Below are 57671 nucleotides of genomic sequence, written 5' to 3'. Positions count from 1 at the left end.
AGCCAATTCCAAAATTTCTATCCTAAATTCATTTCCTAGATTCTCGAAATTCTCGCTAATTTTACCGGAATAATTTTCAGCAGCATGTTTACTCGCACAACAGAAAGTGATTCGGCCTATCGACATTTGGAAAAAATGTCGATTCGCGAATTATTGATTAATATAAATTCGGAAGACAAAACTGTGCCCCAAGCAGTTGACCAGGCAATTCCACAAATAGAAAATTTAGTAAGCGCTATTTTACCCAAAATGCGAAATGGAGGCCGATTGTTTTATATAGGTGCCGGAACAAGCGGAAGACTTGGAATTGTGGATGCTTCAGAATGCCCTCCTACATTTGGTGTTGAACAAGGATTGGTTATTGGCATTATCGCCGGAGGTGATGCAGCCATTCGCAAAGCAGTTGAATTTGCTGAGGATGATATATCCCAAGGTTGGAAAGATTTGAAAAATTACTCCATTACCGAAAACGATGTTGTTATCGGAATTGCAGCTTCCGGTACAACACCTTATGTTATTGGCGCACTTAAAAGTTGTAATGAGCAAAATATTATTACCGGTGCAATTACTTGCAATAAAAATTCACCGCTTGCACAAACAGCAAAATTTCCGGTTGAAGTAGTAGTAGGACCGGAATTTGTAACAGGTAGTACGCGCATGAAGTCGGGAACCGCTCAAAAATTAGTTTTAAATATGATTAGTACATCGGTTATGATACAGCTTGGTAGGGTGAAAGGAAATAAAATGGTGGACATGCAACTTAGCAACAACAAGCTAATTGATCGTGGTATAAAAATGATAATGAGTGAATTGCAAATCGCTGCGCAAGAAGCTGAAGCATTATTGGAAAAGTATGGCAATGTTAGAAATGCCGTAGAAAACTATCGAAAATAATTGTCATGCAGGACATTGAACCCTACTACAATTGGCGCCATATTTATATCGCATCGGAAGATGAATTATCCCCTTTTTATGAACGGGAGTATAGTGAATTTGAATACACTAATCACATTTATGATTTTGCCATTCATCCTCAGTGGGACGACATAGGCTCGGAAACACTTTTTATTAAAATTTTAATTGCAGATTATGAAGAAGGGTACGCCATTATTGAGTTGATTGGGGAATGGAACGATTGTATAAATAATGATATTATGTTTTTAAAACGTGATATCATTGATAGTATGCTTCCTGAGGGGATAAACAAATTTATTTTAATCGGCGAGAATGTGTTGAATTTTCATGCAAGTGATGATAGCTATTATGAAGAATGGTATGAAGATCTTGACGATGGTTGGATTGCATTTTTGAATTTCAGGGAGCATGTAATTAGAGAGTTTGAAAATAATAATATTGATTATTATGTATTATGTGGCGGCCGATTAAATAATTTAGGCTGGCGCACCTATAATCCCACTCAACTTTATAACACAGTAGATTCGATGGTTGCTAAACGAATTGGAAATTAATTATTTACTTTTTATACTTGTAAGATAAATAACAAGAAATGAAATTTAAGCATTCATTAATCACATCTGCACTCCTTGCCTTTTTATTGCTCATAATTGGTATACGATGCAAAGATGAGCCAGTAATTCCAGATTCGCCTGCAATTAAATTTTCGGACGAAGTGTTACCCATAATTATTGGCAATTGCACTGCAAGTGGATGTCATGGAAATTACAATCCGCAACAATTTTTATTGAATAGTTACACAGATGTTATGACACATGGTGAAGTGAAAGCTAAAAACGCAAGAGGTAGTAAACTTTATACTGTTATTACTTCCAATAAGGAAGACGAGAAAATGCCTCGAAAACCCAATCCTGATTTAACAGAAAAACAAATAGAAATAATTTATTTATGGATTATGCAAGGAGCTAAAAATAATTAAACCATGAAAAAAACACTCCTAATTTTCACATTGAGTGGGCTATTTCTAAGCTCCTGTTACTATAATAATCTAACTGAAATTCATCCCGGTGAAGGTTTATCGCTGGAATGTGATAGTAATGCAGCAAACATTACATTTCAAAAAACAATTCAACCCATATTGCTTGCTAATTGCGGCACCAACAACTCCTGTCATAATTCAACCAGTAGCAACCCACATTTTGATACGTATGAGGGTGTGAAATTAGTAGCCGCTGATGGTAGACTCGTAAAAGCCATCAATTGGCAATCAGGTGCTTCCCCCATGCCCAAAAGCAGTAATACGAAACTTCCGCGATGTGCTCGCGCCCAAATAGAATTATGGGTGCAAAATGGGTTTCCGAATAATTAATACGCTACAAAAATCATCCATTCAGAATTCATTTTTACCCTTTGGGAATAATTTATTTGAATAATTGGGTTGCCTTACGAACTTTGTAACGGTTCGTAGAAAAGATGATTCCCGAGTCCGTTTAACTTTATTAAGCAGGCTTGAATTTTCGTTTTCATGAACTCTATTCACAGTGAAACCATCAATTCTTTTTGAATGAGTAATTTCTACCTAGATTGCGCTATCATTAATTCCTTAACGCTTCCTACAACCCCCGCTTCAGTTCTGGAGCAATTAAAATCAGATATAAAAACTAAAACCTATTTAAAGGGCGAATATATTTTTATTTCTGATCAGGAAATTCAAGCTGTTGTAGGAATAAATTCTGGTTTAGCCAAGTTGTACTTTATGGATCACTTTGGAAATGAATTTACTTTAAAAATATTAGCATCAGGAGATATTATAGGGCATCGTCAGATTTTGGATAATGAAAAATTTAATGGTTATATTCAAGTAATTGAAGATGCTGAGGTGTGCATGCTTTCAAAAAATATGTTTTTAAAGTTGCTTGATGAAGATATTAGCATAAATAAAAAACTGATTGAAAAATTATGTGCTGATTTGCGCCTAGCCAAAGATATTATAGCCAATTTATCGCTGAAAGATGTAAAACATCGTATTTGTTCTATTCTAGTAAAACTTCACAAACAATTTAGTGTTCCCGGATCTGATGATATTAATGCAGAATTAAGTAGAGAAGATTTTGCTAAGTTGGTTGGAGTTGCAAGAGAATCGCTTTCAAGAAGTTTAAGCGAGCTTGTACTTGAAAAAGTAATATTTATCGAAAAGAAAAGAATCAAAATTTTAGATTGGGCTAGACTAATTCAGCTCTCAAAAATCTAATTTGACCTCCCTCCATTTTTGTTTCACGCTTTAGATTTTCTTACAACTTTGATTGGTACTTTGGTCAAAAAAATCATGTATGAATTATTTACAATAATTCATACATGAAAATAATTTTGCATTAAGCCTTACTCTTCTTCATATTAATTTTCATCAAATTTAACCCTTAAGTTTGGTTCTTCAATAATCAAATTAATTTATAATTAGCTTGCTTGTATACTTGCCGAACTCTGAAGTTCCTATTACTTGGTAAATGCCAACATTCAACTTAGTTTCTGTTCTAATTTTAATTTCAGCAAATCCTGTTTCATCTGTAATAGCTATTTCAGTAAAGAGCAATTTTCCTAGCATATCAAACAGTTGCACAGTAACATTGGCTTTTTGTGGCATTTGAATTCTTAAATTTATATTATCAATGTCTGTTGGATTGGGGAAAATTTTAAATTCTTCGACATTATTCATTTTATTTTTTTCAGCAACTATAGGCGCCATTCGATTTGATGAGCTTGTAGTTAGCGAGTCTACATTGGCGGCCATTCGAGCGGCTACTTGTGTTGGAGTTGTAACGAAAAAAGAGGAATTCGAAAACAAGCTGTTACCTGAACTACAAATGGTTTGCACTTGAAATTCATAGTTCGTATTAGCGCTGAGTGATGTTATATTCTTATTGGTAAAACTTGTTGTTTTATTTGACCATGCACTTGTTCCCACTTTCCTATACTGCACTTTATAACTTGATGCACCGTTAACTGGAAGCCAATTTAAAGTTACCGAATTTAACGCCACATTCGTCTCAAATAATCCGGTAGGAACCCCACAGCTAGTAGCATTGCTTTGAGTGCTTATCAGAGCTATTGCTGAATATGCGCTTGTTCCGTTCGAACAAACAGCAGCAACTTGAAATTCATAATCTGTAGCGGTTGCCAAAGAAGCAATATTTTTAAAGGCTGTTGAAGTAGTTATGGTTGTCCAAGTAGACGACGAAGTTTTTCGATACTGAACTTTATAGGAACTCGCACCTGGCACAGGGCTCCAATTTATAGTAAATGACGTTGTAGTAGCAGCTGAAGCAGTAACATTTGTAGGGCTTCCACAAGCTGTCGGAAGTGTTGTGAAAAATCCTGATGCAGAAAAAGGACTAGCATTGGTAGCACTACATTTTGTTTGAACCTGAAATTCGTATAAGGTATTTTCCAGTAGTGCTAAAACAGATTTAGAACTGCCCGTGCTACTTGTTGTTAACCATGCTGCTGTGCCTACAACTCGATATTGTATTGTGTATCCACTAACTCCCGTAATTGCAGTCCATTTTAAAGTTGCCGAATTGCTTTTAACAGCACTAGTCGCTAAACCGATTGGAGCAGTGCAAGTTGGAGCTAAGGTTGAAAAGAGATAGGAGCCGGAGAAGGCACTTGATCCAAGCGGACAAGTAGTTTTAACTTGATATTCATAAATAGAAGATACAACTAAACCAACAATCGATTTTGAAGCAGAAGTACTTGTACTGCTAGTCCATGCGGTTGCACCCACTTTTCGATATTGAATCGAGTAGCTGCTTGCACCAGAAACAGCTGTCCAACTCAAAGCTGCCGACACGCTCGTTATAGCTGTTGCATTTAATCCCACAGGCACCGCGCAAGAGGAGGTTCCTGTTGTAGAAAATACTACGCTAGCCGAATACGCACTTGTTGAACTAATGCAAGATGATTTAACTTGAAATTCGTAAGTTGTTGCGGGAGATAATCCGGTAAGCGATAGTGTTGTGCCGCTTGCTGCCAAAGATGCTGACCAAGCATTCGTCCCTGAAACTCTGTATTGCACTATATATCCTAGTCCGGAAGTAATACCTGTCCATTTTAACAAAGCCGAGGAAGCAGTTATTGAAGCTGCCGAAATATTTGATGGAGGATTACAAAATGTTCCGGTTGAGTAGTTTCCATTGTGTGGCATACCTGAATAACGGTACCACTGATAACCAACCAAATTCAATTTAGTTTTCCATGCACCTGTTTCAGCAGTAAAACGTGGTAAAAAATAATTATTGTAAACGCTCTTTTCGCTGTGCGGACCGGAGGGCACTTTAGTTAGCCAATCGCCCAAAAAATTACCGCCCGGGGAATAGCTTGCAAAAATCGGGACAATTTGTAAGGTCTTTGATGTTGAACCAAAATAAGAAAATAGTGTTTTAACATCAGAGTAAATGTTACTAATGGAGGATGTATAATTGTCGCATAACAAAAGATCAACTGTGTTGGCAATAAATTTACATTGGCCTTGATTCGGATTTCCAACATAGGTGGCACATCTAATACCGTCGTGTAAGGCCAGTGAATCCAAACTTTTTAGCATTTTTTTATAATACTTAAAAGCTCCTGCAGTATCACAATTATAACCTTTTGGCGATAAATAAGTTGTACAGTAATAACCATTATTGGCAGCTGATACAGGGCTTGTAGAATGTGAATTCCAAAATTCAAATTCGAGGTAATAGTAATTGAAACGTTCATTAGAATCCAATCGAGAACGATTGTAAGGTGCAATTAAGGTATTAAATGTATCAAAGCTTTCACTTGATGCAAGCACATTTTTTATTCCGAATTGAGTTCTTGCTCTTTTCAGAAAATTAGCCAGTATGGTATTTTTTGTATTCGAAGGTGTAGCACTTATTACGTTCGACATTCGATAACAAATAATAGAATTAAAAGAACTGTCCTTTAGGTAATTTAGTAAACTATCTTCTTTCACAACATTTCCTAGGATGCCATCAAAGGAATCAATGTAAATACCTTTATATGCCGGCGTTTGCGCTTTTATACTTGAGAACATCAAGATAGTTACCACAACACACAAGGAAGCTTTAATGAATTTTTTCATTTCGTTTAGATTTATAAGGGGTTAATTAAATGTATGTGATAGTGTTTTTTTACAGGTGGGAAAAGGTATTTGTTCAAAAACAGTGCAAGGGTAGTTCAATTTAAAGCCCATTAAAATATTTAATTACTGAACAAGGGAATTCTTGATTTAAATAGGCAATATTTGGATATGTAGTAAAATCAATAGCTACAGAACATTAATTAACAACATGCTGTTAATAAACCAAACGAAAAAACATTCAAAAATTACTCCATCCAACATTATAATGAGTTCATCTGTTTATTTTGTTTGCTAAACGTTATTTGTTTAAACTTTTGTTGTTGCAACATGATTTATTGAAATAATTTTACTGAATTGTATACATTTGCAAAGCTTCTGAATTCGGCGTCCCTGTGATGTTTATCACAGGTGTTAGTGAATGGAAGAATTAATACCAACTCAACTAAATAAATTTCCTGTTGAGCATTTTAAACTAAATAATAACTACCCAGCTTCATTGTTTTGCAGTAGAAATCAACTAGAAAATTTGATTTTAAAAAGAAAACTAAGTCTAACCTGTAAAACAAATCAACATGAAACTTAAAAGATTTTACCCACTCGCAATTTTTATTGGAGTAGCTGCAATAGCCACTGCTGATATTTTATCTGATAATGGTAAAGCCGGAAAAACCGGTTCGCCGGGAGAAACAAGTTGTACCAATTGCCATAACTCATACGCTGTAAACTCAGGTGGTGGCTCAATCACCATTAGTTCATCTAACATGACTAACTGGCAATATATACCTGGCCAAGTGTATCATATTAATGTAACTGTAGCAAGAGCGGCAAATTCACTTTTCGGGGTTGGATTTGAAGCATTAAAAGCAAGCGGTAACACGCCGGCAGGAACATTTACAATTACCACATCCGGCTCCACAGGTATTAAAAGTGCAACTATTGGGGGTGTGGTAAGACCCAATATTGTACATAAATTAAATGGAGGAATTGGCAATGGAAGCAAAGTGTTTAGTTTTGATTGGGTAGCGCCATCCACGAATGTAGGCAATATTATTTTTTATGCTGCCGGAGATGCTTGTAACAATGATGGTAACGAAAGTGGTGATTATGTTTATACCACAACCCAAACTATTACACCTGCATCCACTACAGGAATTACGAATGTGATGAGTGAAAACGGATTATTAAAAGTATACCCCAATCCAGCACACAGTGAAATTACAGTTGATTACACTTTAAATAGCCCTTCACAAGTACAAATTTCTATTTTAAATTTGGGTGGTCAAAGAATACTGTCACTTTTAAATGAAACGCAATTTGGCGGATTTTACACGGAACAATTTAATTTAGGAAATCAACTTCCTAAAGGTGTTTACTTGGTGTCTTTAGAATCATCAGGAGAACGCAAACTAAAAAAACTTATCATCCAATAAATTAACTAACCTAAAACAAAAAAACATGTATACACTTCCTTCGAAGCAAACCAGTTTTGATTCCACAAAGAAAATTATTTTGGGAGTTCTGGTATTGATACTTTTAGCTATACTAAGTTCTTGTGAGAACAATCATGTAGAAGAGGCGCTGCCGGCCGGAGCAGTTAATCCATGCGATACTGCTGTAGTAAAATTTAATAGTGATATAGTACCGATTCTTACCGCCAAATGTGCCACAACTGGCTGTCATGATGGTTCAAATGATCCAGAATTAACAGCAAATATGTTTGCTAATCTTCAAACATCAATTGGTAGTGGAACATTTAAAACAAAAGTGTTAGATGAGCGTTCAATGCCAGAGAGTGGTTCTACTCCCTTAACTTCAGCTGAGTATTTAAAAATAAAATGCTGGTATGAAAACGGACATTCAGATAACTAAAATTATTAACTATATTTCGAATTTCTTTAAAGCTAAAACTATTTCAATATGAACATACCTCAAAAAAAATTACTTGTTTTTTCCATGTTTTTTTCTTCCATTCTTAGCATTAGCGCGCAAGACGATATGAACGCTTTGTTGAATGAAAATGAAGCACCCAAGCAAAAAGAATTTGCTACTGCTACCTTTAAAGGAACTCGGCTAATTAATTTACATACGGTTGAAGTATGTGGAAAGCGTGGACTTGATTTCAGAATTTCGCATCGCTTCGGGCCATTAAATGGCGGAGCATACAATGCTTTTGGTATTGACGGTGGGGCGAGTATCAGACTAGGATTAGAATACAGCTATGATGGTCGACTTCAATTCGGAGTTGGAAGAACCAATGTTGACAAAACGGGTGATGTATTTGCAAAGTATCGCTTGTTGCGTCAAACTACCACAAATGCGATGCCCTTAAGCGTTACGCTTTTTGCAGGGATGTATTATACCATGTTTAAAGATCCGAATAAAGCCATTTCGGGCAAAGATAAATACGAGAATAGAAATAACCGATTATCCTATGCCTATCAACTTATCATCGGAAGAAAATTCTCAGAGCGCTTTTCTATTCAGGTTGCCCCTACCATGATACACTTTAACTTGGTTGAAAAGCTTTCAGACAAGAATGATATGTATGCAATTTGTGCAGCTACTCGCTTAAAAGTAACAAAACGCTTTGCAATTACAGCTGAGTATTGTTGGAGAGCAACCGAATGGAGCCGTGATACTTATTACGATTCATTTGCGTTAGGGGTGGATATTGAAACAGGTGGTCACGTTTTTCAATTGCAACTTGTAAATTCATTGGGTGTATTAGAAAATCAATTTATACCAAAAACAACTACCAAATGGACAGATGCCGGCATTCGACTTGGTTTTAATATTTCGCGGGTATTTAATTTGTAATGTAAACTGCAAAAGAAAGGCCTCACAAAAACAATTGTGAGGCCTTTTTTATTTATGCTTTTTTAATCGTTACAGATTTAACAGATGGAACAGGCGGTGGTGGTGGCGGTGGAACATTGGACGAATCTCCCCAATCTTCCCCGTCACTCTCGATATCTATATCCACACCATTTTGGTTTATTCGAATATGTTTGCCAAATGAGTGTCTATTCTTTTCTTCACGATCCATATCCAATCCATTGCAATCAATGCACTTTAAACCATCCATAGTCATTGTCCATCTACGTCCTATCATGTCACTGTCCCAAGTATCAGTTACATTATCGATATCGTAAATAATATTTTTCATATTTCTATTTAGATAAATTGTTTTCCAACCGGCACTTTCAAAACTATACGCACCGATTGGTCTCGCCATTTCGATTCTTTTGTAATATCGAAGTAAGGACTGAAATCAATTGTAGAATCATGTTGGGCAAACTCGTAGTTGATGCTGCGGGCGCGAATTGTTGCTTCTTTATTCGTTGAGCCTTGCGCACCTTTAATCACCACCAGTTGAAAGCTATCTGTTTCGCTTTTCTCTATATCCACCTGCGGGAAGCCAAAACTGATTCCATTTTTATTCACTTTACAAGATTCCAATGATTGATTCTAACTCTTGAGTGGTAGCCATATTTTTCTTCAAAATTGTACTTACTATCCTTCATCAAATTTAAATACATGACTTGTGATGCGGGACTCTTAATTTCATAATTTTCACGGTAGGTTGCTTCTTCTTTAAATTCATCCCCAATTTCAACGCCCATATATCAACATTAAAAGGCCGGCAATCCACATGGAGAAAGCAGTAATTCGAACAATACTATTCTGTGTTCGAATATTGAACAAAATTTTAATGCAACTATAAATTAACATGATTAAAGGTACGCCAACAAAGAAAATCAAGCCGATAGTTGCAAAATCAACGAGGAATTCACTTCCAAAAAAAGCGCTCAAAAAATCCGCAATCGAATACGAAATTTGAGAATCGTACATGTCATTGTGGATTAAATTGGTGAATCCAAATAAAGAGCTCGCCAATACAGAAAGTAAGACCACGCCGATTATTAAAAACACTACCGCAAAAAGCTTGGCTGCTACCTTAAAAATAGAGCGAAAAAGTGTTCCTAAAAAATCAATCACTTTATCGGTTGCCGAACTAACTCGAGCCCTGTTCTCAGGATTTTAATTTTGCTTCCCAAATCATTTACGATTTTTCACATCGTTTAGTTCATCTTCTACGCTGCGTTTAATATTATCAACGTTGATAGGTTCTCCACGCATTTCCAATTTCTCGGCAGTTGTGCTGGCTTTAGGAATAATTATCCAAAGCAAGATGTACAATAAAAAACCACTTCCAAATACAAAAACAAAATGGCAAATGCACCTCTTAAATAAATTGGGTCGAAGTCGAAATGATTTGCAATTCCGCTACACACCACCCAAAACCTTATCATCCGGGTCACGAAACACTCTGCGTCTTTTATAATTTACATATTCTGCTTGAGCAGTAGAATGTGTTGAAGAAGATCCGCTATTGCTATTCGCATTGCTATCAGCATCGGTTGCATATTCTTCCGGACGTCCCATTTTTGCAATAACTTCATCCACATCGGCTAATATCACAACTTGCTTAATTGCATTTACTTTTTCTTGCAACAGTTCTGCAATACGTGCTTCAATGTCGCTCATAATTTCGTCACGCCCATCCGAATCTTTAAAATATCCTTTAATGGTATTGAGGTATTTACTTAGCTTATCATAAGCATCCTCCTCAATGTGGAAAATAATTCCGTTTATATTTATGATTACTGTTTTATTCATTGCTTTGGTTTTTGTGTGGTTAAATTCACTGATTTCACGAGTTCTTCCCAGGTGCTTTCCAGTTCTTTTAAAAACTGTTCACCTAACTCTGTTAATTTGTAATACTTTCGTGGGGGGCCGGAAGTTGACTCTTCCCATCGATAACCCAGCAAGCCAATATTTTTGAGCCGAGTGAGCAGCGGATAAAGAGTGCCTTCTACAACAATGAGTTTTGCTTCCTTCATTCGTTCGATTATTTCAGATGGGTATTTATCGCCATCACTGAGTATCGAAAGAATACAAAACTCCAGCACGCCTTTCGCATTTGCGCTTTGGTGTTTTCTATGTTCATATGTTTGGTTTATAAAAGTTTAAAATGAATGTTTATTTTGTAAATGTTCTCTTCATCTACTTTGAGAGATTCTAATTTTGCATTTTCCATTTCTGCTACAATAAATTTATTGAGTGATTCATTTTGCTGTCGGTTTTCATCACTTTGATGTTTCCGTTTTTATCGACACTAAAACTACATTCACACTTTCTTCTCCTGCACTTTTTCTTTCATAAATCCAGGAAATTGTATTTGTGAATAAAGTTGTTTACGGATTTCAGTAGTTTCCTTTTCCTTTGAGCTAATTTCACTTTTTGCAAATGAGCTAAAACCTAGCATCATTAAAAGTAAACTTAGTACCAGCATTTTTGATATGCTTTTTGGAGCATTCATCCCTTGAGATGAAATTGTTGAGTTGTTCATTTTTGTTGTTTTCATTTTTTTATTTATTAAGATTTTGACTTGAATATGTTTTACCTTGAATTTGACGATGCAAAGATATGTGCAAATAACTGTACTATGCAACACATAGTACTAAAATAATTCATTAATATTTGCTATCTATTTGATTTTCAATCTATTTATTTTTTATTAGGGCGCTTATCCCTTCAGAACACTTAATATTGAAAAAATAGTCTAAGTTAATGATTTTCAATATTTTAATTCAATAATCAGTAAATTTTTGTATTTTTGCATTGAAACACAAAAATTATTCAATTTTTAGCAAAAACGTCATGGTTTGGCTTTTTTGATAATGAATTTTACAGAAATGATTAACATAAAGAATAAAATAAAATTTGGAGGATATGTAATTTATATATTTCTTTGCTTGATGTCTGCCAAATCCACCAAAGAAGAAGTTGTCCCAAAATTCAAACATCAAGCGGACATTGATTCTTATTCTTTAACAGATTGCCCCCTAAAAGCTCTTCTCAAACAGATATTACTGGATTTAGGTGGGTTACGGAACCCATGTCAGCTTATGACTTTAGAAACCATGTTCAAATAAACAGGGTACCAAGAGGTACTAACGTGACCGCACACACCCTTTGCGATTGCTGCGGTATTTCTTTATTTAACTCTTTGGATGCAGCCTTAAAGAAATACAACACACTTAAACCTTTGTATAAAGCAGGCTTACCATATACACATGTGGCAGAGGGTAAGGTATCTAAAAATGATGGTCGATGTACCAAATTGAATAAAGGGCATTATACCCTGCACGAATTCGAAGGTGCTTCCCTAACAAATAAGTTTAGCATTGTACAAGAACTTTAATGGAGAAACTTATCTCATATAAATTAACTGACTGGATATTTAAAGACTTCCAATACTTCTGCGATTTAATCGAATTCGAGGGGCCTGTTCTTGTGCATTATTTGGAAAAGAAAACCAACAGACACGCACTATATTATTGGGTTGAAGGAGATTCCAAAGTAAATAGATGGCTTTGCTTTGAAATATCAGAAAAACAACTTCATGATTATCTTTATCAATACATAAGTCTATTCGATTTAATAAAGAAAAAAGAGTCTGGATATTTTTTCACAACAGATATTGATATAAAATTTAATTACGGAAACTTTCAAATGATTCCGTGCTACGCATTGCCAGAAAAATACTTGCCTCTTAAGGAAAGTTTTTACATTGAAGACGTTGATAGCCGATATGATGGATTTTTCAATTTTAAAGGATTGGACTTTTATAGAGATGCTCTTCAAAAAGAGTCATTCGATTTAATTATCGCTCCCATTAAAAAAACATATAATGGAATGGTAACAGTTTCGGGTGGAGCTGATTTTTTAAAAAACTTTGAAAACTCTTTTAAGGCATTTGAAATAGTTAAAGCAAGCAAAGAACTAAAAGATATTCTTAGCCCTGTAAATTTTGATAAGACTATAAAATCAATTGTAGATAGTACTCCCCCGCTAATTAGCGATAATGCTCCCAGTAGTTTTAAAATCTCAATATCAACAGCCCCAGAGATGAAGGGAGAAAGCGAGGGTTATTCGCCACAGATTGAAAAATTTAGAAATAATGTGCTAAATGATTACAAGGATGAAATTTTAGGTATAGACTTAAATAATGAAGAACAAGTACAAAAAATTGTTTCAAATTATGAGGAGTTTTCTAGGGCGAAAATATTTGAACCATTAATTAAGATTATCAACAGTACAGATTATGAATTAACCTACGTAGATAAAAAGAAAAACTTAAAAACTAAATACAAAAAAATTGACTACGACTCAATTGTAAGGCTTGCTCCTAAAAAGCTAAAGACCAAACCAGAAGAAAGCCTTGAGAAAGCCTTCCTTACAATTACAGTGGCGGTTGACCCTAATAAGAATTATTCAGCGATTAGTGTAAAAGAATTATTACAAGTAACTCTGTTTAGTAAAATTGAACAGGAGGCTTCTACAGAATTGGAAACAATAAGCGGAGAAGAATTTTCAGTTATTCTTGGAGAGCCAATTAAAGTTGATTACAAACACCATGATGGAGAGTTTTATATTTCTTACAAACCACTCAATATTGAAGTTAATCACCGTGAAAACAAGGAAGCATTAAAGCTTTTTAAGGCATTGTTTATATATAAAGTCAAAGTTGATTATATGGCTAAAATTCCATCAAATAAAGAAAATAGAAAATTTTTTGAATCCATTATAAAAGAAATCCTTAATAAGGAGGATGAGGAATAAAACAAATGATTAAAAAGTTGCAAGTTTCAAACTAAGTCTTTATATCTGTGCCATGACAGTAGAAACAAGCCGATTAATGACTATCAATAACTACTCTAAAATGCTTGCTATTACTACATCTTACGTATATAAACTAATAAAATTACAAAAACTTTAACCTGTGGTTATTGACGGAGTAAAATTCATAGACTTCAAAAAATACCCAACTATATCGAACTGATTTTTTTTGCCCAAACTGCCCATAGTTTACGGCACACATATTCACGTTTCTAGCAAATACCTGCAACACTAAGTTGATGAAGCCTGTTTTCGTTACAATAACAGGTTTAGAGAAACTCCTATGTTTGATAATTTGCAGCTGAAATTTACAGCATATAAGGTGAGTTAACAAAGTTATCTAGGGTATTATCAAAATCATTTTTCCTGTTCGGATTAGTCCTATCTCACTTACGATTTAACCTTTTCATAGTTTCAATGTGGTCTTCATTCAACTCTTTTGTGGACTTGCAAGGTAGCTTTTTATCCCCCTATTCCCTCTTAGATCGCTGCTTTGGCTTTGCCATATTACGAAGGTGCAATTTATTTAAAATATTGCCAATGGTCTTTAGGCAGTCTTCCTTGCCTAAAAGAACTATCTGGAATCTGTGTGACAAATAATTTTTTTTCTCCAAATTTATTTTCTAACAAATCGAATATTTCGTTAGCAGACATTTTGGTATTAATAAACAAACTATAAGGCATAGAAAAAAACCAAAAATCTACAGACTGTGTTGCATCAATAAATTCTTTTACTTTATCTCTATCATGGTCAGTTGAAAGCAAAACAAGATAGGTTTTTGTGGTATTTGGAAAATTAATCATTTTTACCTCCCTCTTTTTCTATCTGTAGTGGTTGTGGTGTCAAATCGACTGGATTGATCATTATTACGTCAGTTCCCTTTTGGGCTATTAAATCAAGCTTTTTGTCTTCTATTCTAAAACTTTCAGACTGCAACAGAGTAGGACTTTTTATTAGAAGAACAATATATGCAATTAACGACACAGCTATTATAAGTGCAGCCAATATTCCCAATAGGTATCTCAATGCTATATCATTAGTATAACAGGCTCCGATAATTAAAGAAGGATTTGCAACAGCGTTAAACCAGACAAGCGGAGCAAAGGCATTTGACTTATAGCCTGCCTTAATTAAGTTTGCTTGGTTTGCTAATATTTGCTGAAACATATGAGTAATCTTAGTCAACAAATCTATTATTTTTTTTTTCATTCAGTTGTATTTAAGTGTTTAAAAGGGATATATGCTTTTTAATAGCGAGCTGATTAAAGGATACAAATAAGCAATAAATTGCTTTTAAGCATCTATTTTCAAATTAAATAAGGTGTAAATACTTGAAATTTTAATGAATTGCTTTAAATGTTTGCCTCTTATTTTAATCCAACGAAAAATGTGAGCTATGTTACCGTCAGAAAATTTTTATTTATAACTTTACACAGACTTTATAATCAAGTACTTGGGCAAAATGATTAAGCTCTTTTCAAAGCAATATTTCTTTCCGGCTGTATTTTGTGCTTTTTACTTTATTGTGCTTCTATATCCTGATCCACATCAACATTTAAAGGGCAATCAGCAGCAGGAAGAAGATAATGAAGGCGGAATTCCTTTGCGCGACCGCATTGATTTGGCTATGCAGCAAGAGTTTGAACTAACAAAGGACCCTGCTACCCATACAGTCCCACGAGAAAGGTTACTTGCGGCAAAAACCTATCTTGCATCACTTCAACATCAACATACAACAGGAAAAATAGCCGGTGCTATTCCCGGAATAAACTGGCAAGAACGAGGACCTTCAAACTGCGGTGGAAGAACAAGAGCCATCATGGTTGATCCAAACGATGCTACAAAAAAAACGGTGTGGGTGGCAGGTGTTGCCGGTGGATTATGGAAGACTACTGATATTACACAAGCTTCACCCACTTGGGCTTCTGCGAATGACTTTTTTACCTGCCTTGCTATCACGAGTATCTGTTATTCGCCTTCCAATACACAAGTTTTTTATTTTGGTACAGGCGAAGGTTATTTTAATGCTGACTTTCAGCGAGGAAACGGTATTTGGAAATCGACTGACGGTGGTACAACATGGAACCAGTTGGCTGCTACAAATGCAAATGCTAATTTTTATTATGTCAATCGTTTGGTTGTTAATACAAATGGAGATGTTTACGCAGCAACCAATAGTGGTATTTTCCGATCGCAAGATGGAGGTACCAATTGGATTCGAGTACTAGGGGCCTCGGCTCCAGGTGGGGCTGTAACTGATAATTTTAGTGATGTTGAAGTCGCAGCCGACAATCAAGTGTGGGCTTCTACGCGTACATCCGGTGCAATTTATAAATCAGCGACAGGAAATTCAGGTACTTGGACTTTACTAAATACTGGAGCAAATGGATTTCCTGCCACCGGCGTTGCCACGCGCATTGATATTGCACTTGCGCCATCTAATGCGAATGTTTGCTATGCATTTGCTGCGCATGGTGGTGTGAACTTTTATAAAACCATTGATGGAGGTGCAAATTGGACACTTTTAACCAAACCGGTAGACGCTGATCCCGGTATAGGCAACGATATAACGCGCACTCAATACTGGTATGACATGAGTATTGCTGTTGACCTAATAATTCTGCTGTAGTTTTTGTTGGTGGAGTAGATTTATTTAAAACAACAAACAGTGGAAGCACTTGGCAGCAGGTAACACATTGGTATGGAGGGTATGGGTTTCAAGATGTGCATGCTGATCAGCACATCGCACTTTTGAACCCGGTAACTCTAATGTGATTTATTTTGGAAACGATGGGGAATTTGGAGAAGTGCCAATGCAACTGCAGCAATTCCTGCAGTTGACTCAAAACACGACAATTACAATGTAACCCAATTTTATGCATGTGCCATACATCCTGCTGCTTACAGTAATTATTTTTTGGCCGGAGCGCAGGATAATGGTTCGCATCAATTCACCCTAGGTGGAATTGGAAATACAACTCAAGTAACAGGTGGTGATGGTTGTTTTGTGCACATCGATCAAAATGAGCCGCAGTATCAATTTACCAGTTACGTGTATAGCAACTATTACCGCTCTTCAGATGGAGGCGCAACTTTCTCAACGCTTACCAGCAATAATAACGGTTCTTTTGTGAATCCGAGCGACTATGATAATTCCTCCAACAACTTTTATGCTTCCTATTCCGGTGGAACCTATTCCCGCATTTTGAGTGCCTCCACTTTAAATACCTTAAGTTCAGTTGCCATTGCAGCATTTGGAGGTGGAACAGTTACAACCGTTACCTGCTCTCAAAACACAGCGGATAAGGTATTTTGTTGAAGGAATAACGGACGCGTGGTAAGAGTAGATAATGCAAATACAGGCACACCGACAGGAACACATATCAATAGTGGAATGGGAATGCCGGGAACAAGTGTGTCGTGTATTGCAATCGAAAATGGAAATGACAATCATATATTGGTAACCTATTCCAGTTATGGGGTAAACAGCGTTTGGGAAACAACAAATGGGGGCACTAGTTGGACGAGTGTGGAGGGAAATATTCCGGATATGCCGGTGCGTGCAGCATTGTTTAATCCAAATAATAATCAACAGGCATTGCTGGGAACTGAGTTAGGTGTTTGGTCCACAGATTTATTAAATGGTGTATCCACAAATTGGGCACCGTCTAGTGTTGGCTTAGCCAATACACGTGTAACCATGTTACAACTGCGAAGCTCAGATAAATTAGTGATTGCTTCCACACATGGTCGAGGGCTTTTTAGTTCAGATGTATTTGCAGATCCTAATCCCGACTTTGTTGCAAATAAAATAGTAACCTACATAAATAAGCCGGTTAATTTTACAGATGCGTCTTTTAAATCAACCAGTTGGAATTGGAATTTTGGCGATGGCGGTAATGCCTTATCTAAGAATCCAACTTATACCTATTCAACACCTGGAGTGTACACGGTTTCATTGCAAATAAATGGGTCATTAACTGCAACAAAAACGGCATATATTCAAGTTTTGCCGAATAGAGGAACTCCTTATATCCCTGCAGTTGGTGGAAGTTTTGATGTAAGCGCGAATGATTTTGGTTCAGAAACTAGCTCCGGAACTCCATTTCAACGTGGCACTTCAGCTATTGCAGGTAAAACGGAACAAATAGTGGAGCCAATGCATGGGTTACAGGTATTGCAAGCTCATCCTATGCATCCAACACAGATGCAAAATTATATACTCCAAATTACAATTTAAGCGCAGCAGGATCTTATACATTGAGTTTTTACAAAAAAAATAGTTTCGAATCCGGTTGGGATGGATTTCGTTTAGAGTATTCATTAGATAAGGGTGACAACTGGACTCCTTTAGGAGCGGTAGTTGGAGGTTGGTATGACTTTGCGAATACTGTACAAACTACTTCCTTTCCAATTAATCAACCCTATTTTAATTCTACTTCCGCAACTTTTGCTCTTCGAAGTTTAGATATTTCGTTTTTGGGAGGAAATCCCAATGTTGCTTTTCGATTTGTTTTTAAATCAGATGGTTCGATAAATAGCGTTGGAGTAGCTATTGATGATTTTCAAATATCCGGCGCGAGCAATGATCCGTTGCCGGTTGAAATGCTTAGTTTTAAAGGAAAAGCGAAAGAAGAATATAATGAATTATATTGGGTTACTGCAGCAGAATCTAATAATTCAGGATTTGAAGTGGAACGTTCAGCATCCGGATTTGATTGGGAAAAAATAGGATTTGTTGCCGGAGCCGGAAATTCTGTTTCAATTAAAACGTATGCTTATCAGGATAAAAATATAACACTTGATGGGTATTACTATCGCTTAAAGCAAATTGATTTCAACGGAAAATATAGCTATACAAAAACGATATATATCAGCAGAAATGCAAAAGCTACATCACTTATAAAATCTATTTTCCCCAATCCATTTAATACACTTGTAAATGTTAGTTTTCAAGAGCAAATTTCGGCCGAGTTGCACGTTAGTTTGATGGACCTTACCGGCAAGGCGCTTTTCACAAAAGTGTATCCATCCAAGAATCAAGATTATTTAATTGATTTCTCATCAATTTCCCTCCCTGATGGAAATTATTTGCTACACCTAAAATCCAAGGACTTCAGTACAAGCAGAAAGTTGGTAAAACTTTCGAGTAGATGATTCATCATAGTTACTTAGCCGCAAAGTACATTTCTGTTTAGCCATTCTTTGCCCTACATTAGTTTTTGAGAATCGTCAAAAGGATGATTTTATACCTAATTATTACTCTATTTTCGTCAGAAAAAAGGGAGATGGAATTAGCTGTAATACAATCAAAATTTATAAACTTAGAGGTCAAAATGTAATGCTTGATTTTGATTTGGCTGAGCTTTATGCGACCGAAACAAAATACCTCAAAAGGGCTGTGAAATCTAATCAGGACAGATTTCCTCCCGATTTATTGTTTGAGCTTATGAAGCAAGAATTGGAAACTTTGAGGTGCAGATTTAGCACCTCAAAACAACGGGGTGGTATTCGCTACTTAGTATATGCTTTCACAGAACAAGGAGTTGCCATGCTTTCCAGTGTTTTAAAATCCAAAAAAGCAATTGAAGTCAACATTGCCATCATGCGCGCTTTCGTGTTCATCCGTCAATATGCACTAAGCCATCAAGAGTTAACTCAAAAATTAAAAGCGTTGGAAAACAAGTACAACACCCAATTTAAGGATGTTTATGAGGCGCTGAATTACCTCATAAAAAAGGACAAAATGGAAGTATTGCAAAAGGAGCGAAAGAGAATTGGGTTTAAAACGTAGTAAATTATTTATAAAAAAGAATATCGTTTTCGCAAAGTATAAACAATGGAATTAGAACTTATTAAAACAAAAATTCATGAAATGAGAGGGCAAAAAGTAATGCTGGATTTCGATTTGGCTGAGCTCTATGCGACCGAAACAAAATACCTCAAGAGGGCAGTAAAATCGAATCTTAGTAGATTTCCACCTGATTTTATGTTTGAGCTAACAAAGCAAGAATGGAATTTTCTAAGGTGCAACTTTAGCACCTTAGAAAAAGGGAAGGAAGAGGCAAGTACACCAAATATTTACCATATGCATTCACAGAACAAGGTGTTGCTATGCTTTCCAGCGTTTTAAAATCCGACAAAGCTATTGATGTCAACATCTCCATCATGCGTGCATTCGTGTTCATCCGTCAATATGCATTAAGCCATCAAGAGTTAACTCAAAAATTAAAAGCTTTGGAAAACAAGTACAATACCCAATTTAAGGATGTGTATGAGGCGCTGAATTACCTCATAAAAAAGGACAAAATGGAAGTATTGCAAAAGGAGCGAAAGAGAATTGGGTTTAAAACGTAGTAAGCCTAATTCTTAAAATCTAAACAGGTAAAGAAATTACATTTTAATAAACTTGCAACTTCTGCTCTCCCCTGTCTTTGGGAAGGTAATTACTGCATTATAAATTCCTTGCTGCAAGTCTTTTGTATCCACTATTATTTGATTTCTAGAAATTGCAAAGGGTAATTTAATTTGCTTTCCTTGCGCATCATAAATTAGCACCTTACTATTTTCATCTAACTTATCCAATAGTATGCTCATTGATTTTGTAACCGGATTAGGGTAAATTGTTACTGCATTTTCTTGTTCCTCCTTTTCTAAAACTGAAGTAGATAAATCGATTGTATTTAGTACAGTATTGGTAACAATTGCAGGATTAAAATCGAAATAGATGTATGCTGTATTGGTAAGCTCAGTTCCATGTGGGAGGTTGGCTTTTTGTTTGATCTCATAAGTTACATATCCATTGCTTCCAAGCTGATCAGTAGTGCTATCTGGCAAATTAATATTATTGAAAGTAAAGCTAACTACATTGCTTACTAGGTAAGTATTACTAACAGGATGACTACTTCCAACGACACGAATTGACTGAACATCTAAATCACTATCAAGGGTATCCAATATGGCTATGTTATAAGCTTCTGCATTGCCTGTATTTTGAAAATGAACTGTATAAGTTAATGTTTGATTATTTGTTATTTTACCAAAGGGTCCATCACCTTGAGGCGAAACTGATTTTTCATTTGGGTCGAAAGAGTTTACAACAGTCCCGTGACAAAATCTACGGTTATTTGAAGTATCAGCATCGCCAGAAAATGGAAAACTGTTGCACTAAAAGTAAGTTGGGTGCCTGGTATAATTAAGGTATTTGTAGCGCTAACATCAATGTGAAAAATAGGGTTCAAATAATTGATATTAGCTACGTTCCAAATCAAAGTATCTCCATTATTCACTGTAGGAGCTGGGTTGGCCCAATTATAAATGACACCACTATCTAAAATTAATTGTATCGTTCCGGGCTGACTATTGCAACCATCATTCATTGCATCAATTGAAATCATGGATGGTATGCCGGTTCGAAAGGCCGTTGCTGTTATATTAACAGATAAATCAAAGTCGTTTTGGTAGGGGCCATCAATTTTCATATCCGTATTTGAAATGCAGCCTCTTGAATCGATTGCCTGAAAATTAAGGTAGGTAGGTTGTGTACAGGTTATATGTGGAGTTGTGTTAACGGGTAGTATTCCAAGAGTAGGAAAAGGGGGCCATACCTTGATTTGCGCTTGCAAATATTTCACCATAAATTGGCACAAGTAAAATTTGTAATACTATCAATAGAAACGAAAAAACTACTGCAACTATCTAGTGAATATTTTCCGAAGCAAATATCATATTGTCCTCCAAAGTAAGTAGCTGTAAGTTGAGCGGGAAAGTCAGGATTTAAGTATGCATAACCATGATATGAACCGCCAAAATAAATAGCAGGCATGTGATCAAAATTAAGATTAAGGTACAAATTTCCACCGGTAGCATACCTATTGGCCCATATAAAATTCATATCCTTATCATACTTAACAATATATCCAATTGGAATACCGGATCCTATTAATTTATACCCTGGACCAATATCCAAGTCTATTGGATTGTTAATACCAAAATTGAAGTAAATATTTGAAGAGTCATCATTCTGTATGTTATAAATATTTTTAAAATAATTTTTGGTCCAAATGTAGTTTCCATTGCTTCCAATTTTTACAATATAAGAACTACGATCTAGACCTTGATAATTAAAACTTACTGTATCTGTTTGAGAAATAAATTCACCGAAACCGCGATAATAACCTAATGCTGTAATATTATTTTGTGGGTCAATGATGAATGAATTAATCTCGTTGTTTTCACCGCTTTCAAAATGATTAAACCAAATATAGTTTCCTGATGAATCGAGTTTGGCTATGAAAGAGTTTGGCCCGTCCCACATATTGCTACCCATCATTGTATAATATATTGCGGTCCCATCAACATAATATATTGTAGTATCGATAGTGTAACTAGTACCAAATTCAAAACTACCTGCAATAATTATATTTTGATCGTGATCTATTTGCATTGAAAAATTTAGTTCAGCTAAATACCTAGCCCATATGTAATTTCCATTCAAATCATATTTAGCAATGTATGGAAGGGTGCCCCATCCGGATGAATAAACATTTGAAAATGCGGGTCCTGGGTCAAAGTCTGAAGAATCTTGCGTCTTTCCTGTTAAATAAATATGGTCAAAATTATCAATGGTTAATCCGTAATACCATTCGAAGTTGTCTTTTGTATGAATACTTTTCGCCCAAATGAAATTACCACTCGAATCATATTTTGCAAAGAAAATATCATGAGCAGCGCTGCTTCCTGTGAGGAGTAAGTTTTGACCTGGTCCGGGATCTACGTCTGTAGAATCGCCATAAGGACCTGCCAAGTAAATATTATCATACTTATCCATATCAATAGCGTAGGCGTAGTTATTGTATTTTGAGTTAAATAACTTCGCCCAGATAAAGCGCCCTGAAGAATCATACTTAGCCAAAAACTTATTATATCTGTAAAGTACAGGAACAGCAATGAATTGCGCATTAGAATCGGGATCTAGGTCAATGGTATCCTGAAATGATCCTGAAACGAACATATTTCCTTTCGAATCAATTTCAGATCCTCCATAACTATCGTCCAGTTTACTTCCTATTCCAAAACCCCAATCAAGCGAAGGTCCGCTGTTTTGTGCGACAGATTTTTTTTCGTTGGCACAAAGGAAAAGAACAGTCAGAATAAAGATTCGGAAAAAGTATGCGAATTCAATTTTCTGAGATTGGAAAGGGTTCATGGTTTGGATCTTAATTTTATACTAAAAAATCGAAATTGACATACACTAAAAACAATACCTATTCTCCGCAATCAGTTTCGCTGCAATTCTTCTTCGTGCATCTTTTGTATTTAGCGGTTCAGTTTTCGTAAATCGTTTTAATCCCATAAGCATCATGCGTTGCTCATCGCCTTGCGCAAAAGAATTAATGGCTTCCTTTCCGGCGATGTTGATGCGGTCAGCAGCATCGTTAATGTACACACGCATCATATCGAGGTATTCAGCACAATTTGCTTCTCCTCTTGTTGAAACTACTTTCTCCACACGCAATTGCACCGATTCAGCAATGTATAAATCAATCATCATATCGGCGATGTTCATGAGTACTTCCTGTTCTTTTGAAAGTTCCATCATGAGTTTTTGCACGGCTGCGCCGGCTACCATGAGCACCGCTTTTTTAAAGTTGCGGATGTATTTTTTTTCGGCAGCAAACAAGGCAGTATCTTCGGCACCAAAATCTGGAATAGCCATTAACTCGCCAGCAACTTTGGAAGCCGGTCCCATCAAATCCAACTCCCCTTTCATGGCTCGTTTCAACATCATGTCTACAATGAGCATACGGTTAATTTCGTTTGTGCCTTCAAAAATGCGGTTGATGCGTGCATCACGATAAGCCCTATCCATAGGTGCTTCGGCACTGTAACCCATCCCACCATAAATTTGCACACCTTCATCACACACATAATCGAGCACTTCTGAACCATTCACTTTCATGATGGCTGCCTCTACTGCAAATTGTTCGATGCCTTTTAGTTTTGCCTTTCCGGCATCCATGCCACCTGCAATTAATGCAGCAGTAGCATCTTCAATGTTTTGGCTTGCGCGATAGGCTGCTGCTTCACAGGCATAAATGCGAATTGCTTGCTCCGCTAATTTATATCGGATAGCACCATATTTTGCGATGGGCCTTCCAAACTGCATGCGCTCGTTGGCATATTCAATTGATTTGGTAGAAACCCGTTTGGAGCCACCCAAAGCAGCTGCTGCCAATTTAATGCGCCCAATATTTAAAATATTAACGGCAATTTTAAATCCGTTTTGACGGTCGCTCAATAAATTCTCTACGGGTACTAAACAGTCGTTAAAAATATTTGACGTGTGCTGCTGCCTTTAATTCCCATTTTATGTTCTTCGGGATTGAAGGTGATGCCAGGAAAAGTTTTTTCTACAATAAAAGCACTTAAATTTTCATCGTCATCAATCTTTGCAAAAACAGTTAGCACATCTGCGAATCCACCATTGGTAATCCACATTTTTTGTCCATTCAGCACGTAGTGTTTTCCATCCTTTGAAAGCACCGCTTTGGTTTTTCCTGAATTTGCATCTGAACCAGCACTTGGCTCAGTAAGGCAATAGCAGCCTTTCCATTCACCGGTAGCTAACTTGGGAATATATTTTGCTTTTTGCTCGGCATTTCCATAATACAAAATTGGTAATGTTCCAATTCCTGTATGCGCTGATATCGCAACCGAGAAAGAATGTCCTCCCCCGGTAACTTCCGCACTTAGCATGGAGGTTACAAAATCTTTTCCAAAACCGCCGTATTCTTCGGGAATCGAAACACCTAATAAACCGAGCTCTCCGGCTTTATCCATTAATTTAGGCATTAAGCCTTCTTCTTGCGCATCTATTCTATCGAGTATAGGCAACACTTCAGCATCCAAAAAATCCTGACAGGTTTGAGCAATCATCAATTGCTCTTCGCTCCATTCTTCGGGAATAAAAATATCTTGCGCTTGAGTTTCTTTAATCAGGAATTCGCCTCCTTTCAAGGCAGTTTGGTTTTGGTTTGTTGTTTCCATTTTCAGAATTTTAAATTAAATATCACCTTGAATTTCGATTGTTTTTGAATCTGATTTCTCTTCCTTTAAATCATCATTAATGTAAACGGCAACTTTATAGGTCGAATCTTTATGCTGCAAGTTAGTGTAATTTACTTTTATATAAAACTGTTCGTTTTCGAAAGCATACCGGCGCGCATACCAAACGCTGCTGTAATATTGATTTGTACTATCTGTGTTGTAGATAATCTCTTTTCTTTCGCCGGTTGCAGCATAGTAGTCGGAGTTGTAACTTATGGATACAGCATTTCCTTTCGGGAAGCTTACTTCGTAAATGACGTCGAATTTTTTAATTTCTTTTCGGCATCCGTATGGTATAATTAGTACAAAGTACATAGTACAAAGTACAAAGACTTTTTTCAACCCCCTATAGTTATTTTTAGGTATGTGTGATAATGACAAAATTCTTTTCATTATAGATATTTCCCTTCATTTTAATTAAGAATTTAAGTTGTGAATAACAACTCCATAAAATTCCGATGTAAATTAATAAGTATTACCAAATCCATAGCTTATGAATATGAATTATTGCCAACAATTGGCTTACTTAGCATTTAAGTTCATCCTTAATTTATAATTCATCCGCTGCAATTCATCGAGTTCCTTTAATAAAGGTTCTGCCACTTTCTCTTCTATTAGATTCAATCGATTTGATATAATAAGTTGCGTTTGCAATTCATAAGATGAACCACTAGCAATTCCTAAAAAATGTTTGAATTCATTATCAGAATTTCGACCCGCACCCTCTGCAATGTTCGATGGTATAGAAACGGCACTATGCCTAATTTGTGAAGTTAGTCCATACATCTCCTGTTTTGGAAAATTATCTGTGGCCCGATACACCTCAACAGTCAAATCAATTGCTCTATTCCAAATTTTAAGTTCTTTGATATTATGCATTTTGTTTTATTAAATTTAAATCAATACAATTTAACCCGAAGCGGTGTACTATCATCATTATACTTTGCGCTAAATCTTTGTACTTTGTACTAAAATCTTTGTACTCTTAAAACAAAAAAACTAATTCATCATTTCATAAATTCCCGCCGCACCTTGGCCGGTACCTACGCACATAGTAACCATTCCATACTTTTTCTTTTGGCGCGTCATTTCACTGAAAAGTTGAACGGATAGTTTTGCCCCGCTGCAGCCGAGTGGATGGCCCAATGAAATTGCACCACCATTCACATTAATAATATCCGGGTTCAATTGCAATTCACGAATAACAGCTAAGGATTGTGATGCAAACGCTTCGTTTAATTCGATTAAATCGATTTGTTCCTTTTTTAATCCTGCAAGTTTTAAAGCCTTTGGAATAGCGGCCACGGGCCCAATACCCATGATGCGTGGGGGCACTCCTGCAGCGGCAAAACTCACCATTCGTGCAATGGGTTTCAAATTATTTTCTTTCATAAACTTTTCACTAACAACCATCACAAAAGCAGCTCCATCGCTTGTTTGAGATGAGTTACCGGCAGTAACTACACCGCGTGCATCAAACACCGGTTTTAATTTTGCGAGTGCTTCCATCGAGGTATCAGCTCTAGCACCTTCATCTGTATCTACAATAAACTCGCGTGTTTGGCGCTTTTCATTTGCATCCACATAATTTTCCTTAATGGTAATCGGAACAATTTCTTCTTTAAATTTTCCGCTTTGAATTGCTTTCACCGCTTTTTGATGCGAGTTGAATGCGAATGCATCCTGATCTTCGCGACTGATTTTATATTCCTTTGCAACGGCTTCTGCGGTAAGCCCCATTCCCCAATAATAATCGGGATGTGCAATGGCTACATCGGCATTGGGAATAATTCTCCAGCCTCCCATTGGAATCAAGCTCATGCTCTCGGCGCCACCGGCAATAATGCATTCGGCTTGACCGCTGTGTATTTTTGCACTGGCAATGGCGATGGTTTCGAGCCCGGAAGCACAATAACGATTCACAGTAACACCGGGCACTTTATCGGTATCGAAGGAAAGCAGCGAAATTAATCGCGCCATGTTCATGCCTTGTTCGGCTTCCGGCATTGCATTTCCTACAATTAGATCATCCACTTGCTCCGCAGCAACATTGGGAACACTTGTCATCAATTGCTTGATAACACTTGCTGCCAAATCATCGGGGCGTGTAAAACGAAAACCACCTCTTCCGGCTTTTCCAACCGCGCTGCGGAAACCCGCTACAATGTATGCGTTCATAATTACTTGGTTTTAGATAATTTATTAGGTATTTTAATTGGTGCTTTACGGACACTTTTTTCGTAACTTGTTAACACGGCAATTGATTTCCCATTTTTAGATGATTGGGATAAATCGAGCCGTTCAAATAATTCATGCACTTTTTGTTTTAGTAATTTCTTATTAATCAACTTTGTATTGTAACGAGCAATCATTGTGGGAGAAAGACTTCTGTTTAAAGCATACTGAACAACTTCGTCATCCTTGCTTTTACACAATGAAATTCCCACACTGGGGTTCTCGTGCTTTTTTTTCACATCGCGATCTAAGGCTTCTAAATAGAAATTTATTTTGCCCAAATATTCCGGTTTGAAATCAGTTATTTTTAAGTCGAATGCAACAAGACATTGCAATTCGCGGTGATAAAAAAGCAGATCAATAAAGTAATCGGTTCCACCTACTTTTATTTTAAATTCTTCTCCAATAAACGAAAAATCCTTACCCAATTCCAAGAGCAGAAATTTTAGATTCTCAACCAAAGATTTTTGCAGGTCCTTTTCAGAAAACAGTTGTGGAAGCCCGGCAAATTCAAAAATGTAATTGTCTTTAAAAATGGTATGAATATCGTCTCGCAATTTGCTAAGTTGCGGAGCTATTTTTTTCTTTGACAACATAACTCTTTCATAATAGCCTGAATCTAACTGCCGTTCTAATTCGCGCTTCGAATAATTTTCCTTGATACTTAAGTAAAGGTAAAAAACGCGCTCTTCGATGGAGGTAGCTTTGGACAAAAGCAGCAAATGATTTGACCAAGTAATTCGAGCTAAAACAGTTGATTTTATTGACGAAAGCGAGCCTGTTGTAATTTGTGTCACCAGTGGTGACACTTTTTTAAGGCCTTGGGTGCGTCCATTCTTTTTACCCGATTTTACTGTTTTTGGTAATTGTGTCACCAGTGGTGACACTTTTTCAACATCAGTGTTATCTAGGAGTGTAGCGTTCTTGTAGCTTTCGTAAAATTGCTTCATGCGATATAAGCCTCTTCTATCAAAACCTTTTAAGTCGGGGCATTTTACTTCCATAAATTCAGCAAGGTTATCCACTACATTCATGCCCCATTCTTCGCTGTCTACTTTGCGACTTATGTATTCCCCAATTTGCCAATATAGGTTTACGAGTTCGGCGTTAATGCTTTTGAATGCATTTGTTCGAGCCGATTGCGCCAACTTAACTACCTCAGAAAATTGCTTTGTGAACTTCATTTATTAATTGCGCAAAATTTTTCCACCGGTTAAAATGGATTGTAATCTTTCCAATGTTTTTTTCTCTCCACATAAACTTAAAAATGCTTCCCTTTCGAGATCGAGTAAGTATTGCTCACTTACTAAGGTTGGAGCAGATAAATCGCCACCACATAATACATAGGCTAATTTTTGAGAAATTTTCGCATCGTGTTCGCTGATATAATTTCCTGAAAGCATTGAATTTGCACCTAAGTAGGCTAGACCTAATGCTTGCTTGCCTAATACGCGAATGTCTTTGCGTAGTACCGGTTTGGTGTAACCTTCCTTGGCCAATTCCACACATTCCGCTTTTGCTTCGGCCAAAACTCTTGCACGCGAAACCACTACAATATCCTTTCCTTTTCGGAGATAGCCCAAATCGAAGGCTTCGTGTGCAGATGTTGAAACCTTTGCCTGGCCTATGGTTAAAAAGCGCTCTCGAAATTTATTTAACTCCACATCGCCTTCATTTAATTCATCGCTTAAGCGCAATGCAAACTCTTTGGTACCTCCTCCACCGGGAATAAGTCCCACACCAAATTCAACGAGGCCCATATAGGTTTCGGCATGTGCTACTACTTTATCGGAGTGCATGCTCATTTCGCAAGAACCACCAAGCGCCATGTTATGCGGTGCAACCACGACCGGAATGGATGAGTACCGCACGCGCATCATGGTACTTTGAAACGCTTTAATCGCAAAATTTAATTCATCCCACTCTTGTTCAACAGCCATCATAAATATCATTCCCACATTGGCGCCGGCGCTAAAATTAGCTCCTTCATTAGAAATAACTAAGCCTCTAAAATCCTTTTCTGCCAACTCAATTGCTGTATTCACGCCTTGAATTACTTCGCCTCCAATTGAGTTCATTTTAGAATGAAACTCCAAGTTTAAAATTCCGTCCCCAATATCCGTAACAGTAGAACCTGCATTTTTCCATACTGTTTTAGTTGCACGAATGGTATCTAATAAAATATACGCTTCGGTACCAGGGATAGTTTTGTAGGAATTGGAGCTTACATCATAAACTTTTCGTGCGCTGTTTTCAACTTTATAAAAGCTCGTGTTACCAGCAGCCACAAAATCATACACCCATTTAGCAGGCTTACTTCCGGCTGTTTCCATTAGTGAAAGAGATTCCTTAATTCCCAATGCATCCCAGTACTCAAAAGGTCCCAACTCCCAGCCGAATCCGGCTTTCATGGCATCATCAATTTTATAAATATCATCGCTAATTTCGGGGATGCGATTGCTTACGTATTGAAATAATCCTACAAATGAAGCCCTGTAGAATTCTCCGGCTTTATCCTTTCCTGAAATAAGTATCTTTACTCTATCGCGTAAATTTTCGATGGGTTTTGTTGCCTCGAGGGTTGCGAATTTTACTTTTTGTGAAGCCTTGTACTCAAGAGTTTTTAGATTGAGCGAATGAATTTCACTTTTGCCCCCTTCACCTTTTACCTTCTTAAAAAAGCCTTGTTCTGTTTTTGAACCCAGCCATTTATTCTCCACCATTTTGGTAATGTAAGCCGGTATTTCAAACATCGCTTTTGCTTCATCATTCGGGCAACTTTGCGCCACACCGTTGGCAACGTGCACAAGTGTATCGAGTCCAACTACATCGCAAGTGCGGAAGGTGGCTGATTTTGGGCGACCTAAAACAGGGCCGGTTAATTTATCCACTTCATCAATGGTCAAGCCCATTTTTTCAACCAGATGAAAGAGGCTCATAATTCCAAAAACGCCAATTCGATTGGCAATAAATGCCGGAGTATCTTTGCAGAGCACAGTAGTTTTTCCTAAATACAAATCGCCATATTCCATTAAAAAATCAATCACTTTTTGATCAGTTTTTGGAGTGGGAATAATCTCCAGCAATTTTAAATAGCGTGGCGGGTTAAAAAAGTGTGATCCGCAAAAATGTTTTTGAAAATCTTCACTGCGACCTTCCATCATCAAATGAATTGGAATTCCGGAAGTATTTGAAGTAATTAGCGTACCGGGTTTTCTATATTTTTCGACATTTTCGAAAACTTGCTTTTTAATATCGAGCCGCTCTATTACTACTTCAATTATCCAATCGGCATTGGCAATTTCTTGCATGTTATCTTCAAAATTTCCGGTTTTAATTTTTGAAGCAAATGCCTTTTTATAAATAGGCGAAGGATTTGATTTTAGTGCAAATGACAGGGCATCGTCAACAATTTTATTACGGGATTTTTTATCGGAGCCTGCATCTTTAGGAACAATATCGAGTAATAATACTTCAACACCAATATTTGCAAAATGACACGCAATTCGGCTACCCATTACTCCGGATCCAAGCACGGCAACCTTATTAATTTTACGATTCATATAGATAGGATTTTTGAATAACAAATTTATTAAAAAACAAGTATCACAAAATTTTGTCAACAATTCTACTATTTTTGTTTGGCACTATTGTTGACAATGGTGCCGCTTCAAAATAAATAATCTCTAAAAAAAACAAAAAATGGGAATGATTAAAGAATTCAAAGAATTTGCCATGAAAGGCAATGTGGTTGATTTAGCTGTCGGTGTTGTAATCGGTGCAGCCTTCGGAAAAATAGTAAACTCTTTGGTGAGTGATGTTATTATGCCGCCCATCGGATGGGTCTTAGGCGGAGTGAATTTTACCGATATAAAAATAAAATTAAGTGAGGCAGTGCTCGATGCAAGCGGTAAAGTAGTAACAGCAGGTGTTTCAATTAACATTGGAAATTTTATTCAAGCTGTGTTTGATTTTATAATTGTTGCTGCTGCTATTTTTATGTTGGTGCGTGCGATGAACAAAATGAAAAAAGCAGAAGCCGAAGCTCCTGCAGCACCTGCCGCTCCGAGTAATGAGGAAGTGTTATTAACACAAATACGTGACCTTCTGAAGAAGTAATCAACGTTTAAAGACAAACGTTGTCTTGCTCGTTCATTTTAAAAAAACAAAAAACTAAACAATATGAAAAAAATACTTACCCTATCCATTTCGTTTTTGCTTTTTGCAGGTATTTCGAAATCGCAAACTCCCGACAGCACCAAAATATGGAAAAAAGGAGCTGTTGTTGGCATTAATTTATCTCAAACCTCTCTCACCAATTGGCAAGGTGGTGGACAAAATTCGGTTGCTGCAAACGCACTTTTTAGTGGATTTACCAATTATAAAAAAGGAAGAAACGTATGGGACAATTCACTCGATTTAGCTTATGGTTTGTTGCAACAAGGAACTGCTAAATTAATTAAGAGTGATGACAAAATCGATTTCAACAGTAAATATGGCCGATATGCCTTTAAGCACTGGTATTATTCGGCATTAGTGAATTTTAAAAGTCAAATGGCGCCGGGTTACAATTACCCAAATGACAGTGTAGTTATTTCTCACTTTCTGGCACCGGCGTATGTGCTTGCTTCTATTGGTTTGGATTATAAACCCAACGATTATTTTACTATGTATATCTCACCGATAACCCAAAAAACAACCATTGTAAACGACAGTAAATTAAATTCGGTTGGCGCCTTTGGTGTGGATTCGGGCAAGGTAATTCGAAGTGAATTTGGTGCTTATGCACGTATTCAATTTCAGAAAGATATTTTCACGAATGTGAATCTAAAAACAAAACTCGAATTGTTCAGCAATTATGCAGAGAAACCACAAAATATAGATGTGAACTGGGAAACTTTATTGGCGATGAAAGTGAATAAATATATTTCTGCAACCTTGAGCACTACTTTAATTTATGATGACAACATCAAAATCCCCATTGATAAAAACAACGATGGAGTAGTTGAAAAATCAGGCCCTCGGGTGCAGTTTAAAGAAGTTTTTGGTATTGGTCTATCGTATAAATTTTAATTCATTTTAAACAAACATAGGCTATGAAAAAAGGACTTTTGCTATACACACTTTTGATTGTGCAATACTGTGCACTTGCACAAAACAGTCAAAAGCAATATGGGCTTGGTATACATGTTGGAACGCTTGAATACAATGGAGATTTGGGTAATGCATTTTATAAATTTAATGACCCTCACTTATTAGGAGGCCTAACCTTATCAAAATACATGTCGCCTTCCTGGAATATCGAAGGAATGATTGCAGCAGGTAAATTGGGTTACACGCCAAATCGCAAGCCAAATCAGTTTCGTGGAAATTTAATTGACTTTAATGTGTATGCGAAATTTAAATTTAACAATGGAAAATTGTTGAAAGAAGATGCCGTACTTGCACCCTATCTTTTTATTGGAATTGGCGATGCTTATTACAAATCACGCTATTTATCTTATAAACAGCTTGTTCCCAAAGGTTATGGAATGGATTTTAATTTTCCATTTGGAGCTGGGGTTCAAGTTAGATTAGGTGAAAATGCAGCTTTGAGAGTGCAATCCACTTTTCATTATTCCGTTACCGATACCTATGATGGAACTAAAGAATCAAAAACAAATTACAACGATGGGTATTTGTATAATACTGTTGGGCTGGTTTTTAATCTTGGAAAAAAGGACACGGATAAAGATGGTATTGCAGATAAAAAAGATAAATGTGTTGCAACTCCACTTAAAGTACTAGTGGATGTTAGTGGATGCCCCTTAGATAAAGACAGTGATGGTATTGCAGATTATTTGGATAAATGCCCCGAGGTAAAAGGGGTAGCATCTGCAGATGGTTGTGCGGATGCAGATAAGGATAGTGTGCGCGATGATCAGGATGCTTGTATAAATGCTTATGGTCCTGTAAAATTTAGAGGTTGCCCAGATAATGATGGTGATGGTGTTCCGGATGTTTATGACAAATGCCCTAAATTGCCCGGAACTGTGGAATTAAATGGCTGTGCCGATGCTGATGGCGATGGCGTGATGGATGATGTGGATGCTTGTCCAACTGAAAAAGGAACTACACTGAACAACGGGTGTGCTGACACTGATGCGGATGGCGTTTTGGATAAAAATGATAAATGTCCTAATGAAGCAGGCATTGCTACAAATGCCGGATGCCCTGAGATTAAAGAAGAAACAAAAAAGATATTCGAGCAAGCTTTGCGAGGAATTCAATTTGAAACGGGGAAGGACATCATTAAGAAACAAAGTTTTAGTATCTTGGATAATGTAGTTCGGGTGATGGTAGAAAATAAAGCGTATAAACTTAATATTGACGGACATACAGACAATCAAGGTGACGATGCAAAAAACATGTTGCTATCTCAAAATCGCGCCAATGCAGTGAAAAATTATTTGATTGGCAAAGGTGTTGAAGCCAGCCGACTGGAAGCAACCGGCTATGGTGAAACCCAACCATTAGAATCAAACGATACAAAAGAAGGAAGAACAAAAAACCGTCGCGTTGCATTTACAGTGAAGTTTTAATTTTAATTAGTTCAAAAAAACCTTGCAGACGCTACGTTTGCAAGGTTTTTTTATGAGTGTTAAAAAGGCTACAAAATTCTGATTACTTTTGGCGCAATTAATTTAAACCCAATTTAGAGAGATGATTGATATTAATGCCATTTTCACCATTGACGGACTTATCAGTTTAGTTACTCTTACATTTCTTGAAATTATATTAGGCATCGATAATATAATTTTCATCTCAATTGTTTCCACAAAGTTACCTCGAGCAGAGCAGCGTAAGGCAAGAGCATGGGGACTTTCACTTGCCTTATTGTTCAGAATTGCTTTGCTTTTTAGCATATCTTGGATAATTGGTTTGAAAGATCCGTTTTTTTATATTTCTGAATTTGGAGTGACCGGCAAGGATATTATATTGTTTGCAGGTGGCGTTTTTTTAATTATTAAGACAATGCTAGAAATTATTGAAAAAATTAATTCTCCTTTACAAAAGGAAAAAGAATTTGGAACCTTAACCTTGAAAAGTGCCATTTTACAAATAGTTTTCTTAGACATCATTTTTTCTTTTGATAGTATTTTAACTGCAGTAGGGTTAGTACGAAATGTTATGCTAATGGTAATTGCCGTGGTTATTGCCATGATAGCTATGCTTGCATTTTCCGAAAAGGTGAGTGATTTTATTAATAAGCACCCTACTGTAAAAATGCTGGCACTTGCTTTTTTGGTGATGATTGGAATTGTGCTTGTAGCAGAAGGCTTGCATCAGCATGTTGAAAAAGCTTATGTGTATGTTGCATTAGTATTTTCACTTTCTGTTGAGTTATTAAATATGACTTATCGAAGCAGGGCACATCGCAGGAACGAATAATTCGGTATCATTTAAGAATCTACTTCTGCAAAATGCCGGCATTTATTAAAAAGGTCTAAGAGCAGCATTTCGGCTCATGGTTTATTGAATTGCTTTTCATAATAATTCGACTAATTTTGTGCGCTCATAAAGCATAACTCACCACACTAACTACATGGCACAGTTTGAAATGATAATGCCTAAAATGGGCGAAAGCGTTGCAGAAGCAACAATTATTAAATGGCTTAAAGCTGAAGGAGATACGATAGAGGCCGATGAATCTGTTTTGGAAATTGCAACAGATAAAGTGGATTCAGAAGTTCCGGCGCCAAATGGCGGAAAACTTATAAAACGCTTGTTTCAAGAAGGCGATGTGGTAAAAGTGGGTGCAGTAATTGCATTAATTTCAAGTGATGCAAGTGCTGCTGTGGTTTCAACTCCTACTGTTGTTGCTACAACGCCTGCTAACATTGAAACTCCTAAAAGTGAAGTGGTTGCGCCAATTGCTCAAACTCCATCCAATACTGATTTTAGCGGCTCCGACCGATTTTATTCCCCTTTAGTAAAGAATATTGCAAAAGAGGAGGGAATCACACTTGCAGAGTTAGATAAAATAGCCGGAAGTGGTGCTAATGGCAGACTTACCAAGCAAGATATTCTCGCCTATCTCCCTACAAGGGGCCAACAAATCACTATTCAAACGATAGTAAATCCTGAACCCATTGCTGTTGAGAAGGTTAATATTCCACCTGTAAAATCAGCACCTGCTGTTTCCCTAAGTGGTGGTGATGAAATTATAGAAATGGATCGTATGCGTAAGCTTATTGCCGATCATATGGTGATGAGCAAGCAAACCTCTCCACACGTAACCTCTTATGTGGAGGCCGATGTCACAAATTTGGTAATGTGGAGAAACAAAATTAAGACATCGTTCGAAAAACGCGAAAACGAAAAAATTACTTTTACTCCGGTTTTTATAGAAGCCGTAGCAAAAGCTATAAAAGATTTCCCGATGATTAACATTTCGGTGGATGGAACAAAAATTATTATCCGAAAAAACATCAATATAGGAATGGCAACCGCATTGCCTTCGGGAAATTTGATTGTACCGGTGATAAAAAATGCCGACCAGAAAAACCTTTTCGGCTTAACTAAAGCTGTAAACGACCTCGCCAATCGCGCCAGAATGAATAAACTTGTTCCGGACGAAATTTCGGGAGGTACTTTCACGATAACGAATGTTGGCTCATTTGGAAATGTTATGGGAACCCCAATTATAAATCAACCTCAGGTGGCAATTTTGGCTGTTGGTGCAATAAAAAAGAAACCTGCTGTAATTGAAACTCCGCAAGGTGACGCAATAGCTATTCGACACCTCATGTTTTTATCGTTAAGCTACGACCATAGAGTTGTGGATGGGTCATTAGGGGGTCGATTTGTGAGAAAAGTGGCTGATTATCTCGAAGCATTTGACTTAAACACCGCAATATAGCTCATTAAATGCACTTGTTAATTAATTTAACACGATAGTACTTTGATTTTTGACTAAAAGGAATAAATTTGCAAACAGTAATCTAGAAAAACACTTATTAATTCAAACTTATGATGAAATATCTAAAACTAACTCTGCTTCTTTTAGCCTTTGTATTGAATAGTGCATCGATTATTGCACAAAGCAATGCAAAAAAATACACTGATGCAGATTTTCATTTACTTAATAAGAACTATGCCTTGGCCTTGCCTTTGTATTTGGATGTGCTTACCAGCGATGCAACTAATTCGAATTTGAATTATAAAGTTGGGATTTGCTATTTAAATTCCATCAGTACGGATAATAAAAAGAAGGCAATCCCTTATTTGGAACAAGCCATCAAAAACATCAATAATAATTATGAGGAGTTTTCTCAAACCGAGAAAAAATCACCACCTGAGGCTTATTTTGAGTTAGCAAAAGCATACCACATTGAATATAAATTTGATGATGCTATAAAAAACTTTGAGCTTTATAAGGCCGCAGTGGGTGCAAAAAACTCACCAATTAGCCAAGAAATTGATCGTTGGATTTCTATCTGTAACAATGGAAAAGAAATCATCAAAAGACCTCAAAAAATCACTATTGTGAATTTGGGTGATAGTGTTAACTGCGAATATCCTGATTATGCTCCGGTTATTTCAGCGGATGAATCAACCGTTATTTTTACCTCCAGAAGAAAAGGCGGAACAACAGACGAACTTACAGATGACAATCAATTTTACGAAGACATTTACATCTCTACTAAAAACAGAAACGGGGAATGGGGTACGGCTCGTCCAATTGGTTCTAATATTAATACTCCCGGACATGAGGCCAGTATAGGTCTTTCGGCTGATGGACAACAATTGTTTATTTACCGTTCAACGTTCGATAAAAACGACAATGGTAAAGGTGATATATACAAATCAGATTTAAATGGAGATGTATGGACTGTTCCTCAAAAATTAGGTTCAGATATAAATACACCAGATTCTTGGGAAACCAGTGCTGCTTTGAGTTCCGATGGTCAAACACTTTATTTTGTGAGCGATCGCAAAGGAGGGTTAGGTGGACGTGATATTTATTTTTGCGTGAAACTACCGAATGGTGAATGGAGTAAGGCTCAAAACATTGGAGCACCTATCAATACTGAATTTAACGAAGACGGTCCATTTATTCACCCAGGAGGAAAAGAATTGTATTTTGCTTCTCAGGGGCATAATTCCATGGGTGGATTTGATATCTTTTTCTCTCAAAAAATGGAGGATGATAATGGTATTAAATGGTCTGAACCGGTTAACATTGGTTATCCAATTAATACTACCGATGATGATGTATTCTTTGTTACCTCTACAGATGGAAAAAGAGCGTATTACTCTTCTTTTAACGATAATGGCTATGGTGAAAAAGATATTTACCAATTGTCCTTAGTGGATCAAACAGAGAAAGCACTTGCAGTAATTCGTGGTTATATGAGAATGTTTGATGGAAAACCACTACCCTTTGATGCGAGAATTTCGGTTTATAATGCCGATACCAAAGAAATGCTAGGGATTGAAACAAAACCAAACACCAAGTCAGGAAAATATTTGGTGGTTTTACCAACCAACAAAAAATATACTTTAGTATATGAAGTTCCGGGTTGCGATAAAGTTACACGCGAATTAACTTTGGATGACAATATGAGTTTGAATAAAATTGACCGTGCCTATCAAGTTGACACTGTAATTATGTGTCGTGCACTTACACCTGAACAAGCGCGAGAGGAGCAAAAAAAGGTACCGGGCTATCATAATAAAGATGAGAAAGGAAAAGACATTCCTGAACCTCCTGCTTTGTTGAATCCATTTGAGTTGCAGATTTTCTTTATTTACAATTACAATAAGATACCCGATAACGATGCTAAATACATGGAATTTGTAAATAATATTGCAGATGAAATGAAGAAATCAGACCGAAAAATGGAGATTTCGATTGAGGCAAGTGCTTCTAAAGTTCCAACTGCTACCTTTAAAACAAACGATAAATTATCTAGTTCTCGTGCAGATTTGGGTAAAAAGTCACTCACTGCTGCGTTGAAGGATAAAGGTGTGAACATGAAGAACATTAAATTTGTGAAAGCTGATTATTTAATTCAAGGACCGGAATATAATAACGATTACAAAGAGAACAGATTAGAGTATGAAAAATGGCAGTATATCCGAATTTCAGCTAAGTAATTAGATTAATTTTTAAACGAAAAAATGTTCGTATTCAACAATACGAACATTTTTTTTATACCTATAACATGAAACTAAATTTAAAGCGACCTATAGTATTTTTCGATATTGAATCCACCGGTGTAGATGTTGCGGTGGATAGGATAGTTGAGATTTCATTTTTAAAACTCTTTCCGGACGGAAAACGCGAGTCGCTTACTATGAAGATTAATCCTACCATCCCAATACCACTGAGCTCTTCACTTATACATGGAATTTATGATAAGGACGTTGTGGATGCGCTTACTTTTAAAGATTTGGCAAAACAATTTAGCGCATTTTTAACCAATTGCGATTTAGGTGGTTACAATTCAAACAAGTTTGATATTCCCATTCTTGCTGAAGAATTTTTACGGGCTGAGGTTGATTTTGATTTGAAAGGAAGAAGTATGGTGGATGTGCAAAACATATTTCACCAAATGGAACAACGCACTTTAAAAGCAGCCTATAAGTTTTATTGCGGAAAAGAACTGATTGGTGCGCATGGCGCTGAAGCGGATATTAATGCAACCTATGATGTATTGTTAGCACAATTGGCAAAATATGAGAATGTTGAAATTGAAAACAAGGCCGGTAAAAAAGTTATTCCTGTGGTGAACGATGTGAAAGCCTTACACGATTTTACCATGACCAACAGCAATGCAGATTTGGCCGGTAGAATTATTTTTGATGAGCAAGGCAGAGAAGTATTTAATTTTGGCAAACACAAAGGCAAAGCAGTGGTGGATGTCTTTAAATCAGAACCCTCTTATTATTCGTGGATGATGAATAGTGAATTTCCACTCTATACTAAAAAGGTGTTGACTGCAATAAAATTGAGGGAAATGAATACGAAGTAATAAGCGTAATTATTCCTTTATTATTTTTTGAATTACGATTCCTTTTAGGGTATGAATCCGAATAAAATACATTCCGGGTGCTAAGGTTTCAACCGGCAGCGACAGCGTCATTTTGGAATGAATGCTTGTTTTAAATTTAATTTTTCCTTCCACATCACAAATATCTAACTCATAATTTCGCCCGCAAATTAAACCCGAACTTTCAATGTTTACCAGATTAGAAGCTGGATTGGGAAAAGTCTCGAATTTAACTTGTGAATCATCGTATTCCTTAATACCAACCGGGCAGCGAAAATCTCCAATAAACAAGTCTGGATTTAAACTGGTCGAAAAGGAATCAATTAATAAATAGTTGAATACACTATACTGATACACTTTCGCAGGGTTTATGGATTCTTCCACCAGATTTATATACGGATAGAAACTAACATTCGGATTGCTATCGGGATATTTAATAAGCTTAAGTCTTTTATTAATCAAAAAGGGTCCGTTAGAGTTTAAGTTCCATAAATCAAAATCAAATAATTTTTTTTCATCGTTAGTCCCCAAATTCCCTATTTCGGGTTGATAAACAAGAGATGTTCCAACGATTTCGCTGGCGTGAATACCTGAGTTAGTAAGCAATAAATAAATGGAAAGCGCACCAGTTGTAAGGTTATACTTAACTATGTTAATGCATGAATCGCCTGGGGAACAAACCAGCGTTAAATTTTGAAAATCAAGAACCAAATGTTTTACATTATCCGCATAAGAAGGCAACACAGTATCCATTAACAGTGTATATGAGGGAGAAATAATAGAAAGCTTCGTATGTTGCAATGCATCCTCTCCTGTAATGTATACAGTTTGGTTGTAATTACAATACATTGTTTTAGGAAGCATATTAAGATGAAGTGAAGCAAAGTTTGAGGTAAGGCTAGTATCCAACACAAAAAAGTTTGGCCCTACTGAAGTTGACTTTAATATATAATTAAATCCCCCAATTGATGAAAATGCGGTAATACTATCCATATAAAAAAACTGTTGCGGATAAATTTGAGTTGTATCATATGGATTCGCAAGTGGATAATCAACATAAAATTTTTGGATCTTGGTGGAGTCGCCCACATATAAATATTTTTTAAACCAAGGTCCAATACCTTCAGGCTCCACTTCTAGTGTAGTAATTTTATTGAAAGACTGCAAAGAATCAAAAGCAGTGTAAGAACCACCCATTACAGTTCCAATGGAATGCGGTATACTTAAAGTATCACTTCCATTACAAACAACAATATTCCCATAGTAGCCACAGACATTCTTCACCACCAAATTCACATGCGATTTATTGCCTGATTTCAGCACAATTTCAGCAGCAAAAGTTTCTACATTTAAACACGTCAGCAACAGCCCAAAGACCAGTTTCCAGTATTGTTTAAACAAACTACTCATTTTTTAAGGAGCTTAAATGCTATTTGAATTACAGCGTAAACTTCAAAATAAAAACAACAATTGCATACAATAAAGTAGCGAATACTACTCCACGCGCTGAATAATACCTATCGGTTTGAATAAAAATAAAAAACACGGCCAGGTTGCCAAGCACGCACAAACTTAGCAGCGGAAGAAAAATACGTTTCATAAAAGTTTCGTACAAAAAGGTATCGACACGGATGTAGTAAAAATTGATTTTGTAATACACCAGCAATACAATCAGCGGAGTAATAATTCCGAGCAGTAATCCAAGCAAAAGTTTGTCGTATTTTTTTATTTCAGGCTCCATGCTTTTAATTTATCGATAGCTGAATAAGCTGTAAAATCAATATGTACCGGAACTATTGAAATAAAATTATTTTTCAGTGCCCATTCATCGGTATCCTCTTTGTGGTCTTGATCTTTAAAATATCCGGTTAACCAGTAATAGGGTTTGCCGCTTGGGTCGTGGCGTTCCTCCAAATCTTCCACCCACATGGCTTTAGCTTGGCGACACACTTTTATACCAGCAATCAACTCCGCTTTTACATCCGGAAAATTTACATTCAGGCATACGCCACTTGGAAGGTTTTCGGCCAACATTTTTTCGCAAATCGATTTCACATATTTTTTTGTGGCCGAAAAATCAGCATCAATAGAATGATTGCACAAAGAAAAACCAATGGATGAAATATCTTCGATAGCCCCTTCAACCGCAGCACTCATGGTACCTGAATAAATAACATTGATGGAAGAATTGCTCCCGTGATTAATTCCGGAAACAATTAAATCCGGTTTGCGTGGCATTAATTTATTGATGGCCATTTTTACACAATCTACCGGAGTTCCGCTGCAGCTGTACTCGGTATGCTTTCCATCCAAACTCAATTTTTGAATACGCAAGGTAGAATTTATGGTAATGGCATGTCCCATGCCTGATTGCGGACGATCGGGAGCAACTACAAACACCTCCCCTATTTCGTGCATTACCGATACGAGCGTGCGAATGCCGGGTGCATTGATTCCATCGTCGTTGGTTACTAAAATTAAAGGCTTTTTTGAATTCATAAAAGTATGTGCCACGAAATTAAAAATTAAGCCGCACAAAAAGCATTAATCTTTATTTTGCAGAAGAATCACTAACAAGAATCTTGTAAATCTTCCTTCCGGAGGAAGCGGTTTCAAGCTCTAGAAAATAAATACCTGTGTAAAGATTGTCAATGCTGATGCTAAAATCGTTTTCTTTTCCTTGGCGAACAATTTTTCCGATACTGTTATACAATTTAATTTCCCGAAACAGAACCTCCTTGTTTAACTCAATGCTATGATTAATTACATCGTGAAAAAAAAGCGGCTTTTGTATTTGATTAAACTCATTTATAGCGCTGGGATTGGGATAATAAAAGCCGAGGCTGTCAAGCCAAAAGGTAGAAGAAAGACCCCATGCAGAAGATTCGAAAACCAGCACAACACTGTCGGGAGTTTGATTGCTTTGATAGACTAAAGGCAATTCGAATGCTGTCCAATTAGCAGTGGGATAAAATTGCATAGTGCTTTCAGCGTAAGCAACTGTATCAATTTGCTGCAAAGTTGAATTGTATTTCTTGAGCAATATTCGTGCTTTTCCAAAATTAGTAAGCGATGGCGAAGTGTTATCGAATTTAAAGTGCCCTCTTAATTTAGATGGTCTGAAAGGAAAAGGAGTACCGCCCTTTACAAAATCCAAATAGCCTTGGCTATCGGTATAAAAATGATTTCCGTTTGTGATAAATCCTTTGTAGGGGTTCCCATCCACTCTTACTTTTCCGTTTACAGAAAACAATTTAATTGCAAGCGCACCTTCAAAGGCATTTGCGTATTCTAATTGAACCGTTTGCAACAATTCGTGGTATTGTAATCCAACAGAAACATAATGAGTATTAGGAGTATGAGGTTGCACTGTATCGATAGTCCAGTTGTACCAAGCATCGGATGTTATCCAGGAATGAATTCTATCGATGCCCCCAATGTATGCACTGTCGAAGCCTGGGTTTTCGATATTTTGTGCCTTTGGTAGTAAAGATTGAAAAAGCAAAAAGGCTCCTAGGTATAATTTTGTTTTCATGATTTAAAAAATTAGGTAATTAAAGGTACTTACAAAATTTAAAAAAACATACACCGTTAAACGATTTTTTTTAAACCAGAATTGAATTTTTGGAAACTTAAAAATGAAAAGCTAACAATATTTGTGCTTGAATCTCGTTAGTTGTGTAGGGTTATAATTTTCATTTATGGAAAATTAAAAACTTCGGCATCTCTCCTACAACATCATTTAACTAAAACCAATTGTCATGAAAAATTTAATAAATGCTTCAGACAACTTTACTGAATTGTTGTTTGAAAAACGAAATAAAAATTACGGCGCTTACATCCTCCGAAAGGAATACGAACAAAACCTGCTTAAATCCTTTTCTACGGCTATGCTTTCAGTACTGCTCTTTGCAGGAATTTTTGCTGTTCTGAACCAAAAAAATGCCGAAACAATTTTGCCTTTGCAAAAAAAGGAATTTGAACAAATAAAGATTGAGATTGACCTCACTTACCTTAACAAAACAAAGGTAATGCCGCTTGCTGAAAAAGTGCATGTTGCACAAAGTAAAAGTGAAGCTAATAAAGATGTTGTGGCGGAGATAAAAGATGATGCCCCCATCGTGGAAACAATTAAGCCTGCAGAAGACTTAAGTGCGCATTCAGCTGTTTCAACAAGTGGTAGCACTTCCGAATTACCGGCAGTGCTTCAAACCGGAGCTAGTGGTTCAGAAAGTGCCGGGGGAATGGGTTTAGGCGAAACAACTAAGAACTTAGCGGAAATAGATATTGCACCTGAATTTCCGGGAGGAATAGATAAGCTTATGGAATTTTTATCGCACCATATTGTTTATCCTATGCAGGCTAAAGAAAATGGAATAAAAGGAACTGTTTATGTTTCCTTTATGGTGGATAAAAACGGAAAAGTTAAAGAAGTGAAAATTGCAAAAGGGCTTTATTCTGCCTGTGATGCAGAAGTGATGCGTGTAGTTAATTTATTTCCACCATGGAAACCCGGTATTTATAAAGGAAAAAATGTTAATGTGGTTTTTAGCTTGCCGGTAAAATTTGAACTCCGCTAATAAAAAAATCGTTGCGTGTCCTTTGTAATTAGGAGCTATTTGCTTAGAAGTGACACATTTTCTGAATCTACTCAACTAACAAATTGCTGTTTATAAGTTAGGTCTTAACAAACAGGTTCACCCTTGGCTTCTCGCTAATTTAGCGGATATTTTAAACAATATAAAAATTAAGAAAATATGCTTTCATCCATTCTTCTTCAAATAACAAGTACCGCAGGTGTTGCACAGGATACGCTCAGCAAAGTAGCGAATACCGCAGTTGCCGCAACTACAGCAGCTTTGCCGCCAAAGGAAGATTCATTGTCATTGCTCACCCTCATCATGAAAGGGGGCTATATTATGATTCCGATTGGCATACTTTCCATCATAAGTATTTATATTTTAATTGAGCGCTACATCACTATCCGTAAGGCAAACAAGATGGAGGGCAATTTTATGCTTACCATAAAAGATTATATCTCCACCGGAAATATGACTGCTGCAAAAGCTTATTGTAAAAGCGGAAACACCCCCGTTTACAAGATGATTGAAAAAGGTGTTAACCGCATTGATAAACCCATAAAAGAAGTGGAAAGTGCTATTGAAGGCGTAGGAAAACTGGAAGTAGCCAAGCTGGAAAAAAATCTCAACATATTGGGAATTATTGCCGGTATAGCACCTATGTTTGGTTTCATTGGAACGATAAGCGGGGTTATTAAAATATTTTATAATATCTCGCTTGCGGATAACATTAGCATTGGATTAATTTCGGGAGGTTTGTATGAAAAGATGATTACCAGTGCTGCCGGATTAGTTGTGGGTATATTTGCTTATGTAAGCTATCATGTGTTGAGTATGATGGTGGATAGTGTGGTAACAAAAATGGAAACAGCCAGTGTTGAATTTATTGATTTATTACAAGAACCTGCACTATGAGTTTAAGGAGAAATAAACACCGCTTTGCCGCAGAGGTAGGCGCATCCTCAATGAGTGACATCATGTTTTTTTTGATGTTGTTTTTTCTCATTGTATCAACGCTGGTAAATCCGAGTGTAATTAAACTCTTGTTGCCCAAAGCCTCATCTGTGCAAACCATGAGCAAACAGCAATTCACGGTAGATATATCGAAAGACAAAGAAATTTATTTAAACAACAAACCCATCGCATTTGAAAATTTGGAAGGCCAGCTTCGCATTTTAATAAGTGGTGTTTCAGAAGCTACTATTGTGCTTCGTGTCGACAATTCGCTGACCGTGCAAGACCTTGTGGATGTGCTGGAGATAGGAAATAAATTAAAAGTGCGCATGGTAATGGCTGCCAAAACCACTAAATAAAATGGCTCAAGAAGAACAAAACAATAACCGCATTGCTGCGCTGGTGGGAACATTGCTGTTTCATGGCCTGCTTTTGCTTTTGTTTTTATTGATCGTATTTAAAACACCCATTCCTCCTTTTCCGGATGCTGGAAGTCCGGGTATTGAAGTAAATTTTGGAACTTCGGATGATGGGATGGGCGAAGTACAACCACGAGAGGCAACCAGTTTAAAAAACTCACAAGCACCTGAGTTAACAGAGGAAATAAAAACGAAGATTGAAAAGCTAACTGCCCCTGTTGAAGAAGCCGTGGTAACGCAAGAAACAGAAGATGCACCCGAAGTATTGAAACAAAAACCGGCAACAGAAACCGTTACCAAGGCGGTTGAAACTCCTGTTAAAGATATAGAGCCGCCCAAGCCTGTAGTGAATGCAAGTTCATTGTACAAAGGAAAAAGCAAATCAGATGGCGGTAGCAACGGCAGTGAAGGAGAAACCGGAAAACCCGGCGATCAAGGCTCACCTGACGGCAGCATGGATTCGAAATATCATGGACCCGGTGGCGGGCATGGAGACACCCCAGGAGCAAACGGCCCCGGTGGTGACGGTGGTGGAATATCTTACAGCTTAGGCGGCCGTAAATCGCAAAAAATACCTATTCCGGAATATACCCAGCAAGTGGAAGGGCGCGTGGTGGTAGAAATTTCGGTGGATAAATTAGGAAATGTAATTAGCGCAAAACCCGGCGTGAAAGGCTCTACGACTACCAACTCTTATCTTTTAGAAAAAGCAAAACAAGCGGCACTCCGCGCTAAGTTTAATGCCAAACCGGATGCTCCCGATGAGCAACGCGGCACGATTGTATATAATTTTCTTTTAAAATAAATTCGCTTTACCCTTAAAATTCAATTTGTTGCGCTGAAAGTTTCAGATTATATTCGCAAAATTTTTGTAGGGTATGAATTACAAACAAGCGCTTGATTATTTGTATGCCAGCTTGCCAATGTTTCAACGCATTGGTGCTGCTGCTTATCGCGCAGATTTAACCAATACGGTTGCCCTGTGTAAGCTGCTAAAAAATCCTGAAAAAAAATTTAAAACCATACACATTGCCGGTACCAATGGGAAAGGCTCGGTTTCGCATTTGCTTGCATCCATCCTGCAAAGCGCCGGTTATCGAGTAGGTTTGTATACCTCCCCTCATTTAAAAGATTTTAGGGAGCGCATTAAAATCAATGGCAAAATGATTAGTCAGCACGATGTGGTTGATTTTGTGGAGAAATACAAAAGCGGTTTTGAAAAGATAAAACCTTCCTTTTTTGAAATTACCGTTGGAATGGCATTTTGCTATTTCGAAAAAGAACAGGTTGATATTGCCATAATTGAAACCGGTTTAGGAGGAAGATTAGATTCCACAAATGTGATTAAACCCTTGTTATCGGTGATTACCAATATTAGTTATGACCACCAGGCATTGCTTGGAGAAACTTTGGAAAAAATTGCACTTGAAAAGGCCGGAATCATAAAATTAAAGACTCCTGTGGTGATTGGTGAAATGCAAGCTGAAACACGCTTTATTTTTTCTAAAGTAGCGATTCAACATAAATCCGAACTATTTTTCGCGGATCAAAAATATAAGGTGAAACAAGCGCTTACCAAAGGAACTGTTGCTCCCGTTCAAGTGTTGGATATACTTCAAAATGGTAAAAGCTATTTAGAAAAAGTAGAATTGCCATTATTAGGCCTTTACCAGCACAAAAACGTTTGCACCGTTTTGCAAGCCATTGAATTGTTGCAACAACAATCCTTTATCGTTACTGAAAAGGATATTAGAGCAGGGATAGCGAAAGTGATTGTGCAAACCGATTTGCAAGGGCGTTGGCAAATTTTAGGACGCAATCCGCTCATTGTTGCAGATACCGGTCACAATGAAGCGGGCTTAAAGGAAGTGGTAAAGCAGCTTGAAACAACGCCTCACAAAAAGTTACATTTTGTGATTGGCGTGGTAAATGACAAGGACATTAGTAAGCTACTGAAAGTACTTCCTGCTAAAGCGATATACTATTTCTGTAAGGCAGAATTACCAAGAGCTTTGAATGAAAAGGAACTTGAGGCACAGGCCAAAAAAGCAGGTTTAAAAGGTAAATCGTATGATTCGGTGTATGATGCCTTAAAAGCCGCCAAGAAAAATGCTACAAAAGAGGATTTAATTTTTATTGGAGGCTCAACGTTTACAGTGGCTGAGGTGGTTTAAAAAACGAAATATGTTTATTAACGACAAAAGCCCCGCACATTGCGAGGCTTTTTGTTGGCTTGACTGAACTAAATCTCGAACCATTTTCTAGAAGACATAAAGGTTATTGCCAGTATGATTTCTCATTTGAAAATCAAAACGGAATAAGTTAAACCTATATCCTTTTATTGCATTTACAGCGATTTATGACTTTTAAACCCTGAAAAAAGATATAAAAACTAATCACTTAACACTAGCGACCTTACCTCGACCTGTAATCTTTTTCCGATTAGATACATTATAGTAATAGTTGCCATTCCGAATAGTCTCAAGGCGGTATTTTTGTTTCTTGCGTTAGCAACTTATTACTAAATAGCATTTTACAATTTCCACTCCCATTTGTGATCAGATTAATACCCAACGCTGCTAAAAAAGGAAAACTTCATCATGCTTCATAATCATGGCCTTTACATGGTTTTTGTGAATAAATTACCCAATTAACAACTGTTAAGGGTTTGAAATATGTTCCTTGCTTATTGGTTATTTTTTATCGATCTCTACGCAGAATTCGAATCTAAGAGATATAAATTTACTACTAAAATGGCGCAATGCGGTGTTTTTGTTTATTACAATAAAAATGCAAATTTAAAGCATCTGCTTTGCAAACGGGGATGAGTGCTGGTCAATTTTATATGCTCTTCTTTTAAATCCTATTCACACCCTATTCAAAGATTATTTTTTTGTAGTATGTTGAGTCTTTTATTTGAACTCTTAACAAATAAATCCCAATCAATTTCATTGGTAGCACAATTTCTCCTTTGCTAGGTTCTGTTTCGTAAATAATATCTCCTAATAAATTTAAAATAGTTAATTTAACTACTTCCTTTTTTAGTAAACTAATTTTAAATCTTCCGCTATTAGGGTTGGGTACAATTTGTAAATCGGCATCTTTGTTATATTGATTTATCCCAACGGAATTAAAATTAAATGGTGCAGAAATATTTTTACAGCCATTCGAATCCGTAACTTGTACAGTATAACTTCCATTTTGAGTAACTACATGTTGCATAGAATCTGCACCAATTATTACTCCACTATTCAAATACCATTGGTAACTCGTAAATGCACCACAAATTAAACTATTATTACTTTGTTGGATGACCGGCTGCGTTGGAATAGTGTTTACTAATAACGAATAAATTGGTGAACTTGCAACACAACCTAGATTATTCGTAATGGTTACAAAATATAAACCTGTATTTTTTACAATTATTGACTGCGTTGTATCTCCGGTGTTCCAACTATACGAAGCTGCTGAATTCGCTGTTAGTACCAATGAATCACCATAGCATATAGCAGATGGTCCATTTGCAGCTATTGTTGCACTTGTTGTACCTGGACATGAAATTGATGCCCCCCATCCCATTGATTGAGCAGCTATGTTTCCTGTAATAAATTGAAAAGTTATTGAAGAGCCGCTTGATTGAACTGTGAATGGCGCTATTCCACTACCATACGAGCCAATTAAAGGTGCAGCTGTTGTGGTCCCATCATATGCATTTAAACCATAAGTTGTGGTGAGTGAACTAAAATCAAATTTTATGGAACAGCCGCTTGTTGAATTAAAAGTTACAGTGTGTGAGCTGTTGAGCTTGTAGTTTAGGTTTGGCCCACCGCTATCATAAAACAATCCACCACAAGTATTAATTGTTCCGCTAATCATACTCATTGTGTAAACTGGAAAAGTTGAGCAAGTCATTATTCCTTGCCAACCAGATGTGTTATAAACTCCATCCGAAATAAATTTAAAAGTGATACAAGCACCCGCTTGAGGCGAAGAAATAATAGCGCCTACATTTGAACCTACATAAACACCAATAGGAGCTGTTGAAGCAGTGCTACCGCTATAAACAAAAAGTGTATCACCCGACGCTAATTCGAACTGATTAGGGAAATTAAAAATAAGGTAATCGTTCGAAGTAGTAGGGCAAAAGGTCATTGTTGAGGTTTGGTTTAAAGCATAAAATGAATCTGCTCCACCATCGTCATAAAAAATACCGTCACATGCGGTTACAGTTTGTCCATTGTTTAGTGGATAAGCAGTTAGCACTGGAGTTGAACAGGATATGGTGGCTGCCCATCCTGCAGATTGTGCAGAAACATTGCCTGTAATAAACTGAAAGGTAAGCGCAGTGCCGGAGGATTGAACACTGAATGGCCCTAAAACACCGCTATACGAACCTATCAGAGGAGCATTTAGCGTATTGCCATCGTACACATTTAAATTATAAACAGTACTCAACGAACTGAAATTAAACAGCAAGCGATTTCCATTCGATGAATTAAAAGTTACCAGGCTATTGCTATTCGTTTTATAATTGCCGGTTGGTCCGCCATTATCATAAAACAATCCTCCACAAGTAGGAATTGTACCACTAACCATGTTCATAGTATACCGCGGATTTGTGGCAGAACAAGTCATTATTCCTTCCCAACCAACTGTGTTAGAAACTCCATCTGAAATAAATTTAAAAGTAATACAAGCACCCGCTTGAGGTGAAGAAATAATAGCGCCTACATTTGAACCTACATAAACACCAATAGGTGCCGTTGAAGCAGTGCTACCGCTATAAACAAAAAGTGTATCACCCGACGCTAATTCGAACTGTGTGGGGAAGTTAAAAATAAGGTAATCATTCGAAGTAGTAGGGCAAAAAGTCATTGTTGAGGTTTGGTTTATAGCATAAAGTGAATCAGCTCCACCATCGTCATAAAAAATACCGTTACATGCGGTTACAGTTTGTCCATTGTTTAGCGGATAAGCAGCTAGCACTGGAGTTGAACAGGATATGGTGGCTGCCCATCCTGCAGATTGTGCAGAAACATTGCCAGTAATAAATCGAAAGGTAAGAGAAGTGCCAGAGGATTGAACACTGAATGGTCCTAAAACACCGCTATACGAACCTATCAGAGGAGCATTTAGCGTATTGCCATCGTACACATTTAAATTATAAACAGTACTCAAGGAACTGAAATTAAACAGCAAGCGATTTCCATTCGATGAATTAAAAGTTACCAGGCTATTGCTATTCGTTTTATAATTGCCGGTTGGTCCGCCATTATCATAAAACAATCCTCCACAAGTAGGAATTGTACCACTAACCATGTTCATAGTATACCGCGGATTTGTGGCAGAACAAGTCATTATTCCTTCCCAACCAACTGTGTTAGAAACTCCATCTGAAATAAATTTAAAAGTAATACAAGCACCCGCTTGAGGTGAAGAAATAATAGCGCCTACATTTGAACCTACATAAACACCTATAGGTGCCGTTGAAGCAGTGCTACCGCTATAAACAAAAAGTGTATCACCCGACGCTAATTCGAACTGTGTGGGGAAGTTAAAAATAAGGTAATCATTCGAAGTAGTAGGGCAAAAAGTCATTGTTGAGGTTTTGTTTATAGCATAAAGTGAATCAGCTCCACCATCGTCATAAAAAATACCGTTACATGCGGTTACAGTTTGTCCATTGTTTAGTGGATAAGCAGCTAGCACTGGAGTTGAACAGGATATGGTGGCTGCCCATCCTGCAGATTGTGCAGAAACATTGCCAGTAATAAATCGAAAGGTAAGAGAAGTGCCAGAAGATTGAACACTGAATGGTCCTAAAACACCGCTATACGACCCTATCAGAGGAGCATTTAGAGTATTGCCATCGTACACATTTAAATTATAAACTGTACTCAAGGAACTGAAATTAAACAGCAAGCGATTTCCATTCGATGAATTAAATGTCATCGTTAAATTTTGATTAAGATAATAGTTAGCCAAAGGTCCACCGCTGTCATAAAAAATTCCACTACAAGTAGAAACAGTATCATTACCCATGTTATAAGTTTGAGAAAAGGAGCTGAAGTTTAAGCCAGTTATCATCAGGCATAAGGCAATTAGGTTCTTTTTTAACATGCGCAAGTATTTTTTAGAGAATATTACTATTAGTATCTATAATTCTATTTAAATATGAACCAACATTCAACCCAAGTCTGAAGAATTGCTGGTTATAATGTAAATATATCTTCACATCTGAGTTTGAACTTATTTCATAACCTCATCTCACTCCCCAAACAACTTCCATTACAAGGTCTTTAAAAAAATATTTATATCCATTTAAAATACCCAGTGCATGAAATTCTTGCTTTGCATTTACATTCAAGGTTAGTCCAGTAATTTTTTTATTTCGATTTAAATATTCAATAAAAGTTCATAAGAAATAACCTAAAATTTAATAATTTCTTTTTATTTTGAAAACCTTTGTATGGTGAAATCATCAAGTCCTGATTCTATAATTACTAAAGAATCCGAAGTAACTTTAATAATTCGCCAGTTTGTGAGTCTTGTTGTACTATCTCTTAATAAACTAAGAAGAAGTTCATCATTTTTTAAGCTCCACTTGCCACGAACATTATTTGTTCGACTCCTCACAAAATCCCCATTTGACCTAAGATCTAAAAAATAATTTGTATCAACCCCTTGAGGACTAAGTGTATACTCTCCACCTGGTTCATCGTGATATTGATAGCAAAGTTTCCAATTGAACGTTAATTGACTTTCCTCAATTTTTCCAGATTGAAAAGCAGTTGTCAATAGAATTGCAGAAAAGATAATAAAAAGTCTTAATCTCATAATCATCTTTGATTTAATTCTTGAATTTTACTTTTAAGTTCTTCATTCTGCTCCTTTAAACACTCAATTTGTTTAAATAGCTCAGTAATGTCAAGCCTGACTTCTTCACTATTTGCCAATTATTGCTAAGAACTTGTGAATAGCCTCTCATCGAATTGATCAATGAAAGTAGAAAGGCAAATATATTTTTTGTCATACAATTTAAATCAAAAGCAGTTCGTCCATTGGTTGAACTGCTTAAAATTAATAAATAATCTAATTTACTTTACGATGCCTTGTTTACATATACCAATCAAACTAGTTCTGGTCACAACTTTTACAATGTAAAATCCGGGAGCACATCAGAAGTTAAAAAATTAATAGCTCTTATCTATTCAAGCAGATCATAAGGTGTTTAATTAATTAAGAACGATATGGCACAATCACATTACCTACCGTTCGTCCGAAGTATATAAAAAGCGGATTATAGAAAATGAAAAAGCCCCGCAAATTGCGAGGCTTTTGGTGGGCTTCACTGACCGAATCTCGAACCATTTTCTAGAAGATATGGGGGTTATTGCGGATTTATATCCATTTCTTGAAAAATTTTAAAAAGATAATTAGATAATTTGAGGATTAGCCCGGCTAGTATTGAAACAAGATCGTAGGGGGTGAATTTATTTTGAATGCCAATCAGATAATATAATACTATCTTTTTATTTTTTTTTCTGAATTATCGGCCAAATCACTTCCGTAATTACCTCGTCTTCATTATATTGATTACGTATCTGATCTATAATTACACTTCTTCCTTTTTCAACCAATACCCTATTTCTTTGAAGTGAAATCGAAATATGTTGAAAATAATTTATATCGACTCCGCAAAAGTTTCTAAAATCAAGCATTTGTTGATCTTGTTGCTTCTTCAAATCTTTCGGATCTAAATAGTCTATGTTAAAAACACTGCTAAAAAAAAACGGAGAATCCTTTGAAGGATTTCCAATAAAATCTAACCATAAGTAATAATAATCTGTTGTCATAAATTAGGGTTTTCTAATTGTTTAAAGCACTAATCATCTTATTTAAATACTAATATCCGATTTGAAAATAAAAGGTCAAAAAAAATTAAAAACCTAATTCTTTCCACAATCTAAATTCCATCCTTCGTCAAATATAACATCGAGAGTACCTGCTTTACACGCATCAATTGCATCCTTCAAAACATCTCTATCAGTTGTGCTACAAGGATAGTCTTTAGAATATTTTTGTTCATCAACTTTGATGTTAAATCTACAAAATTTCCAATTCCATAATGACAAATTATCTTTGCATTACAATTAATGGGCGCTAATTGAATAGTTGGCTGAAAACGCACGGTTTTTGAAATTAAATTCAATCTAGCATGCGTTTGACATGAAGTATCACAATCTGCTTTATTTTGAAATGGCTCTGACAAAATAACCTCAGAATTCATTGAGATATTATGAATTCAAAAATCTTCTTGATATTATTCCATTGAGATAGGAAAGTCGATCAATATTACATTTCATTGAAAAAACATCACTAAAAATAATTGATGACCCGTCCCAAGGAATTATTTTAAAATAAAAATAATGTTCTTGTAGTAGATTATTTTTGTTGTAAAACTAACATTGTCATTGGTCACATTAAATGGTGGGTAATAAGCATAACTACATTTTCCAATTCCAGTACCATTGCATCTAATTATTCCAACATTATATATCTGCTCTTTATCATACTGTAGATTTACGTTAACCATTAAGAATGCTCCATCTTGATTATTATATGAACTACCTTTCCATCAAATAATTTTCATAAAATGAATGTTCAATAGTGATAATTGATTTACCCATCGAATCTTTGGTAACTGAAAATCCCCAGTGGATGAACTATTCTGTCTTATATCATCATAATCAACTAAATTGAAATAATTAACGAGGGAGCCGTTGGCACGATCAAAGATGATATTGATACATTTTTGTAAATTTGAGCCCTGAATAATGAGCTGGTTATTTTCAAATGAACACTCTACATCATTCTCCAAAAAGTAGATTTTGGTATTTCAGGAATCTTAATCGTGTCAAAATTAACTCCATTCTTTCCGTTAGGCTCTATATCTGAAAGATAATAATGATACTTCATAAGTAATTGTTGATATTGTGATAGGCTATCAATCAAAATTGGTAATGAATCATTTTGTGATTTTGAAAGTGTGATAAACTTTAAGTCATTTTTATTTGCTATTAATTTTACCCTTTCAAGCTTTTTTCCTGCTTCGGAAAAATTTGAAATAATTTGAGCCAAACACTTTTCTTTAGAAATATCATAATAATCAGGTTCTAAAGAAAAAAACTCTTTTATATGTAAATCTTTATAATCCTTACAAAAGAAGCCCAAAGTAGCAGAATTCTTAACATTAATACTTTTAAAATATTTTGATAACCCCTCCTCTATTTTATTGAGGGAAAAATCAATATCTGATTGAGCATTAAGATTCCTAATAAAGAATCAAATTTTCTAAACCTCCACCTCCTCGTGTTAATACGCTTACTTCTATATCCTTATGATTAGATGAGCTCTTCATGTATTCTTTTACTTTTGCCTCTACACTAGCTGAGATAATAGCACCATTAAATCCGATTTTCCCACCTTTAGTTACTTCCTTTACAATCTCTGAAGTATTACTCGACATTTTTATTATGATATAAATGGAAGAATATCTTCGGGCCATTATAGGTATTTTGCTGCCATAAATCTCTTTAAATTTTGTAGGATTCTTGGCAAGTTTACGAGCTTCGGGTTTTACTTGAGTGATATCAATTGAAAGGTGTTCATATTCACAGTATCCTTTAATTACAGCATAAATTGTCGATTGGTTAAACTTTGAGCTGTTTATCGCATGATAAAACGCATTTGCAGTTACGCCAAATCCACTAGCGTTCATTTTAAATCAAAATCAAGACTTTGTTCTAGTTGGCTTCTATCAAAAAACAATTCTAGCTTAAATTTTGCATCATTTACACCTTCACTAGTGGTGGGCTTTATGGTGTAAAATACAGGACTTTCTTTTATTTTATCCAGATGATAAGGTGAAAGCCTCTTCCAAGTTCAAGAGTCATATCTGAGCCAAACGAATAATTTGCTTCAAGAGGGTAGATTGGAACTCCCTCAAATAACCTTCTTTGACTATATCGATGCTCTTCTTCCGGGATGAGTATTTACTTTGTTCAATATCCCTTCTGTGTTAGGTTGGGATAAAACCGAAGTACAAACTAATACAGAGAGACAAAAATTATTATTCTTTTCATATGCTAATAAATCATTACAGTTGAGATAAGATGACCATTAAGAAAGGAATAGGTTATTGTATTGCCTTCAGTTATGACCTGCCCATCATCCAAAGGTCTCCATATACGCATCCAATCGTCACCTTCCCAATTATTTTATATTGAGCAGCAACAATAATCTCAACACTTCCAGAACTACGATTTTGATCACAATTATATTTTGACAAAAGCAGAATTTCCTTGATCTCCTGTTGACTATTAAATTTATGAATTGGAAAAGAGTTATTATCTAATGAAAATACCGCTATTTCAATTGAAAATCTCCTACTTTAGTTGGGACCATTGGAGAATCGCATTTTATTGAAAAGTAGTGAGGCTTTTAAGCGTGAAAGAAAAGGCAGCCGAAGACAGATTGGATTTATCTTCAAATGGATTGTCCATAATATTTTGAACTTTTTGCTAAATAATTTTTGAAAGCAAGTTTTGTTTATTAACTGTTTTTTTGCTGTTTTAATTTAGCAGTGGAAAATCCAATTTCTTGGATAATTTGAATTTTCAACTTTTTGGGAAGATTTCTTTAGCAATCCAATATTTGAGAATTTGATTCCTTACATTTTTTTAGCATAAAAATATAGTTTTAGTGAATAAAATTTATTTTATTCTTTATTCTTGAAGGTTTATCTGGTCATGCAGTTTAGATTTATTGCATATTTCAATTTTCAAATTATATCAGTTTATTTCTGACAGAACATTTCATATAGATTAGCGTGCATGCATTATAGATAATCATGCGTCTGGTGTTTTTACTTGAACACATGAAAGATGAGTCGGTTCCTCTACCTCTTCGGTGGAGCTGGCTTGGGAGGGGATTGTTCCCCGCAGATCCACTTGGATAACCTTTCACCGTGCTTGGTCTTGGTCCTTCAACGATTGGTTTTTTTGCCATTTTAATATTTATTATTTTGTTTTCCCTACTAATAAGGCTTTCAGACTCGCCCGTTGATGTAGTTTCGGCTCTACTGATATCTAATTCAAATATATGATATTTCAACAAATCTCAGAAAGCATTTGAAGCAATCATTTTAATCTGAATGGATTTTTCAGTTTTTAGGACTAAAAGGAATACCAACAATATTCTTGTTAGGTTGAGTCAATTATGGCAATGCCGAATTCTTTTCTTATTTCATTTTGAAGAGTAGCTATTTTCAAAAAAATGTGAATCAACCTTTGAAACATATTTATATCCTCACCCATCTTTTAGGCACTCTTTAATATATTCATTTAGAAGGTTTATGAACTTATTTAGTAATTGATTTGATAGAATAAGTCTGTGTTGAGAAATTTGATTATAAATAGTTGTGATATTATTTACGGTTTGTGTAGGGGTAAGGAACCGAATGAACATGATACCCATCTCTTTTAAATTAATCCAACCGATCATACTCTGATTTAAGTTTGAGAAAGCTTCCCATCAGCTCATAAGAAGCCTTAATCTGCATCTCATAGACAAAAGAGCTTAAGCCCCTTTTTCTTTCTTTAAACTAATTCCTATAGCTATTACGCTGAAAATTAGCGGTAAATATTCGGAGATTGTTTTCATTTGCTTTCTACTAAAAAAATAAATGTAAAACCCGCTCAGATTAATTTCTGATTGTGTTTTTTAGGATTTGATACCTCAATTCAGCTCAGAATTTTAATCACAATGATTAGTTGTGGAAATTAAATCTATTTGTAATTAAGGATGACGTAATTTCGAAAGTCTAAGGTGATTCAAAATTCAACCGTTCTGTCAGGTTGAAAGAGAATAACAATTACAATTATTGTTAATAAATGTTGCTAAATTTAGTTACTAACCGGAAGCCAGCTCCAAATTTCAATTAAGTGCTTTTGTGTGGAAACTTTGCAGTAATTTATTTTTTTGCCTTTGAAATTATCAAATCTGCGCTATGATTATTGGGTCATTCATTTTGCATTCTATAAGTAAAGCTTCTTTTCATTGTCAATTATAACATCCATTTCACCTGCTCCGGATTCTCTCCCCCAATCCTTGTTGATATATGAATTAAATTTAATGTATTTAGTTGCAGCGTAATAACTGATTAGTTCGAGAATTATTCCTTTAGAGTCGGAAATGAAATTTTTCTTTGCTCAAGCTCACTTATAGCATCTAATTTTTCAAAGACTTCTATCTCTCCCTTTTCGGTGATATACGTATTTTTAAATCAGAAGTGTCAAGCGGAGGAAGGCTTTTCTGTTTAGATAAATATTTTGCCAAATAAACTTCCAAATTCATTTTTCGAATTTTTTGGTAGCTAGTTGAGTAGTCGTTTGTTTTGATACTTCTTGATAATTGCTTCGGCATGATTATATTCATTCCGGAGAAACCTGAATAGTCACCACAGCAATCACAAAAATCATCCAACCG

The 57671-nt window shown here is 36.2% G+C and carries 54 protein-coding genes and 3 pseudogenes; 29 read left to right on the top strand and 28 right to left on the bottom strand.

The window, feature by feature from the left end:
- Nucleotides 1-84: 84 nt before the first annotated feature.
- The 5 genes from murQ to IPP32_13145 all read left to right on the top strand — a co-directional run bounded on the left by murQ (nucleotide 85) and on the right by IPP32_13145 (nucleotide 3166).
- The gene (gene murQ, locus IPP32_13165; protein ID MBL0049033.1) at nucleotides 85-894 is read left to right on the top strand and encodes an N-acetylmuramic acid 6-phosphate etherase; all 810 of its coding nucleotides are present in this window, start codon (nucleotides 85-87) and stop codon (nucleotides 892-894) included.
- A 5-nt stretch (nucleotides 895-899) separates the two neighbouring features.
- Nucleotides 900-1469, top strand: coding sequence for a hypothetical protein (locus IPP32_13160; protein ID MBL0049032.1), 570 nt, complete (start codon nucleotides 900-902; stop codon nucleotides 1467-1469).
- Between the two features lie 38 nt (nucleotides 1470-1507).
- Nucleotides 1508-1894 (top strand): hypothetical protein, encoded by a 387-nt coding sequence (locus tag IPP32_13155; GenBank protein ID MBL0049031.1) that lies wholly within the window; start codon nucleotides 1508-1510, stop codon nucleotides 1892-1894.
- 3 nt (nucleotides 1895-1897) lie between these two features.
- Nucleotides 1898-2284 carry a hypothetical protein gene (locus IPP32_13150; GenBank protein ID MBL0049030.1) on the top strand — a complete coding sequence of 129 codons (387 nt, stop codon included), beginning with the start codon at nucleotides 1898-1900 and terminating at the stop codon, nucleotides 2282-2284.
- A 195-nt stretch (nucleotides 2285-2479) separates the two neighbouring features.
- Complete coding sequence (locus tag IPP32_13145) at nucleotides 2480-3166, top strand: Crp/Fnr family transcriptional regulator (protein ID MBL0049029.1); 687 nt, start codon at nucleotides 2480-2482, stop codon at nucleotides 3164-3166.
- Between the two features lie 192 nt (nucleotides 3167-3358).
- On the opposite strand, the gene IPP32_13140 is transcribed toward IPP32_13145, so the two are convergent.
- Nucleotides 3359-6040 carry a fibronectin type III domain-containing protein gene (locus tag IPP32_13140; protein ID MBL0049028.1) on the bottom strand — a complete coding sequence of 894 codons (2682 nt, stop codon included), beginning with the start codon at nucleotides 6038-6040 and terminating at the stop codon, nucleotides 3359-3361.
- A 572-nt stretch (nucleotides 6041-6612) separates the two neighbouring features.
- Between IPP32_13140 and IPP32_13135 the strand changes: the two genes are divergently transcribed.
- From IPP32_13135 to IPP32_13125, 3 genes are read left to right on the top strand one after another with little or no spacing between them, the layout of a single operon-like run.
- Nucleotides 6613-7470 (top strand): T9SS type A sorting domain-containing protein, encoded by an 858-nt coding sequence (locus IPP32_13135; protein MBL0049027.1) that lies wholly within the window; start codon nucleotides 6613-6615, stop codon nucleotides 7468-7470.
- Between the two features lie 25 nt (nucleotides 7471-7495).
- Nucleotides 7496-7909, top strand: a complete 414-nt coding sequence (locus tag IPP32_13130; GenBank protein ID MBL0049026.1) for a hypothetical protein — start codon at nucleotides 7496-7498, stop codon at nucleotides 7907-7909.
- A 48-nt stretch (nucleotides 7910-7957) separates the two neighbouring features.
- On the top strand, nucleotides 7958-8857 hold the full coding sequence (locus tag IPP32_13125) for a hypothetical protein (protein ID MBL0049025.1): 900 nt from the start codon (nucleotides 7958-7960) through the stop codon (nucleotides 8855-8857).
- Nucleotides 8858-8909: 52 nt separating this feature from the next.
- Here the strand turns inward: IPP32_13125 and IPP32_13120 are convergent, their stop codons facing one another.
- The 3 genes from IPP32_13120 to IPP32_13110 are packed head-to-tail and all read right to left on the bottom strand — an operon-like array spanning nucleotide 8910 to nucleotide 9663.
- Nucleotides 8910-9275 carry a hypothetical protein gene (locus tag IPP32_13120; protein MBL0049024.1) on the bottom strand — a complete coding sequence of 122 codons (366 nt, stop codon included), beginning with the start codon at nucleotides 9273-9275 and terminating at the stop codon, nucleotides 8910-8912.
- A complete protein-coding gene (locus IPP32_13115; GenBank protein MBL0049023.1) occupies nucleotides 9215-9484 on the bottom strand; it encodes a hypothetical protein in 270 nt (89 codons plus the stop codon). The genes IPP32_13120 and IPP32_13115 overlap by 61 nt, the downstream gene beginning before the upstream one ends.
- The gene (locus IPP32_13110; GenBank protein ID MBL0049022.1) at nucleotides 9481-9663 is read right to left on the bottom strand and encodes a hypothetical protein; all 183 of its coding nucleotides are present in this window, start codon (nucleotides 9661-9663) and stop codon (nucleotides 9481-9483) included. Before IPP32_13110 ends, IPP32_13115 begins: the two co-directional genes overlap by 4 nt.
- Before the next feature lie 227 nt (nucleotides 9664-9890).
- Between IPP32_13110 and IPP32_13105 the strand changes: the two genes are divergently transcribed.
- Nucleotides 9891-10085, top strand: a complete 195-nt coding sequence (locus IPP32_13105; protein MBL0049021.1) for a hypothetical protein — start codon at nucleotides 9891-9893, stop codon at nucleotides 10083-10085.
- A gap of 133 nt (nucleotides 10086-10218) precedes the next feature.
- Here the strand turns inward: IPP32_13105 and IPP32_13100 are convergent, their stop codons facing one another.
- The 4 genes and pseudogenes from IPP32_13100 to IPP32_13085 all read right to left on the bottom strand — a co-directional run bounded on the left by IPP32_13100 (nucleotide 10219) and on the right by IPP32_13085 (nucleotide 11468).
- Complete coding sequence (locus IPP32_13100; GenBank protein MBL0049020.1) at nucleotides 10219-10353, bottom strand: PspC domain-containing protein; 135 nt, start codon at nucleotides 10351-10353, stop codon at nucleotides 10219-10221.
- Complete coding sequence (locus IPP32_13095) at nucleotides 10328-10720, bottom strand: hypothetical protein (protein MBL0049019.1); 393 nt, start codon at nucleotides 10718-10720, stop codon at nucleotides 10328-10330. Before IPP32_13095 ends, IPP32_13100 begins: the two co-directional genes overlap by 26 nt.
- Nucleotides 10717-11051, bottom strand: a pseudogene (locus IPP32_13090) (PadR family transcriptional regulator). Before IPP32_13090 ends, IPP32_13095 begins: the two are co-directional and overlap by 4 nt.
- Nucleotides 11052-11231: 180 nt before the next feature.
- Nucleotides 11232-11468, bottom strand: coding sequence for a hypothetical protein (locus IPP32_13085; GenBank protein ID MBL0049018.1), 237 nt, complete (start codon nucleotides 11466-11468; stop codon nucleotides 11232-11234).
- Between the two features lie 594 nt (nucleotides 11469-12062).
- Here IPP32_13085 and IPP32_13080 point away from each other — a divergent pair.
- A complete protein-coding gene (locus IPP32_13080; GenBank protein MBL0049017.1) occupies nucleotides 12063-12308 on the top strand; it encodes a hypothetical protein in 246 nt (81 codons plus the stop codon).
- Nucleotides 12308-13729: a hypothetical protein gene (locus IPP32_13075; GenBank protein ID MBL0049016.1), complete on the top strand. Its 1422-nt coding sequence runs from the start codon at nucleotides 12308-12310 to the stop codon at nucleotides 13727-13729. The genes IPP32_13080 and IPP32_13075 overlap by 1 nt, the downstream gene beginning before the upstream one ends.
- Nucleotides 13730-14308: 579 nt before the next feature.
- On the opposite strand, the gene IPP32_13070 is transcribed toward IPP32_13075, so the two are convergent.
- Nucleotides 14309-14590, bottom strand: coding sequence for a hypothetical protein (locus IPP32_13070; GenBank protein ID MBL0049015.1), 282 nt, complete (start codon nucleotides 14588-14590; stop codon nucleotides 14309-14311).
- Complete coding sequence (locus IPP32_13065) at nucleotides 14583-14996, bottom strand: hypothetical protein (GenBank protein ID MBL0049014.1); 414 nt, start codon at nucleotides 14994-14996, stop codon at nucleotides 14583-14585. Before IPP32_13065 ends, IPP32_13070 begins: the two co-directional genes overlap by 8 nt.
- A 253-nt stretch (nucleotides 14997-15249) precedes the next feature.
- Here IPP32_13065 and IPP32_13060 point away from each other — a divergent pair, with 253 nt between their 5' ends.
- The 6 genes and pseudogenes from IPP32_13060 (at nucleotide 15250) to IPP32_13035 (ending at nucleotide 20144) form a co-directional block, all read left to right on the top strand.
- Complete coding sequence (locus tag IPP32_13060; protein ID MBL0049013.1) at nucleotides 15250-16416, top strand: hypothetical protein; 1167 nt, start codon at nucleotides 15250-15252, stop codon at nucleotides 16414-16416.
- Nucleotides 16417-16704: 288 nt separating this feature from the next.
- On the top strand, nucleotides 16705-17106 hold the full coding sequence (locus IPP32_13055; GenBank protein MBL0049012.1) for a hypothetical protein: 402 nt from the start codon (nucleotides 16705-16707) through the stop codon (nucleotides 17104-17106).
- A 15-nt stretch (nucleotides 17107-17121) separates the two neighbouring features.
- On the top strand, nucleotides 17122-18027 hold the full coding sequence (locus IPP32_13050) for a PKD domain-containing protein (GenBank protein ID MBL0049011.1): 906 nt from the start codon (nucleotides 17122-17124) through the stop codon (nucleotides 18025-18027).
- Between the two features lie 20 nt (nucleotides 18028-18047).
- Nucleotides 18048-18944: a T9SS type A sorting domain-containing protein gene (locus IPP32_13045; GenBank protein MBL0049010.1), complete on the top strand. Its 897-nt coding sequence runs from the start codon at nucleotides 18048-18050 to the stop codon at nucleotides 18942-18944.
- A 136-nt stretch (nucleotides 18945-19080) separates the two neighbouring features.
- A complete protein-coding gene (locus IPP32_13040) occupies nucleotides 19081-19581 on the top strand; it encodes an ORF6N domain-containing protein (protein MBL0049009.1) in 501 nt (166 codons plus the stop codon).
- Between the two features lie 45 nt (nucleotides 19582-19626).
- Nucleotides 19627-20144 (top strand): annotated as a pseudogene (locus tag IPP32_13035) (ORF6N domain-containing protein).
- 36 nt (nucleotides 20145-20180) lie between these two features.
- On the opposite strand, the gene IPP32_13030 reads toward IPP32_13035, so the two are convergent.
- The 9 genes and pseudogenes from IPP32_13030 to IPP32_12990 form a co-directional block, all read right to left on the bottom strand.
- Nucleotides 20181-20744, bottom strand: coding sequence for a T9SS type A sorting domain-containing protein (locus IPP32_13030; protein MBL0049008.1), 564 nt, complete (start codon nucleotides 20742-20744; stop codon nucleotides 20181-20183).
- 137 nt (nucleotides 20745-20881) lie between these two features.
- Nucleotides 20882-21424 carry a hypothetical protein gene (locus tag IPP32_13025; protein MBL0049007.1) on the bottom strand — a complete coding sequence of 181 codons (543 nt, stop codon included), beginning with the start codon at nucleotides 21422-21424 and terminating at the stop codon, nucleotides 20882-20884.
- On the bottom strand, nucleotides 21418-22995 hold the full coding sequence (locus IPP32_13020; GenBank protein MBL0049006.1) for a hypothetical protein: 1578 nt from the start codon (nucleotides 22993-22995) through the stop codon (nucleotides 21418-21420). Before IPP32_13020 ends, IPP32_13025 begins: the two co-directional genes overlap by 7 nt.
- A gap of 45 nt (nucleotides 22996-23040) precedes the next feature.
- Nucleotides 23041-24836, bottom strand: a pseudogene (locus tag IPP32_13015) (acyl-CoA dehydrogenase family protein).
- Between the two features lie 15 nt (nucleotides 24837-24851).
- A complete protein-coding gene (locus IPP32_13010) occupies nucleotides 24852-25211 on the bottom strand; it encodes a hypothetical protein (GenBank protein MBL0049005.1) in 360 nt (119 codons plus the stop codon).
- 207 nt (nucleotides 25212-25418) lie between these two features.
- Nucleotides 25419-25775, bottom strand: a complete 357-nt coding sequence (locus IPP32_13005; protein MBL0049004.1) for a four helix bundle protein — start codon at nucleotides 25773-25775, stop codon at nucleotides 25419-25421.
- A gap of 120 nt (nucleotides 25776-25895) precedes the next feature.
- Nucleotides 25896-27074 (bottom strand): acetyl-CoA C-acyltransferase, encoded by a 1179-nt coding sequence (locus IPP32_13000; GenBank protein ID MBL0049003.1) that lies wholly within the window; start codon nucleotides 27072-27074, stop codon nucleotides 25896-25898.
- Between the two features lie 2 nt (nucleotides 27075-27076).
- Entirely contained in the window at nucleotides 27077-28315 is a 1239-nt protein-coding gene (locus tag IPP32_12995; GenBank protein ID MBL0049002.1) for a DUF1016 family protein, read from the bottom strand.
- 3 nt (nucleotides 28316-28318) lie between these two features.
- Nucleotides 28319-30694, bottom strand: a complete 2376-nt coding sequence (locus tag IPP32_12990; GenBank protein ID MBL0049001.1) for a 3-hydroxyacyl-CoA dehydrogenase/enoyl-CoA hydratase family protein — start codon at nucleotides 30692-30694, stop codon at nucleotides 28319-28321.
- A gap of 145 nt (nucleotides 30695-30839) precedes the next feature.
- On the opposite strand from IPP32_12990, the gene mscL reads away from it, so the two are divergent.
- The 7 genes from mscL to IPP32_12955 all read left to right on the top strand — a co-directional run bounded on the left by mscL (nucleotide 30840) and on the right by IPP32_12955 (nucleotide 39151).
- Nucleotides 30840-31250: a large-conductance mechanosensitive channel protein MscL gene (gene mscL, locus IPP32_12985; protein ID MBL0049000.1), complete on the top strand. Its 411-nt coding sequence runs from the start codon at nucleotides 30840-30842 to the stop codon at nucleotides 31248-31250.
- 63 nt (nucleotides 31251-31313) lie between these two features.
- Nucleotides 31314-32204 carry a DUF3078 domain-containing protein gene (locus IPP32_12980; GenBank protein ID MBL0048999.1) on the top strand — a complete coding sequence of 297 codons (891 nt, stop codon included), beginning with the start codon at nucleotides 31314-31316 and terminating at the stop codon, nucleotides 32202-32204.
- Between the two features lie 23 nt (nucleotides 32205-32227).
- Complete coding sequence (locus IPP32_12975; protein ID MBL0048998.1) at nucleotides 32228-33712, top strand: OmpA family protein; 1485 nt, start codon at nucleotides 32228-32230, stop codon at nucleotides 33710-33712.
- A gap of 121 nt (nucleotides 33713-33833) precedes the next feature.
- Nucleotides 33834-34562 carry a TerC family protein gene (locus IPP32_12970; GenBank protein ID MBL0048997.1) on the top strand — a complete coding sequence of 243 codons (729 nt, stop codon included), beginning with the start codon at nucleotides 33834-33836 and terminating at the stop codon, nucleotides 34560-34562.
- Nucleotides 34563-34716: 154 nt separating this feature from the next.
- Nucleotides 34717-36033 carry a 2-oxo acid dehydrogenase subunit E2 gene (locus tag IPP32_12965; protein MBL0048996.1) on the top strand — a complete coding sequence of 439 codons (1317 nt, stop codon included), beginning with the start codon at nucleotides 34717-34719 and terminating at the stop codon, nucleotides 36031-36033.
- A 110-nt stretch (nucleotides 36034-36143) separates the two neighbouring features.
- Nucleotides 36144-38273: a PD40 domain-containing protein gene (locus tag IPP32_12960; protein ID MBL0048995.1), complete on the top strand. Its 2130-nt coding sequence runs from the start codon at nucleotides 36144-36146 to the stop codon at nucleotides 38271-38273.
- Between the two features lie 68 nt (nucleotides 38274-38341).
- Nucleotides 38342-39151, top strand: a complete 810-nt coding sequence (locus IPP32_12955) for a 3'-5' exonuclease (protein MBL0048994.1) — start codon at nucleotides 38342-38344, stop codon at nucleotides 39149-39151.
- Between the two features lie 9 nt (nucleotides 39152-39160).
- Here IPP32_12955 and IPP32_12950 read toward each other — a convergent pair whose 3' ends face one another.
- The 4 genes from IPP32_12950 to IPP32_12935 are packed head-to-tail and all read right to left on the bottom strand — an operon-like array spanning nucleotide 39161 to nucleotide 42704.
- Nucleotides 39161-40579 (bottom strand): T9SS type A sorting domain-containing protein, encoded by a 1419-nt coding sequence (locus IPP32_12950; protein ID MBL0048993.1) that lies wholly within the window; start codon nucleotides 40577-40579, stop codon nucleotides 39161-39163.
- A gap of 28 nt (nucleotides 40580-40607) precedes the next feature.
- A complete protein-coding gene (locus tag IPP32_12945; GenBank protein ID MBL0048992.1) occupies nucleotides 40608-40910 on the bottom strand; it encodes a hypothetical protein in 303 nt (100 codons plus the stop codon).
- A complete protein-coding gene (gene surE / locus IPP32_12940; GenBank protein MBL0048991.1) occupies nucleotides 40895-41668 on the bottom strand; it encodes a 5'/3'-nucleotidase SurE in 774 nt (257 codons plus the stop codon). Before surE ends, IPP32_12945 begins: the two co-directional genes overlap by 16 nt.
- Before the next feature lie 52 nt (nucleotides 41669-41720).
- A complete protein-coding gene (locus IPP32_12935) occupies nucleotides 41721-42704 on the bottom strand; it encodes a hypothetical protein (GenBank protein ID MBL0048990.1) in 984 nt (327 codons plus the stop codon).
- Between the two features lie 226 nt (nucleotides 42705-42930).
- Between IPP32_12935 and IPP32_12930 the strand changes: the two genes are divergently transcribed.
- The 5 genes from IPP32_12930 (at nucleotide 42931) to IPP32_12910 (ending at nucleotide 47296) form a co-directional block, all read left to right on the top strand.
- Complete coding sequence (locus tag IPP32_12930; GenBank protein MBL0048989.1) at nucleotides 42931-43749, top strand: energy transducer TonB; 819 nt, start codon at nucleotides 42931-42933, stop codon at nucleotides 43747-43749.
- A gap of 177 nt (nucleotides 43750-43926) precedes the next feature.
- On the top strand, nucleotides 43927-44664 hold the full coding sequence (locus tag IPP32_12925) for a MotA/TolQ/ExbB proton channel family protein (protein ID MBL0048988.1): 738 nt from the start codon (nucleotides 43927-43929) through the stop codon (nucleotides 44662-44664).
- Nucleotides 44661-45062: a biopolymer transporter ExbD gene (locus tag IPP32_12920; protein ID MBL0048987.1), complete on the top strand. Its 402-nt coding sequence runs from the start codon at nucleotides 44661-44663 to the stop codon at nucleotides 45060-45062. The genes IPP32_12925 and IPP32_12920 overlap by 4 nt, the downstream gene beginning before the upstream one ends.
- 1 nt (nucleotide 45063) lies before the next feature.
- Complete coding sequence (locus IPP32_12915) at nucleotides 45064-45927, top strand: TonB family protein (GenBank protein ID MBL0048986.1); 864 nt, start codon at nucleotides 45064-45066, stop codon at nucleotides 45925-45927.
- Nucleotides 45928-46000: 73 nt separating this feature from the next.
- Nucleotides 46001-47296, top strand: coding sequence for a bifunctional folylpolyglutamate synthase/dihydrofolate synthase (locus tag IPP32_12910; protein ID MBL0048985.1), 1296 nt, complete (start codon nucleotides 46001-46003; stop codon nucleotides 47294-47296).
- 700 nt (nucleotides 47297-47996) lie between these two features.
- On the opposite strand, the gene IPP32_12905 is transcribed toward IPP32_12910, so the two are convergent.
- From IPP32_12905 to IPP32_12885, 5 genes are all read right to left on the bottom strand, one after another.
- A complete protein-coding gene (locus IPP32_12905) occupies nucleotides 47997-51242 on the bottom strand; it encodes a T9SS type A sorting domain-containing protein (GenBank protein MBL0048984.1) in 3246 nt (1081 codons plus the stop codon).
- 330 nt (nucleotides 51243-51572) lie between these two features.
- A complete protein-coding gene (locus tag IPP32_12900; GenBank protein MBL0048983.1) occupies nucleotides 51573-51959 on the bottom strand; it encodes a hypothetical protein in 387 nt (128 codons plus the stop codon).
- A 695-nt stretch (nucleotides 51960-52654) separates the two neighbouring features.
- Nucleotides 52655-52978 (bottom strand): hypothetical protein, encoded by a 324-nt coding sequence (locus IPP32_12895; GenBank protein MBL0048982.1) that lies wholly within the window; start codon nucleotides 52976-52978, stop codon nucleotides 52655-52657.
- Nucleotides 52979-53987: 1009 nt separating this feature from the next.
- Nucleotides 53988-54356 carry a hypothetical protein gene (locus IPP32_12890; GenBank protein MBL0048981.1) on the bottom strand — a complete coding sequence of 123 codons (369 nt, stop codon included), beginning with the start codon at nucleotides 54354-54356 and terminating at the stop codon, nucleotides 53988-53990.
- Nucleotides 54357-54456: 100 nt separating this feature from the next.
- Complete coding sequence (locus IPP32_12885; protein ID MBL0048980.1) at nucleotides 54457-54903, bottom strand: hypothetical protein; 447 nt, start codon at nucleotides 54901-54903, stop codon at nucleotides 54457-54459.
- Between the last annotated feature and the right edge of the window lie 2768 nt (nucleotides 54904-57671).

It is taken from the genome of Bacteroidota bacterium (genome assembly GCA_016721765.1).
GTDB lineage: Bacteria > Bacteroidota > Bacteroidia > UBA4408 > UBA4408 > UBA4408.
This window is presented reverse-complemented; position numbering and strand designations above follow the sequence as displayed.

Excerpts from the sequence above, each read along its gene's own strand:
- murQ (MBL0049033.1), top strand. The coding sequence starts at position 85 with ATGTTTACTCGCACAACAGAAAGTGATTCGGCCTATCGACATTTGGAA.
- IPP32_13160 (MBL0049032.1), top strand. The coding sequence starts at position 900 with ATGCAGGACATTGAACCCTACTACAATTGGCGCCATATTTATATCGCA.
- IPP32_13155 (MBL0049031.1), top strand. The coding sequence starts at position 1,508 with ATGAAATTTAAGCATTCATTAATCACATCTGCACTCCTTGCCTTTTTA.
- IPP32_13150 (MBL0049030.1), top strand. The coding sequence starts at position 1,898 with ATGAAAAAAACACTCCTAATTTTCACATTGAGTGGGCTATTTCTAAGC.
- IPP32_13145 (MBL0049029.1), top strand. The coding sequence starts at position 2,480 with ATGAGTAATTTCTACCTAGATTGCGCTATCATTAATTCCTTAACGCTT.
- IPP32_13140 (MBL0049028.1), bottom strand. The coding sequence starts at position 6,040 with ATGAAAAAATTCATTAAAGCTTCCTTGTGTGTTGTGGTAACTATCTTG.
- IPP32_13135 (MBL0049027.1), top strand. The coding sequence starts at position 6,613 with ATGAAACTTAAAAGATTTTACCCACTCGCAATTTTTATTGGAGTAGCT.
- IPP32_13130 (MBL0049026.1), top strand. The coding sequence starts at position 7,496 with ATGTATACACTTCCTTCGAAGCAAACCAGTTTTGATTCCACAAAGAAA.
- IPP32_13125 (MBL0049025.1), top strand. The coding sequence starts at position 7,958 with ATGAACATACCTCAAAAAAAATTACTTGTTTTTTCCATGTTTTTTTCT.
- IPP32_13120 (MBL0049024.1), bottom strand. The coding sequence starts at position 9,275 with ATGGCGAGACCAATCGGTGCGTATAGTTTTGAAAGTGCCGGTTGGAAA.
- IPP32_13110 (MBL0049022.1), bottom strand. The coding sequence starts at position 9,663 with ATGGGCGTTGAAATTGGGGATGAATTTAAAGAAGAAGCAACCTACCGT.
- IPP32_13105 (MBL0049021.1), top strand. The coding sequence starts at position 9,891 with ATGTCATTGTGGATTAAATTGGTGAATCCAAATAAAGAGCTCGCCAAT.
- IPP32_13100 (MBL0049020.1), bottom strand. The coding sequence starts at position 10,353 with ATGATAAGGTTTTGGGTGGTGTGTAGCGGAATTGCAAATCATTTCGAC.
- IPP32_13095 (MBL0049019.1), bottom strand. The coding sequence starts at position 10,720 with ATGAATAAAACAGTAATCATAAATATAAACGGAATTATTTTCCACATT.
- IPP32_13085 (MBL0049018.1), bottom strand. The coding sequence starts at position 11,468 with ATGAAAACAACAAAAATGAACAACTCAACAATTTCATCTCAAGGGATG.
- IPP32_13075 (MBL0049016.1), top strand. The coding sequence starts at position 12,308 with ATGGAGAAACTTATCTCATATAAATTAACTGACTGGATATTTAAAGAC.
- IPP32_13070 (MBL0049015.1), bottom strand. The coding sequence starts at position 14,590 with ATGATTAATTTTCCAAATACCACAAAAACCTATCTTGTTTTGCTTTCA.
- IPP32_13065 (MBL0049014.1), bottom strand. The coding sequence starts at position 14,996 with ATGAAAAAAAAAATAATAGATTTGTTGACTAAGATTACTCATATGTTT.
- IPP32_13060 (MBL0049013.1), top strand. The coding sequence starts at position 15,250 with ATGATTAAGCTCTTTTCAAAGCAATATTTCTTTCCGGCTGTATTTTGT.
- IPP32_13025 (MBL0049007.1), bottom strand. The coding sequence starts at position 21,424 with ATGGTGAAATATTTGCAAGCGCAAATCAAGGTATGGCCCCCTTTTCCT.
- IPP32_13020 (MBL0049006.1), bottom strand. The coding sequence starts at position 22,995 with ATGAACCCTTTCCAATCTCAGAAAATTGAATTCGCATACTTTTTCCGA.
- IPP32_13010 (MBL0049005.1), bottom strand. The coding sequence starts at position 25,211 with ATGTACTTTGTACTAATTATACCATACGGATGCCGAAAAGAAATTAAA.
- IPP32_13005 (MBL0049004.1), bottom strand. The coding sequence starts at position 25,775 with ATGCATAATATCAAAGAACTTAAAATTTGGAATAGAGCAATTGATTTG.
- IPP32_13000 (MBL0049003.1), bottom strand. The coding sequence starts at position 27,074 with ATGAACGCATACATTGTAGCGGGTTTCCGCAGCGCGGTTGGAAAAGCC.
- IPP32_12995 (MBL0049002.1), bottom strand. The coding sequence starts at position 28,315 with ATGAAGTTCACAAAGCAATTTTCTGAGGTAGTTAAGTTGGCGCAATCG.
- IPP32_12990 (MBL0049001.1), bottom strand. The coding sequence starts at position 30,694 with ATGAATCGTAAAATTAATAAGGTTGCCGTGCTTGGATCCGGAGTAATG.
- mscL (MBL0049000.1), top strand. The coding sequence starts at position 30,840 with ATGATTAAAGAATTCAAAGAATTTGCCATGAAAGGCAATGTGGTTGAT.
- IPP32_12980 (MBL0048999.1), top strand. The coding sequence starts at position 31,314 with ATGAAAAAAATACTTACCCTATCCATTTCGTTTTTGCTTTTTGCAGGT.
- IPP32_12975 (MBL0048998.1), top strand. The coding sequence starts at position 32,228 with ATGAAAAAAGGACTTTTGCTATACACACTTTTGATTGTGCAATACTGT.
- IPP32_12970 (MBL0048997.1), top strand. The coding sequence starts at position 33,834 with ATGATTGATATTAATGCCATTTTCACCATTGACGGACTTATCAGTTTA.
- IPP32_12965 (MBL0048996.1), top strand. The coding sequence starts at position 34,717 with ATGGCACAGTTTGAAATGATAATGCCTAAAATGGGCGAAAGCGTTGCA.
- IPP32_12960 (MBL0048995.1), top strand. The coding sequence starts at position 36,144 with ATGATGAAATATCTAAAACTAACTCTGCTTCTTTTAGCCTTTGTATTG.
- IPP32_12955 (MBL0048994.1), top strand. The coding sequence starts at position 38,342 with ATGAAACTAAATTTAAAGCGACCTATAGTATTTTTCGATATTGAATCC.
- IPP32_12950 (MBL0048993.1), bottom strand. The coding sequence starts at position 40,579 with ATGAGTAGTTTGTTTAAACAATACTGGAAACTGGTCTTTGGGCTGTTG.
- IPP32_12945 (MBL0048992.1), bottom strand. The coding sequence starts at position 40,910 with ATGGAGCCTGAAATAAAAAAATACGACAAACTTTTGCTTGGATTACTG.
- surE (MBL0048991.1), bottom strand. The coding sequence starts at position 41,668 with ATGAATTCAAAAAAGCCTTTAATTTTAGTAACCAACGACGATGGAATC.
- IPP32_12935 (MBL0048990.1), bottom strand. The coding sequence starts at position 42,704 with ATGAAAACAAAATTATACCTAGGAGCCTTTTTGCTTTTTCAATCTTTA.
- IPP32_12930 (MBL0048989.1), top strand. The coding sequence starts at position 42,931 with ATGAAAAATTTAATAAATGCTTCAGACAACTTTACTGAATTGTTGTTT.
- IPP32_12925 (MBL0048988.1), top strand. The coding sequence starts at position 43,927 with ATGCTTTCATCCATTCTTCTTCAAATAACAAGTACCGCAGGTGTTGCA.
- IPP32_12920 (MBL0048987.1), top strand. The coding sequence starts at position 44,661 with ATGAGTTTAAGGAGAAATAAACACCGCTTTGCCGCAGAGGTAGGCGCA.
- IPP32_12915 (MBL0048986.1), top strand. The coding sequence starts at position 45,064 with ATGGCTCAAGAAGAACAAAACAATAACCGCATTGCTGCGCTGGTGGGA.
- IPP32_12910 (MBL0048985.1), top strand. The coding sequence starts at position 46,001 with ATGAATTACAAACAAGCGCTTGATTATTTGTATGCCAGCTTGCCAATG.
- IPP32_12905 (MBL0048984.1), bottom strand. The coding sequence starts at position 51,242 with ATGTTAAAAAAGAACCTAATTGCCTTATGCCTGATGATAACTGGCTTA.
- IPP32_12900 (MBL0048983.1), bottom strand. The coding sequence starts at position 51,959 with ATGAGATTAAGACTTTTTATTATCTTTTCTGCAATTCTATTGACAACT.
- IPP32_12895 (MBL0048982.1), bottom strand. The coding sequence starts at position 52,978 with ATGACAACAGATTATTATTACTTATGGTTAGATTTTATTGGAAATCCT.
- IPP32_12885 (MBL0048980.1), bottom strand. The coding sequence starts at position 54,903 with ATGAACGCTAGTGGATTTGGCGTAACTGCAAATGCGTTTTATCATGCG.